The sequence below is a fragment of the Blautia difficilis genome (assembly GCF_014297245.1).
GTDB lineage: Bacteria > Bacillota > Clostridia > Lachnospirales > Lachnospiraceae > Blautia_A > Blautia_A difficilis.
The window spans coordinates 57,672-106,487 of the sequence record NZ_JACOQG010000011.1; the positions used below are offsets into that span (position 1 = coordinate 57,672).

50 protein-coding genes, 1 tRNA gene and 1 pseudogene (1 of these 52 cut by a window edge) are annotated in these 48,816 nt (G+C 44.3%); 4 read left to right on the forward strand and 48 right to left on the reverse strand.

Annotated elements, in window-relative coordinates:
- The 5 genes from coaE to H8Z82_RS08665 all read right to left on the reverse strand — a co-directional run.
- Window positions 1-383: the 5' portion of a dephospho-CoA kinase gene (gene coaE / locus H8Z82_RS08645; RefSeq protein ID WP_019161325.1), read on the reverse strand. It extends 217 nt beyond the left edge of the window; the window shows 383 of its 600 coding nt (coding positions 1-383); it begins with the start codon at window positions 381-383; the stop codon falls past the left edge of the window.
- Window positions 384-3,038 (reverse strand): DNA polymerase I, encoded by a 2,655-nt coding sequence (gene polA / locus H8Z82_RS08650; protein WP_019161324.1) that lies wholly within the window; start codon window positions 3,036-3,038, stop codon window positions 384-386.
- A gap of 39 nt (window positions 3,039-3,077) precedes the next feature.
- Window positions 3,078-3,479 carry an anti-sigma factor family protein gene (locus H8Z82_RS08655; RefSeq protein WP_019161323.1) on the reverse strand — a complete coding sequence of 134 codons (402 nt, stop codon included), beginning with the start codon at window positions 3,477-3,479 and terminating at the stop codon, window positions 3,078-3,080.
- Window positions 3,480-3,627: 148 nt separating this feature from the next.
- On the reverse strand, window positions 3,628-5,544 hold the full coding sequence (ftsH, locus tag H8Z82_RS08660) for an ATP-dependent zinc metalloprotease FtsH (RefSeq protein WP_019161321.1): 1,917 nt from the start codon (window positions 5,542-5,544) through the stop codon (window positions 3,628-3,630).
- 129 nt (window positions 5,545-5,673) lie between these two features.
- Window positions 5,674-6,681: a glycoside hydrolase family 5 protein gene (locus H8Z82_RS08665; RefSeq protein ID WP_186994899.1), complete on the reverse strand. Its 1,008-nt coding sequence runs from the start codon at window positions 6,679-6,681 to the stop codon at window positions 5,674-5,676.
- Between the two features lie 135 nt (window positions 6,682-6,816).
- Here H8Z82_RS08665 and H8Z82_RS08670 point away from each other — a divergent pair.
- Window positions 6,817-6,900, forward strand: a tRNA-Leu gene (locus H8Z82_RS08670).
- A gap of 941 nt (window positions 6,901-7,841) precedes the next feature.
- Here the strand turns inward: H8Z82_RS08670 and H8Z82_RS08675 are convergent.
- The 5 genes from H8Z82_RS08675 to H8Z82_RS08690 all read right to left on the reverse strand — a co-directional run bounded on the left by H8Z82_RS08675 (window position 7,842) and on the right by H8Z82_RS08690 (window position 12,767).
- On the reverse strand, window positions 7,842-9,401 hold the full coding sequence (locus tag H8Z82_RS08675; RefSeq protein ID WP_186994900.1) for a glycerophosphodiester phosphodiesterase family protein: 1,560 nt from the start codon (window positions 9,399-9,401) through the stop codon (window positions 7,842-7,844).
- Window positions 9,402-9,427: 26 nt separating this feature from the next.
- The gene (locus tag H8Z82_RS17125) at window positions 9,428-9,571 is read right to left on the reverse strand and encodes a hypothetical protein (RefSeq protein ID WP_019161318.1); all 144 of its coding nucleotides are present in this window, start codon (window positions 9,569-9,571) and stop codon (window positions 9,428-9,430) included.
- Between the two features lie 12 nt (window positions 9,572-9,583).
- Window positions 9,584-10,864 carry a diaminopimelate decarboxylase gene (locus H8Z82_RS08680; RefSeq protein WP_186994901.1) on the reverse strand — a complete coding sequence of 427 codons (1,281 nt, stop codon included), beginning with the start codon at window positions 10,862-10,864 and terminating at the stop codon, window positions 9,584-9,586.
- Between the two features lie 24 nt (window positions 10,865-10,888).
- The gene (locus H8Z82_RS08685) at window positions 10,889-11,761 is read right to left on the reverse strand and encodes a hypothetical protein (RefSeq protein ID WP_186994902.1); all 873 of its coding nucleotides are present in this window, start codon (window positions 11,759-11,761) and stop codon (window positions 10,889-10,891) included.
- Window positions 11,762-11,825: 64 nt separating this feature from the next.
- A complete protein-coding gene (locus H8Z82_RS08690; protein ID WP_019161315.1) occupies window positions 11,826-12,767 on the reverse strand; it encodes a magnesium transporter CorA family protein in 942 nt (313 codons plus the stop codon).
- A 249-nt stretch (window positions 12,768-13,016) separates the two neighbouring features.
- On the opposite strand from H8Z82_RS08690, the gene aroC reads away from it, so the two are divergent.
- Window positions 13,017-14,111 (forward strand): chorismate synthase, encoded by a 1,095-nt coding sequence (aroC, locus tag H8Z82_RS08695; protein WP_186994903.1) that lies wholly within the window; start codon window positions 13,017-13,019, stop codon window positions 14,109-14,111.
- Between the two features lie 111 nt (window positions 14,112-14,222).
- On the opposite strand, the gene H8Z82_RS08700 is transcribed toward aroC, so the two are convergent.
- From H8Z82_RS08700 to H8Z82_RS08755, 12 genes and pseudogenes are all read right to left on the reverse strand, one after another.
- Window positions 14,223-15,290 carry a lactonase family protein gene (locus H8Z82_RS08700; protein ID WP_173742961.1) on the reverse strand — a complete coding sequence of 356 codons (1,068 nt, stop codon included), beginning with the start codon at window positions 15,288-15,290 and terminating at the stop codon, window positions 14,223-14,225.
- A gap of 262 nt (window positions 15,291-15,552) precedes the next feature.
- Window positions 15,553-16,830, reverse strand: a complete 1,278-nt coding sequence (gene hemL / locus H8Z82_RS08705; RefSeq protein ID WP_186994904.1) for a glutamate-1-semialdehyde 2,1-aminomutase — start codon at window positions 16,828-16,830, stop codon at window positions 15,553-15,555.
- Window positions 16,830-17,813, reverse strand: a complete 984-nt coding sequence (gene hemB / locus H8Z82_RS08710) for a porphobilinogen synthase (protein ID WP_186994905.1) — start codon at window positions 17,811-17,813, stop codon at window positions 16,830-16,832. The genes hemL and hemB overlap by 1 nt, the downstream gene beginning before the upstream one ends.
- A gap of 60 nt (window positions 17,814-17,873) precedes the next feature.
- On the reverse strand, window positions 17,874-19,379 hold the full coding sequence (gene cobA, locus H8Z82_RS08715; RefSeq protein WP_186994906.1) for a uroporphyrinogen-III C-methyltransferase: 1,506 nt from the start codon (window positions 19,377-19,379) through the stop codon (window positions 17,874-17,876).
- Window positions 19,380-19,426: 47 nt separating this feature from the next.
- On the reverse strand, window positions 19,427-20,353 hold the full coding sequence (gene hemC / locus H8Z82_RS08720) for a hydroxymethylbilane synthase (RefSeq protein WP_330607885.1): 927 nt from the start codon (window positions 20,351-20,353) through the stop codon (window positions 19,427-19,429).
- Window positions 20,325-20,822, reverse strand: a complete 498-nt coding sequence (locus H8Z82_RS08725; protein ID WP_186994907.1) for a precorrin-2 dehydrogenase/sirohydrochlorin ferrochelatase family protein — start codon at window positions 20,820-20,822, stop codon at window positions 20,325-20,327. Before H8Z82_RS08725 ends, hemC begins: the two co-directional genes overlap by 29 nt.
- Window positions 20,812-22,041, reverse strand: coding sequence for a glutamyl-tRNA reductase (gene hemA, locus H8Z82_RS08730; protein ID WP_186994908.1), 1,230 nt, complete (start codon window positions 22,039-22,041; stop codon window positions 20,812-20,814). The genes H8Z82_RS08725 and hemA overlap by 11 nt, the downstream gene beginning before the upstream one ends.
- 231 nt (window positions 22,042-22,272) lie before the next feature.
- The gene (locus tag H8Z82_RS08735) at window positions 22,273-22,638 is read right to left on the reverse strand and encodes a hypothetical protein (protein WP_186994909.1); all 366 of its coding nucleotides are present in this window, start codon (window positions 22,636-22,638) and stop codon (window positions 22,273-22,275) included.
- Between the two features lie 77 nt (window positions 22,639-22,715).
- Window positions 22,716-22,910, reverse strand: a complete 195-nt coding sequence (locus tag H8Z82_RS08740) for a transposon-encoded TnpW family protein (protein WP_186994910.1) — start codon at window positions 22,908-22,910, stop codon at window positions 22,716-22,718.
- A 43-nt stretch (window positions 22,911-22,953) separates the two neighbouring features.
- Window positions 22,954-23,784, reverse strand: a complete 831-nt coding sequence (locus H8Z82_RS08745) for an ATP-binding protein (RefSeq protein WP_186994911.1) — start codon at window positions 23,782-23,784, stop codon at window positions 22,954-22,956.
- Window positions 23,765-23,977: pseudogene (locus tag H8Z82_RS08750) on the reverse strand (phage replisome organizer N-terminal domain-containing protein); the annotation flags it as partial. The pseudogene H8Z82_RS08750 and the gene H8Z82_RS08745, both read right to left, overlap by 20 nt.
- A gap of 113 nt (window positions 23,978-24,090) precedes the next feature.
- The gene (locus H8Z82_RS08755; protein ID WP_186994912.1) at window positions 24,091-24,489 is read right to left on the reverse strand and encodes a cysteine-rich VLP domain-containing protein; all 399 of its coding nucleotides are present in this window, start codon (window positions 24,487-24,489) and stop codon (window positions 24,091-24,093) included.
- A gap of 126 nt (window positions 24,490-24,615) precedes the next feature.
- Between H8Z82_RS08755 and H8Z82_RS08760 the strand changes: the two genes are divergently transcribed.
- Both H8Z82_RS08760 and H8Z82_RS08765 read left to right on the forward strand, forming a co-directional pair.
- Window positions 24,616-24,894, forward strand: a complete 279-nt coding sequence (locus tag H8Z82_RS08760) for a type II toxin-antitoxin system RelB/DinJ family antitoxin (RefSeq protein WP_005924829.1) — start codon at window positions 24,616-24,618, stop codon at window positions 24,892-24,894.
- Window positions 24,891-25,181, forward strand: coding sequence for a type II toxin-antitoxin system YafQ family toxin (locus H8Z82_RS08765; protein WP_002596328.1), 291 nt, complete (start codon window positions 24,891-24,893; stop codon window positions 25,179-25,181). The genes H8Z82_RS08760 and H8Z82_RS08765 overlap by 4 nt, the downstream gene beginning before the upstream one ends.
- Window positions 25,182-25,258: 77 nt before the next feature.
- Here the strand turns inward: H8Z82_RS08765 and mobQ are convergent, their stop codons facing one another.
- The 26 genes from mobQ to H8Z82_RS08895 all read right to left on the reverse strand — a co-directional run bounded on the left by mobQ (window position 25,259) and on the right by H8Z82_RS08895 (window position 48,454).
- Window positions 25,259-26,704: a MobQ family relaxase gene (mobQ, locus tag H8Z82_RS08770; RefSeq protein WP_186994913.1), complete on the reverse strand. Its 1,446-nt coding sequence runs from the start codon at window positions 26,702-26,704 to the stop codon at window positions 25,259-25,261.
- A gap of 186 nt (window positions 26,705-26,890) precedes the next feature.
- Complete coding sequence (locus H8Z82_RS08775) at window positions 26,891-27,181, reverse strand: DUF3847 domain-containing protein (RefSeq protein ID WP_019161299.1); 291 nt, start codon at window positions 27,179-27,181, stop codon at window positions 26,891-26,893.
- Window positions 27,182-27,209: 28 nt separating this feature from the next.
- On the reverse strand, window positions 27,210-27,671 hold the full coding sequence (locus tag H8Z82_RS08780; RefSeq protein WP_009296689.1) for an RNA polymerase sigma factor: 462 nt from the start codon (window positions 27,669-27,671) through the stop codon (window positions 27,210-27,212).
- Between the two features lie 10 nt (window positions 27,672-27,681).
- A complete protein-coding gene (locus tag H8Z82_RS08785; protein WP_019161297.1) occupies window positions 27,682-28,134 on the reverse strand; it encodes a hypothetical protein in 453 nt (150 codons plus the stop codon).
- A gap of 103 nt (window positions 28,135-28,237) precedes the next feature.
- Window positions 28,238-28,651, reverse strand: a complete 414-nt coding sequence (locus H8Z82_RS08790) for an RNA polymerase sigma factor (RefSeq protein WP_019161296.1) — start codon at window positions 28,649-28,651, stop codon at window positions 28,238-28,240.
- 464 nt (window positions 28,652-29,115) lie between these two features.
- Window positions 29,116-29,793 carry an ABC transporter ATP-binding protein gene (locus H8Z82_RS08795; protein ID WP_019161295.1) on the reverse strand — a complete coding sequence of 226 codons (678 nt, stop codon included), beginning with the start codon at window positions 29,791-29,793 and terminating at the stop codon, window positions 29,116-29,118.
- Between the two features lie 11 nt (window positions 29,794-29,804).
- A complete protein-coding gene (locus tag H8Z82_RS08800; RefSeq protein WP_019161294.1) occupies window positions 29,805-31,304 on the reverse strand; it encodes a hypothetical protein in 1,500 nt (499 codons plus the stop codon).
- Window positions 31,305-31,313: 9 nt separating this feature from the next.
- Window positions 31,314-32,069 (reverse strand): hypothetical protein, encoded by a 756-nt coding sequence (locus H8Z82_RS08805; protein ID WP_019161293.1) that lies wholly within the window; start codon window positions 32,067-32,069, stop codon window positions 31,314-31,316.
- Between the two features lie 134 nt (window positions 32,070-32,203).
- Window positions 32,204-33,526: a sensor histidine kinase gene (locus H8Z82_RS08810; protein WP_147641566.1), complete on the reverse strand. Its 1,323-nt coding sequence runs from the start codon at window positions 33,524-33,526 to the stop codon at window positions 32,204-32,206.
- Between the two features lie 2 nt (window positions 33,527-33,528).
- Window positions 33,529-34,257 carry a LytR/AlgR family response regulator transcription factor gene (locus H8Z82_RS08815; protein ID WP_330607886.1) on the reverse strand — a complete coding sequence of 243 codons (729 nt, stop codon included), beginning with the start codon at window positions 34,255-34,257 and terminating at the stop codon, window positions 33,529-33,531.
- A complete protein-coding gene (locus H8Z82_RS08820; RefSeq protein ID WP_019161290.1) occupies window positions 34,244-34,432 on the reverse strand; it encodes a transposase in 189 nt (62 codons plus the stop codon). Before H8Z82_RS08820 ends, H8Z82_RS08815 begins: the two co-directional genes overlap by 14 nt.
- A gap of 120 nt (window positions 34,433-34,552) precedes the next feature.
- Complete coding sequence (locus H8Z82_RS08825) at window positions 34,553-34,906, reverse strand: TnpV protein (RefSeq protein WP_019161289.1); 354 nt, start codon at window positions 34,904-34,906, stop codon at window positions 34,553-34,555.
- 26 nt (window positions 34,907-34,932) lie between these two features.
- A complete protein-coding gene (locus tag H8Z82_RS08830) occupies window positions 34,933-36,813 on the reverse strand; it encodes a recombinase family protein (RefSeq protein WP_186994914.1) in 1,881 nt (626 codons plus the stop codon).
- A gap of 305 nt (window positions 36,814-37,118) precedes the next feature.
- Window positions 37,119-37,325 carry a CHAP domain-containing protein gene (locus tag H8Z82_RS08835; RefSeq protein WP_243176430.1) on the reverse strand — a complete coding sequence of 69 codons (207 nt, stop codon included), beginning with the start codon at window positions 37,323-37,325 and terminating at the stop codon, window positions 37,119-37,121.
- A gap of 75 nt (window positions 37,326-37,400) precedes the next feature.
- Window positions 37,401-37,715, reverse strand: a complete 315-nt coding sequence (locus tag H8Z82_RS08840; RefSeq protein WP_019161285.1) for a type II toxin-antitoxin system RelE/ParE family toxin — start codon at window positions 37,713-37,715, stop codon at window positions 37,401-37,403.
- A gap of 1 nt (window position 37,716) precedes the next feature.
- A complete protein-coding gene (locus H8Z82_RS08845) occupies window positions 37,717-38,019 on the reverse strand; it encodes a type II toxin-antitoxin system RelB/DinJ family antitoxin (RefSeq protein ID WP_019161284.1) in 303 nt (100 codons plus the stop codon).
- A gap of 145 nt (window positions 38,020-38,164) precedes the next feature.
- A complete protein-coding gene (locus H8Z82_RS08850) occupies window positions 38,165-40,663 on the reverse strand; it encodes an ABC transporter permease (RefSeq protein WP_186994916.1) in 2,499 nt (832 codons plus the stop codon).
- Window positions 40,656-41,357 carry an ABC transporter ATP-binding protein gene (locus H8Z82_RS08855; RefSeq protein ID WP_186994917.1) on the reverse strand — a complete coding sequence of 234 codons (702 nt, stop codon included), beginning with the start codon at window positions 41,355-41,357 and terminating at the stop codon, window positions 40,656-40,658. The genes H8Z82_RS08850 and H8Z82_RS08855 overlap by 8 nt, the downstream gene beginning before the upstream one ends.
- 139 nt (window positions 41,358-41,496) lie before the next feature.
- Window positions 41,497-42,426, reverse strand: a complete 930-nt coding sequence (locus tag H8Z82_RS08860) for a sensor histidine kinase (protein WP_186994918.1) — start codon at window positions 42,424-42,426, stop codon at window positions 41,497-41,499.
- Window positions 42,414-43,082, reverse strand: coding sequence for a response regulator transcription factor (locus H8Z82_RS08865; protein WP_186994919.1), 669 nt, complete (start codon window positions 43,080-43,082; stop codon window positions 42,414-42,416). The genes H8Z82_RS08860 and H8Z82_RS08865 overlap by 13 nt, the downstream gene beginning before the upstream one ends.
- A 314-nt stretch (window positions 43,083-43,396) precedes the next feature.
- Entirely contained in the window at window positions 43,397-44,101 is a 705-nt protein-coding gene (locus H8Z82_RS08870) for a response regulator (protein WP_186994920.1), read from the reverse strand.
- Window positions 44,094-45,659, reverse strand: coding sequence for an ATP-binding protein (locus H8Z82_RS08875; RefSeq protein WP_186994921.1), 1,566 nt, complete (start codon window positions 45,657-45,659; stop codon window positions 44,094-44,096). Before H8Z82_RS08875 ends, H8Z82_RS08870 begins: the two co-directional genes overlap by 8 nt.
- 73 nt (window positions 45,660-45,732) lie before the next feature.
- Window positions 45,733-46,380 carry a potassium channel family protein gene (locus H8Z82_RS08880; protein ID WP_186994922.1) on the reverse strand — a complete coding sequence of 216 codons (648 nt, stop codon included), beginning with the start codon at window positions 46,378-46,380 and terminating at the stop codon, window positions 45,733-45,735.
- A gap of 19 nt (window positions 46,381-46,399) precedes the next feature.
- The gene (locus H8Z82_RS08885) at window positions 46,400-47,737 is read right to left on the reverse strand and encodes a TrkH family potassium uptake protein (RefSeq protein WP_186994923.1); all 1,338 of its coding nucleotides are present in this window, start codon (window positions 47,735-47,737) and stop codon (window positions 46,400-46,402) included.
- 213 nt (window positions 47,738-47,950) lie between these two features.
- Window positions 47,951-48,163 (reverse strand): hypothetical protein, encoded by a 213-nt coding sequence (locus H8Z82_RS08890; RefSeq protein WP_117677573.1) that lies wholly within the window; start codon window positions 48,161-48,163, stop codon window positions 47,951-47,953.
- 66 nt (window positions 48,164-48,229) lie between these two features.
- Window positions 48,230-48,454: a DUF3791 domain-containing protein gene (locus H8Z82_RS08895; RefSeq protein WP_019161275.1), complete on the reverse strand. Its 225-nt coding sequence runs from the start codon at window positions 48,452-48,454 to the stop codon at window positions 48,230-48,232.
- Window positions 48,455-48,816 lie beyond the last annotated feature (362 nt).

The following is a 48,816-nucleotide window of genomic DNA, read 5'->3' on the forward strand; positions in this document are numbered from 1 at the left end:
TCACAGAATTCCTCATAATGATCCTCCAGAAGAAGGGCTGCCTCTACCACACAGATTCTCTGTCCCTCTTCCTTTTTCAGGTCGAGCTGTCTGCGGATGTATTCCTTCACAGCAGGATGAATAATGTGATTTAATTTTTCCAGCATATCCGGATGTGAAAATACTACATCCGAAACCAGCCTGCGGTCAATAGTTTTATCATTTTTTATAATTTGTTTTCCAAATAATGCAATTACCGGTTTATAGCAGGATTGTCCCGGTTCCATCACCAGATGACCTATTTCATCTGCTTTCATCACATATGCCTGATATTCCTGTTCCAGAAAATCCAGTACTGTACTCTTGCCGGCTCCCACTCCGCCGGTGATCCCTATTGTAATCATTTATTTTGCCTCATACCAGTTATTGCCCTGGTGCATATCCACTTCCAGTTCTACTGACAGGTTCGCAGCTCCTTTCATTTCTTCCTCCAGGATTGCAGAAACCTGTTCAATTTCCTCTTTATAAGTCTCTATAAGAAGCTCATCATGAACCTGCAATACCAGACGGGAACGCAATCCCTCTTCCTTCAGTCGCTTATAGACACGGTTCATGGCAATTTTAATAATGTCTGCTGCTGTTCCCTGAATAGGAGAATTCATGGCAACTCTTTCCCCAAAAGAACGCTGCATAAAATTGCTGGACTTCAATTCCGGAATTGGTCTTCGTCTTCCAAACATGGTCGTCACATAGCCCTTTTCCTTGCCCTGTTCCACCAGTTCATCCAGAAATCCCTTGATTTTAGGATAAGTTTCAAAATATCTTTCAATATAATCAGCCGCTTCTTTTCTTGTAATACTTAAATCCTGGCTGAGACCAAAGGAACTGATTCCATACACAATTCCAAAGTTAACTGCCTTGGCGTTTCTTCTCTGCAAAGGAGTTACCTGATCAAAAGGCACATGAAATACCTGTGACGCTGTCAGCCTGTGAATATCCTGTGCCTCACGGTAAGCCTGGATCAGTTTCTCATCCCCTGACATATGTGCCAGTACACGCAGCTCAATCTGGGAATAATCTGCATCCAGAAATACATACTCATCCTCCGGTACAAAAACCTTTCGGATCAGGCGTCCCAATTCCATGCGTACAGGAATATTCTGAAGATTAGGCTCTGTACTGCTGATACGTCCTGTAGCAGTAATAGTCTGATTGAAAGTCGAATGGATCCTTCCATCCTTTTCGATCACCTTTTCCAGCCCATCTGCATAGGTAGATTTCAGTTTTGTTAACTGTCTGTACTCCAGAATATCTTTCACAATCGGGTACTCCGGTGCCAGCTTCTCCAGAATATCAGCAGCTGTAGAATATCCTGTTTTTGTTTTCTTGCCACCCTTTAACCCCAGCTTTTCAAAAAGGATGATTCCCATCTGTTTGGGAGAATTAATGTTAAATTCCTCTCCCGCCTGTTTCCAGATCAGCTGTTCCAGCTCTGCAATCCGGATATTCAGCCTTTCTCCATAGCTTTTCAGTTCCTCCCCTTTTACTTTGATCCCCCATTTTTCCATGGAATTCAGTGTAAAAATCAAAGGAAGCTCAATTTCCGTGTAAACTCTCCACATGTCCGTCTCTTTCAACGCTTCGCAAAGAGGTTCTCTGCTCACAAGCGCTGTATATGCCATATAGCAAGCCATATTTACCAGACCGTCCTCGCTCTGCTGCCATGCCTTTTCCAGAGTCATTTTTCCCAGCAGTTCCTCTCTGGACGGAAGAAGCCGGCCATTTAAATATTCTTTTGCAATATCATCATAGGTATATGATGATTTCAGCGGATTCAGAAGATAAGCAGCTACTCCTGTGTCAAAAATCTCACCAAAATCCTCACCATCTACATATTTCAGCATGGATTTCACATCCATGGAGCAGATTGTCAAAGCTCCATGGGAGGATTTCTGCAAAAGCTGCTGAAGCTTTCCACAGAGATAATTCTCTGTAAGCAGTCCCTCCACAGGTATAAAATAAACTTCCTCCTGATCCAGTGCCAGTCCCACACCAAATACCTGTCCCTGCTCTGCAACCAGTGAAACTCCCACATATTCCTGCTTTGCAGCTTTGTCAAAAAGGGTTTCACATCCGGACAGATCACTGCAGCTGAAAAATTCCTGCATCTGTTGCTGTGGCTGTGCATTTTCTGAGTCAAAACGACCCAGTAAATTTTTGAATTCCAATCGCTTACAAAGCAAAAATGCATCCTGTGTATAAAGATTTCCAAGCTTCGCCTGCTCATAGTCAAACTCCACCGGGCTGTCTGTATTGATTGCAGCCAATGCTTTACTAAGCTGTGCCAGATCATAATGCTCTCTGAGAGATTCCTTTGCGCGGTTGGGTTTGATCTCCTCCAGATGTTCATGGGCATTTTCAACAGAGCCATATTCCGCTATGATCTTTGTAGCAGTTTTCTCACCAACTCCCGGGATTCCGGGGATATTATCTGCGCTGTCTCCCATAAGAGCCTTCAGATCAACAATCTGAAGTGGTGTTACCTGATATTTCTCCAGCACCTGCTCTGCATGAAAATCCTCTATGGTAGTCTTCCCTCTTACAGTTCTTGGAAGGCGGATCATTACTTTCTCAGTGGCAAGCTGTAGTAAATCCCTGTCTCCTGAGAGAATGGTCACATCCATCCCTTTCTTCTCACTTCTACCGGCCAAAGTTCCCAGAATATCATCTGCTTCATAGCCCTCCATAGTAACAATTTTTACACCCATGGCAGTAAGCATTTCCTGGATCAAGGGCACCTGTTCTCTCAGTTCCTCAGGCATGGGTTTACGGGTTCCTTTGTATGCCTCATACATTTTATGACGGAAGGTAGGTGCATGAAGATCAAAGGCCACAGTCAGATACTGTGGCTTTTCCTCCTCCAGAATTCTGAAAAGAATATTCAGAAAGCCATAGACTGCCCCTGTATGCTTTCCTTCAGAATTAGTCAGATCCGGCAGACCGTAAAAAGCCCTGTTTAAAATACTATGTCCGTCGATCAGTAATATTTTTTCACTCATAAGTTCCTCCAATCATACAACAACCTCTTCATTTAGCGATCAGATAATACGAATCATCTGCATCACCACATATACCATAAACGCTGCCAGAGCCACGATCAGTATACACAAAAGGACTCCCACTGAAAAACGGCCTAATTTTTTCTTACGGATATATCGTCTGGATTTCCGGATATCCTGTTCCAGAAGGCTCTTGAAATCCATCACTGATCCGCTGTCATTGTCATCCAGCTGCTGCATGGCCTCATGAACAATGAAATATGTCTCCAATTCATCATAACAGGAAGAACATGTCTGGATATGATCCAAAAATTCCTCCAGCTCCTTCAAAGAAAGTTCATGATTAATATATCCGTTTACCATTCCCTCTGCAGTACGGCAGTTCATAACGTCCCTTCTTTCTGACTGTCCTGTTTTCTCTGTCAACCGGCTAAACTTCATTTCATTGTTCCTATTATAACTGAACCCGGACTGATTTACAAGGAAGAATCCTGATCGCCGGTAAAAGCAGCCCGGTGAAAGACAGGAAAAAGCAGCAGGCTCTCTTCTCCTGCTGCTTTCACTACATAACTTTTTGTCAATATGTCTTCTATTCTTCTGTATTCTCTTTTGTATTCTCTTCTGAATTTTCTTCTGTATTCTCTTGCTTTGCAGCCCCGGTATTCACAGAAGGAAGGGGATCATTCAGGATTTTCATAAACTCTTCCCCTGTAATAGTCTCATGTTCATACAGATATTTTGCAAGCTCATGAAGCTTTCCGATATTGTCCTGCAGAATCTTCAGTGCTTTCTGGTGCTCCATTTTCACCAAATCCACAACCTTCTTGTCCAAAAGCGTCTGTGTTTCAAAGGAACATGCAAGGCTGGAATCTCCTCCCAGATACTGGTTGGTAACATTTTCCATAGCAACCATATCAAAATCCTCACTCATACCATATCTGGTGATCATAGCCCTGGCAATCTTGGTAGCCTGCTCAATATCATTGGAAGCTCCTGTGGTAATGGAATGGAAAATAAGTTCCTCTGCTGCACGGCCGCCTGTAAAGGTTGCAATCTTATTCTCCAGCTCTTCCTTTGTCATAAGATAATGGTCACCGTCATCTACCTGCATGGTATATCCAAGAGCGCCTGAAGTACGCGGAATAATTGTAATCTTATGAACAGGTGCGGATTCTGTCTGTTTTGCAGCAACCAGTGCATGGCCGATTTCATGATAAGCTACAATAAGTTTTTCCTTGTTGGAAAGAACTCTGTTCTTCTTCTGATATCCGGCAATAACTACCTCAATACTCTCCTCAAAATCAGCCTGTGTAGCAAATTTTCTTCCGTCACGAACTGCACGGAGCGCAGCTTCATTTACAATATTGGCAAGTTCTGCGCCGGAAGCTCCTGCTGCAGCCTTGGCAATTTCATCAAAGCGGACAGAATCTGCAATTTTAATCTTCTTGGCATGAACTTTAAGGATATCCTCTCTTCCCTTCAGATCCGGAAGCTCTACCGGAATACGTCTGTCAAAACGGCCAGGTCTGAGAAGAGCCGGATCAAGAGAATCCGGTCTGTTAGTGGCAGCAAGGATCACAACACCCTTGGATCCATCAAAACCGTCCATTTCTGTCAACAGCTGGTTTAATGTCTGCTCACGCTCATCATTACCACCTGTAAATCCTGCACCATCTCGTTTCTTACCAATGGTATCTATCTCGTCAATAAATACAATGCAGGGTGCCTTCTCATTAGCCTGTTTAAACAGATCACGAACCTTGGCTGCTCCCATACCAACAAACATTTCCACAAATTCCGAACCGGAAATAGAGAAAAAAGGAACCTCTGCCTCGCCTGCTACAGCCTTTGCCAGAAGAGTTTTACCTGTTCCCGGAGGGCCTACAAGCAGGGCTCCCTTTGGCATGGACGCACCAATTTCTCTGTATTTCTGAGGATTATGAAGATAATCTACAATCTCCTTTAACAGATCCTTTGCTTCCTCCTCGCCGGCAACATCTGCAAATTTAATACCTGTAGATGATTTTACATATACTTTAGCATTACTCTTTCCAAAGGACATAGCACCTCCCGGTCCTCCGCCCATGGAACTCATCATCTTCTTGCTAAGCCAGCGTCCCAGAAGAATAAAGATAAGGATAGGCAGTACATATCCAGCCAGAATACTCACCCAGATAGATGTCTGCTGAGGTGCAACTGCTTCAAATTTTACGCCTGCATCATGAAGCCTGTCTACCAGCTCCGGGTCATTCACCTTTACTGTCCGGCAATATAACTCCTGTCCATCACTCTCAACTTCATAATAAATATAATTATCCTGAATCTCAACTGCTTTTACGTAATTTTTTTCTACGCCAGTGAGAAAGGTGTTATAATCTGTGGTCTGTACCTTTCTTCCCTCAATTGCAGGAAGAAGCAGTACATTCAGCAGAATTATAATAACCGCTGCAATAATATAATAGACATAAAGCGGTTTTCTGCCTGGCTTTTTATTATCAAGGTTCATTGGCAATTCCTCCATTTGTTATTTTGTAACAAGTACCATATCACTTATTCATGTAATTTTCAATAAAAGGCCGAAAATTTCATGAGAATTTCATAAACTTTTTAGAAATCAGATTCTTTCATTTCTCTGTCATTTTACAGACTTGTACCACAGGCCAGCCTGGGACAAATCCGATTTTTTGAAATTTCCCGTCCGGTTGCAGGAGCTTTTCAGCAGCGAGCAGCTTTCATTTTTATTACACAGGCTCCAGCAGACATAGCTGATCTTATTTTTCTTCAGAAACTGCATCCACTTATTTGCTTCGTTTTTGTCAATTCTGCCATTCCCGGAGCTTTCAGAAATTCCAAATTCACTGACAAAAACCGGCAGTCCCTTCTGAATAGCAGCCTGCACTTTCTGCCTATAGCTGTCACCATGAGTAGCTGTATAAAAATGAAAAGTGTACATAATATTGGAATATCCTTTGATAGGACTGTCTGCTGCCACATCTACATCCTGGGACCAGGTAGGTGTTCCCACCAGAATAATATTTTTCTTATCATATTTACGTATGGTTTTTATAACAGATGAGGCATAGCTTTTGATCATGTTCCAGGATGTACCCCCATTAGGTTCATTGCAGATTTCATAAAAAATATTGTTCTGGTTTTTATATTTCTTTGCCATATATTTAAAAAATGACATTGCCTGCTTTTTATTTTTCACAGGATTTCCGTCGCTTAAAATATGCCAGTCAATGATCACATACATTCCCAGTTCTGTGGCATATTTCACACCATTGTTGATCAGTTTTCTCAGTTCTGCCTGATTTCCTCCGGAACAATAACCATTATATTCTTCCGTATACATTGCCAGCCGGATACAGTTCACCCCCCAGCTATCCCTCAGTGTCTTAAAAGCCGCCTTATTCACATACTGGGGAAACCAGTTGATCCCATGGGTACTGACCCCTTTTAATACCACAGCCCTTCCCTGGGAGTTGACCAGTCTCGTGCCCTTTACACTAAGGCGTCCGTTTTTCTTCACCGGTGTGGAGGCTGCACTCACATTTGCCACAGGCAGCGTTCCCACCAGATAGATACAGCAAAGCATTGCACATAAAATCCGAAGCATCCTTATTGTTTTGTTTTTTTTCATTTTCCCCTCCCTGTTTCCGTTCATCACATTGTCAATGAACTATAAAAGTATCTTATAAAAAAATATCTTATAAAAATATGTAAAATTTTTCTTGCCAATCTGTCAGAATCATGCTATCATAGTAAAGGTTCAAACGCCGGCATGTCGGAATTGGCAGACGAGGCAGACTCAAAATCTGTTGGTGGCAACATCGTGTGGGTTCAAGTCCCACTGCCGGCACTTAAAAACGTTGATTTTAAAGGGTTTATCCATCCCTACGATTCAATGAGTAATCAAACAGGTAATCAAATATTTTTTACATCAATGTTTAACTGAATACACTTATTCCTTGCGACTGATTCTATTATACCATGAATTGCATTGTAGAATAAGTGTTCTTTTCTATTTTTTTGCAATTCATCTCCCACCTATAGAAGCATTCGGCATTCGACATTTGCCAAGTGAATTTTGTATTTTTTGTAAAACTTTCAAAATATAATTTTAATTTTTAGTTTAGTCTAATCTAATGCAAATATGCTATACAATTTCAGTTATTTCAAAAGATTTTCCGTCATTTTTTGAATCAAGTTTCTTCCTATATAACACATTTTTTTTTATCAAGTTGAAAACATCCCCGGTAATGTATAAACGTTTCACTATAGAGATTTAATTCGAACAAATTTGGAAGCGGACAACTGCTGCCATTCATTTAATGGTTGACTTTTAGGGCATCATGGCATATGATAATAACAGCTAATGAATGTAATAGCGTTTTCCATGGAACTAAATTTCTATCGGAAATAAGAAAAAGCTCAGAGGTCGGAACTCTGAGCTTTTTCTATTCCGTTTATGTAAGGTGGCTTATACCTTAGGCTGGCGCCGCTTATTCGTCCCCTTCCAACCATTTGCAGATAAAGTAGCTAACAATACCTGCCAGTACAGAGACAATGAATGTAATAATAGTTTCCACGGTGTTTCACTTCCCCTCTACCGGAAAGGTTCGCGGCTCTTATATATTATCACATCTTGTAAGGTCGTACAATCTGTTCTATTATGTAAAACTCGACAAATTACTGTTACAGTCTTAGCGGACTTTATTTTTTCAGTGAGTATATAAGTATACCACATACAGAGAACATCGGAAATAATAAGCCCTTTCTAGAGTGTGTTCAAAAAATGCTCTAAAGCATCTCCTCCATATTTATTTCACATGTGATATAATCCACACCCCAGGTTTCAAATAAATCTGCAATTTTCCGGTCTTTGCAAAGCCATACTGCAACCCCTACTCCCATCTGATGTGCTTTGGGAATATCTTCTTTTTTCACAAAGTTATACATGGTACTTACATCCCAGTTATACTGTGAGCATCGGCGAATGATGCTGTCTGTGATCGGCTCCTTGATCACCCATTGCATTTTATACGGAATTCCCAGTTGTCTCAATGTGATCAGATAACTGTCCCTCAGGGAAATGATCAACGGCTGCTTTTTAGATATAGATAAAAGCTGTTTAAATTGTTTCATCCCATTGGCACTGGGAATCTGCTTGATCTCAATCACAGGTGTCATATTATAGGTATTACAGCAGTCAATATACTGCTTCAGCGTTGGAACCACATTGTTGGGAAACATAGCCGCATTTCTGCCATAAATGATCGGATACTGGCAAAGTTCTGCATATGTCATATCCAGAATATTTTTATCCACACCGCACATTCGTTTCAAGGATGTATCATGGAAAACCACAAGTACACCATCCTTTGTCTCATACACATCCGTTTCCACATAACGGGCTCCATTTTTTCCTGCAATTTCAAAAGCAGGAAGAGTATTCTCAGGAGCACTGGTGGGATCTCCTCTGTGATAGATATATCCGGTATCCGTTCCCTGAGTAATGTCTGTTTCCTTATCTGCCTCCGCTACATATACCTCCACATTCTTCTGAATTGTCCCGTCAGCACCAGCAGCAGTCACTGTAATATTGGCCCTTCCCGCAGATTTACCGATAATCTGCCCCTTATTATCCACAGATGCTACTGTACTGTCGTCGGAAGAATATTTGATTGCAGATAAAACTCCATTTGTAGGAACTGCCTTTACCTCCAGCTGGCTTTTCTCCCCTGTTTCCAGAGAAAGCTGTTTTTTAATGCTGATATCCCTGGCAGCCTTTCCAATTACTACTACGATTTTGGAAACGTATTTGCTGGCACCATAGGAACAACAGGTAATCGTTACTTTTCCTTCTTTAAATGGGACCACTTTTCCATCAGCTGTCACATTTGCAACGTCATAATCAGAAGACGTATATGTAATTCCTTTTCCAAGCTTTTCCGGTTTCAGTGTCAGATCTGAATCTCTGGTGATTTTCACCTGTCCCCGGTAATTCTTAAAGGGTACTGTCTGTATTTTATTATATACATACACCATACAGCTTACAGTTTTTTTGTTCTTTTTAGCAGTGACCCTGGCATATCCAGTCTTTTTCCCCTTTACAATACCGCTCACAACAGACACACATTCCGGTTTATTGCTGCTCCATTTAAATCCGGATGGTTTCAGCTTTACATTATCACAGTAAATATCCATTGCTTTGGACTTTCCTGCTTTGATCTCTATCGTCCCATAAGGCACATAATATTCTTCTGCTGCCTGTACCTGACAACATGGTTTTCCCACCAATCCCACCAAAAATAATCCAAACAGGATTAAAATTCCGGATAATTTCCGTTTCAACTTCATATTTCTCGCTCCAGATTCCATATTAATCATGCAGTTTTCACTGTCTTCTCCATAAAAGCGTAAGAAAACCGGTCTGCAGTTCCTTCCAGGCAGACCGGTATATCCTTATTTTCATAAACTCTCATATAACTGTCTAATTTCCCGATTCCCGGACTTCCAAACAGCTCCAAATCCTTTCAGACTTATTTCATATCTTCCAGCAATTTTTCATAAATCGGAAAACAGTCAAATGTTGCAAAATAATCCTTTGGTGTCTCAGCACGGCGGATCATTTCAAAGCTTCCATCCTCATGAAGAAGAATCTCAGCAGATTTCAGCTTACCATTATAATTGTATCCCATTGCAAAGCCATGAGCACCTGTATCATGGATCACCAGCAAATCTCCCATATCAACCTTGGGCAGATAACGGTCGATGGCAAATTTATCATTATTTTCGCAAAGAGAACCTGTGATATCATACATATGATCACACGGCTGATCTTCTTTGCCCATTACTGTAATGTGATGATAAGCACCATACATTGCCGGCCGCATCAGGTTTACAGCGCAGGCATCCACTCCGATATACTCCTTGTGAGTATGTTTCTCATGAATTGCCTTCGTTACCAGACAGCCATAAGGTCCCATCATAAAACGTCCCATCTCTGTATAGATTGCCACATCTCCCATTCCTGCCGGAACCAGAACTTCCTCATAAACCTTGCGGACACCCTCGCCGATCTCACGGATATCATTTGGTGTCTGATCCGGTCTGTAAGGGATTCCCACACCACCGGAAAGATTGATAAACTTCACATGAGCGCCTGTTTCCTTCTGCAGATCAACTGCCAGCTTAAACAATTCTCTGGCAAGCATAGGATAATACTCGTTAGTCACTGTATTACTTGCAAGGAAAGAATGAATACCAAATTCCTCTGCTCCCTTAGCTTTCAGAATCTTAAATGCCTCAAAAATCTGCTCTGTGGTCATACCATATTTGGCATCTCCCGGATTGTCCATAATATCATTGCTGATCTTGAATAATCCGCCCGGATTATAACGACAGCTGATCACTTTGGGAATATATCCCACTGCTTTCTCCACACTCTCAATGTGAGTAATATCATCCAGATTAATAATTCCGCCAATCTCATTGGCATATTTGAATTCTTCATCCGGAGTATCATTAGAAGAAAACATTACATCTCCCTCTTTACAGCCAATGGCCTTGGACATCATAAGCTCAGTCATAGACGAGCAGTCACAGCCACAGCCATACTCCTGGAGAATCCGGATCAGAAAAGGATTAGGTGTAGCCTTTACTGCAAAATATTCTTTGAAGCCTTTATTCCATGCAAATGCTTCTTTCACTGCTTTGGCATTCTCGCGGATTCCCTTCTCATCATAGAGATGAAAAGGTGTTGGAAACTGTGATGTAATCTCTTGAAGTTTTTCCAGAGTAACGAATGGTACTTTTTTCATAATAATTTTCTCTCCTCTTATGCCCTATTTCTTGTGTATATGTGTATATAAATGATCCTGACAGTATTCATAATTTCCGTTACACTTGGAACAGAAACGGAATTCCAGATTAGGATCATCCTTTTCCGTACGTCCACAGACAGCGCATTTATGCTTGGTAACCCCATTGCTGTTTCCAGGGAAAGGCACTGTTTTACTTCCGCCGTTCACTGCACGCTTGAACTCATTCTTTCTGTGGATTTCCTTGGGATTGTAACGATTGAAATCCCTGCTTCCCAGGAAAAAGATCACAAAATTCAGCAATGATGCAATGATCGGAAGTGCCATAAACCACGCTCCATTCATAAAATATCTGGCAACATCATAGATTACAATCGCAGCATAGACAATTGACATCCACTTCATCTTAATCGGTATTACAAACATAAGTAACACTGTCATGTCAGGATATGTCAATGAATATGCCAGAAAAATAGATAAGCTGATATAATATGTGGAAAAAATAATTCCTCCCAGCCCATCTAATACGCCTCCCATTACAAAATGAAGGATAAATGCAGCGATCACAGTAAAAATCATTCCTGATAATATATATAAGGTAAATTTAAATTTTCCCCAGGTATGCTCCAGAGAAGCACTGATCGGATAATAAAAAAATAAAATCGCGATCACAAACCAAAGAGGTGATGATGTACTTGGCGGATATACGATCCAGGTGATCAACCTCCATACCTGTCCCTGAAGTATCTTCGTAACATTCAGGCTCAGCATTGACAGTGCACCGGGATTAATATACATCAGTGCATATCCCAGCACATAGCTGATGATAATATACATCGTCAGATTCTCAATTCCATACCTTCCATATTTTCGTTCCAGTTTGTCAATAAATCTCATAACTCTCCTTTACTATCCGGGAAATCTGCCACAGTCAGCATCTCTCCACAACCAGTTTCTCTCATCAGAAAAATTTCTTCTTGGACAGAAATATCGCTGCAATGATACTTGCTACTACTGAAAGAATGATCACTATGAGAAATCCCCAGGGTGTCCTGGAAAAGGGCATTCCCACAGCACTGAGGTTCATACCGTAGGCACTGAATACAATAGTCGGAATACTCATGACAATGGTAATTACAGCCAGAACCTTCATGACAATATTCAGGTTATTTGAAATAACCGAAGCAAAGGTTCCCATCATGCTGCTTAAGATTCCGCTATAAATATTGGCCATCTCAATTGCCTGCTTGTTCTCAATAATAACATCCTCCAGAAGTTCTGTATCTTCTGGATATTTCTTAATACTTTCAACCTTCAGCAATTTCTCCAGTACCATTTCATTTGATCTCAGAGAGGTTGTAAAGTATACCAGTGATTTTTCCAGTTCCAGAAGCTCCATCAGCTCCTGATTCCTGGTGGACAGATGAAGCTTTTCCTCAATCTGCTCGCTTTTTTTATCTATAATACGCAGATATCTCAGATACATGCTGGCATTACGGTACAGAATCTGTAAAATAAACCTTGTCTTCATATATGTGAAGAAATTCCGTACCCTGCCCTCCATAAATCTGGTCAGAACCTGTGTATCCTCCAGACAAACAGTAAAAATCATCTTCTGCGTGACGATGATACCAAGAGGAATGGTCACATACCAGTCCTTCTCATTCCGCTCCTCAATGGTCGGCACATCTGCAAGGATCAATGTATAATTATCCTCTACCTCGATACGGGAGCGTTCCTCTTCATCCAACGGAGCGCGCAAATCGTCTACCTCTATCCCAAACTGTTCAGAAATCTCAAATATCTCTGTTGCTGTAGGATTTGTCAATGCAATCCAACATCCCTCCTGAGGTTCCTGGATCTCATGGATGGAGCCATCGATTGTCTTAAAAATCCTTACCACGATTCACACTTCCCTTCTTTTTCTATTACTGCTGTAAGAGTTTACACAGCAGTCTATCTTTCCCCTCATCAGACAGCTTACCCAAAGCTGCCAAAAACACACCATACATTATAATTTGAACATTAATTTTTGTCAATTCCAATGGTTCCGGTTTACAAAACTTTTACACTTCGCTATAATAAAGTCATATATATTCCACATTCATATATATATCACACAAAAATGGCAGTACGAAAGGATACAAAATATATGAGCCAGTCATCATTTGGAAATAAATTTAAAGTAACCACCTGGGGGGAATCCCACGGAAAAGCCCTTGGAGCTGTAGTAGACGGATGTCCTGCCGGCCTCTCTCTCTGTGAAGACGATATCCAGATTTTCCTTGACCGAAGAAAACCTGGTCAGAGCCGTTATACCACTGCCCGCAAAGAGGGAGACCTGGTCGAGATCCTTTCCGGCGTTTTTGAAGGTAAAACTACCGGTACCCCAATTTCTCTGATGGTAAGAAACACTGACCAGCGCTCCAGAGACTACGGAAATATTGCATACTCCTACCGTCCGGGACATGCAGACTATACTTTTGACCAGAAATACGGTTTCCGGGATTACCGCGGAGGCGGACGTTCTTCAGGGAGGGAAACTATCGGAAGAGTTGCAGCAGGTGCCATTGCCTCTAAAATATTAGGTGAGCTTGGCATTTCCATCTGCACCTATACCAAATCTATCGGACCTGTCAAAATTTCTTCTTTTGACAAAGAAGAAATCAACCAGAATGCATTTTACATGCCGGATGCCCAGGCAGCAGCAAAAGCCGGTGAGTATCTGGAAGAATGTATGAAAAACCAGGACAGTGCCGGCGGTGTGATCGAATGCCGCATTACCGGAACACCGGCCGGACTTGGCGAACCTGTTTTTGACAAACTCAGTGCTCTTCTCTCCCACGCCCTGATGTCCATCGGCGCAGTCAAGGCTGTTGAAATCGGTGATGGCATTGCAGTGACTTCCTTAAACGGTTCCACTGACAATGATGGATTCACAATCAAAGATGGTGAAATTGTCAAAACCTCTAACCACGCAGGGGGAATCATGGGCGGAATCAGCGACGGCAGTGAGATTATACTCCGCGCCCATATTAAGCCAACTCCATCCATCAGTCAGCCCCAGCAGACTGTGACCAAAGATAAGGAAACTCTTTCTCTTGAAATCCACGGCCGCCATGATCCGGTCATTGTTCCAAGAGCTGTAGTTGTAGTAGAATCCATGGCAGCAATTACACTAGCAGATGCACTCTTTGTCAATATGAGCTCCCAGATGGACAGGGTTCGGGATTTTTATCGGAAATAATTTCAAATAATCCACACAAAAATACCTTCACCTGAATTCTGAGCTGATCTCAGTTTCAAATGAAGGTATTTTATTATCTGTCTATGTTGCTGATTCTATGTAACGAATCTGTTATTCTTCCGGCACCGGCCAGATTCTGATACAGTTTGGTTCTGTAATCTTAATCGGCTTGCCGTTCATCACAATAATATTCTTCTCATAATCCACTGTAAAAGTAGTCAGTGTATTACTTACATGATTAGCCAGCACCAGATGCTTATCATCCGGTAAAAGCACCAGATCTTTCGGATATTCACCACTGATCGGAAGTGTAAACTTCCTTGTCAGCATACCAGTCTCCTCATCACGCTCAAACATGGAAACTGTATCCTCACCTGCTGTTGTACAGAAAAGATGCTTGCCATCATTTGCAAGAGAAAGACCGGACGCTGCATTATGTGTATCATGAACATCCTTCTTCGCACTTGTCTCAATCGTCTGGATCAGTTCAAACGTCGGAACCTTACCGCTTCCATCATATTTGTAAGCCCTGATCTCATTACTGAGTTCAAAGAGAATATAAGCAAACTTACCATCATCGCTAAAACGAATGATACGCGGGCCGCTCTCTCTCGGACATCTCAGGATGTCTACCAGTTCCAGCTTATTGCGCAATTTGTTGACACGGTAAATCTTCACCTGATCGATTCCGTTATCTACTGCACAGAGATATTTATTATCCGGAGTCGGACGAACACAGTTCACATGGGGACGGAAGTTACGCTCTGCAACACTTCCGAGTCCTGTATGGAATACGCCATCCATCAGGCTTCCAAGTCTGCCGTCCTTATGAGTATGTACAACAGTCACCTTACCGTCATGATATCCGGCAACATAAAGATACTTACCGTCAACATCTGTAGAAAGGAAACAGCCTCTCATTCCATCAATATTTACACTGTTGATACGTGACAGATCACCATTTTTATCACGTTCAAATACTGCAACACCCTCATCCTCGATAGAATAAAGATATTTACCATTCTTTGAAACAGCCATGTGGGAGGCATTACTTACTTCAACACTGCTGCGTTCTGTAAGAGTGCCATTCTCAACATCAACATCATAAACATGGATTCCCTGTCTGGAAGCGCCATGCGTATAAGTTCCCACATAAGCTACATATTTCTTTTCACTCATAATGCTTTTTTCCTCCTGCTGTCCTGAAGTTTATTTATCATCGCTCACTCTGTTCCCGTCTGCTGCCAGTGAGCAATGATGTTTTCGTCCCGATATTGCCGGACGATGTCATACGATAGGAAAATTATAGCACATTTTCCCAGTCAGAACAAGATTACGGGAACGTGATTATGTATTTTTTCCAGTTCATGGGGTACTGTTCACTTCGTTCTCAGGAACACCCTTCGCTACACAGTTCTACACCGGATAAGCGCTCTGCTGTTTATTTAGTAAAATAATTTCTGACAGCCTCCAGTGTCTGGTCTATGATCTCATCTGTATGGGCAACAGATAAAAACATTGCCTCAAACTGTGACGGAGCCATATGGATTCCCTGTGCAAGCATTCCCTTGAAATATTCAGAGAAGGCTTTTGTATCTGAGGATTTGGCTGAGGTATAATCCACAACCTCCTGCTCTGTAAAGAACAGGCTTCCCAGGGAAGATACGTGATTGATATGGTAAGGCAGATTTTTCTCTGCCAGGATTTTCTCCATGCCGCCATAGAGACGTTTTCCTTTTTCTTCCAGATCTTTATAGATTTCCTGGTGCTCATAGAGGTATTTTAACTGTGTCAGTCCTGCTGCCATTGCAATAGGATTTCCGCTTAAGGTACCGGCCTGATAAACCTTTCCAACAGGAGAAACCAATTCCATGATTTCTCTGCGTCCGCCATATGCACCCACCGGCATACCTGCGCCGATGATCTTACCATAGGTAACCAGATCAGGGGTCACGCCAAAATATTCTGCAGCACCGCCAAAAGCCAGACGGAAACCTGTAATAACTTCATCGAAGATCAGAAGGGCGCCGTACTCATCGCAGAGCTTTCTCAGACCTTCCAGGAATCCCTTTTTTGGAGGAACCACACCCATGTTGGCGCCTACAGCTTCCACGATAACAGCAGCAGTCTGCCCGTCAGCCTGCTCCATCAGTGCACGTACACTGTCCAGATCATTATAAACGGCAGTCATAGTATCCTCTGTGCATCCCTTAGGCACACCGGCACTGTCCGGAACACCGCTTGTCATCACACCGGAGCCTGCGCTTACCAGCATGGCATCACTGTGTCCATGATAGCATCCTGCAAATTTAATAATCTTATTCTTTCCTGTAAATCCTCTGGCAACACGGACTGCACTCATAACAGCCTCTGTACCGGAATTTACCATACGCACCATATCCACATGTGGAATATGGTCACAGATGAATTCAGCCATCTCCACTTCGATTGCAGTTGCACATCCGAAGCTGAGGCCCTTTTCACATGCCTTCAGTACACTTTCTTTTACTTCCGGAAAATTATGTCCCAGGATCATAGGTCCCCAGGAATCGATATAATCCACATATTCTTTTCCATCAACATCATAAATATAGCAGCCATCTGCGCGGTCAATAAATCTTGGTGCCATACCGATTGCACCGTAGGCACGAACCGGGCTGTTTACTCCTCCCGGAATCACCTTCACCGCTCTGTCAAATAATTCTTCTGAAGTTCCCATTAGCCGATTCTCCCTTCATCCATACACTTGGCAAGTTCTTTTGCATAATAAGTCAGATAAATCTGTGCACCTGCACGATAAGCACTTACAGCCATCTCGCACATGATACGTTCCTCATCGATCCAGTCCATCTTTGCAGCGGCTTTTACCATTGCATATTCACCACTTACACTGTACGCTGCAACCGGCACATTCACTGCCTTGGATACTTCTGAAACCATATCCAGATAAGACATTGCAGGTTTTACCATAATGATATCTGCGCCTTCTTCTACGTCAGTCAGAGCCTCTTTCATTCCCTCTCTTCTGTTGTGGAAATCCATCTGATAGCTCTTTCTGTCACCAAAGGATGGGGCTGATCCTGCTGCATCACGGAATGGTCCGTAGAAAGCAGACGCATATTTTACTGCATATGACATGATCGGTGCTTCATAATGTCCGTTTGCATCAAGAGCTTCGCGGATTGCACGAACACGTCCGTCCATCATGTCAGACGGTGCTACCATGTCTGCACCGGCCTCTATATGAGAAACGGCAGTCTTGGCAAGTAATTCCAATGTTGCATCATTGTCTACATCATGACCGCAGAGTACTCCGCAGTGACCATGGGAAGTATACTCGCACATACATACATCAGTGATATAGTACATATCCGGGAACTGTTTTTTTGCTTCTCTTAAAGCTTTCTGTACGATTCCGTTCGGATCATATGCACCGCTTCCCACTTCATCTTTGTGATCTGGAATCCCAAACAGCATAACACTGTTTACACCTGCCTTCTGCAGGCGTTCCAGTTCAAAAGGAAGACGGTCTACGCTGTAGCGGAACTGTCTTTCCATAGAAGGGATCTCTTCTTCAATCCCTGTTCCCTCTTTTACAAATAAGGGATAGATAAGGGAAGACTTGTCCATTCTTGTCTCTCTTACCATTTTTCTTAAATTTTCACTGCCTCTTAATCTTCTTGGTCTCTGAATTAAGTCCATGTCTTTTTACTCCTTTTATCAACAATTCTCATAACTGTTCCGTTTTTTGCAGAATAGTTATCAGTTTTCCTGTTTCATCTCTTCCACAAGCTCTATGAGACTTTCGATGGTAGCCTTCTTTGCCATGCGGGTCTGCATACCATAAGCATCTGCTGCAGCTTTGGTCTGTTTTCCGATACAGGCAGCTTTTACCTTCGTATAGTCCAGTCCCTTTGTGCCTTCCACAAAGCCCCTTACAGTGGATGCACTGGTAAATACTACACAGTCCACACTTCCTGTCTCCAGCTCTTTCTTCTCATCGATCAGCCTGCTCTTTTCATAACAGGTTGTGTAAGTAGCAATGTCATCTACCTTCGCACCTGTCTGCTCCAGCAGTTCTGTCAGCTTTTTATTTCCGGCTTCAGCTCTTGGGATCAGGATTTTTTCATTTCCCTGAAGTTCTTTTGCAAGCTCTGCTCCAAGAGTATCTCCGTCATACACACCTGGCACAAAATCAGCCAGCAGGTGATGCTCTTTCAGCTTTTTCTTCGTTCCTTCACCGATCACTGCGATCTTCGCCTGTCCCAGGCTGCGCACATCCATCTCTTTTCTGTCCATCTCGTCAAAAAAGATCTCCACACCTGCAGGACTTGTAAAAATGATCCACTGATAAATATCCAGTTTTTCAAATGCCTCATACAGTCTGCTGTTATCCTCCACAGGTACTGTACAGATAGACGGCAGCTCCAGAACCTCGGCACCTTTCTGACGGAGAAGATCTGCTGTCTTTGAAATATGCTGTCTTGGTCTTGTGACCAGAACCTTCCAGCCTGCCAGAGGAAGCTTCTCATACCAGGAAAATTTATCAGCCAGGGAGCAAACCTTACCCACAACAATAATGGCAGGTGTCTCTATCCCCTGTCTGTCCACCTCTTCCTTGAGGGTACCTACAGTAGCAACCACCCGCTTCTGTCCTGCTGTTGTTCCTTTCTGAAGAACTGCTGCCGGCATATCCGGATCCATACCGCCTGCAAGAAGACCTTTACAGATATCCTCCAGTGCTGCAATTCCCATGAGAAATACCAATGTTCCCTTTGTCCGGGTCAGTGCATTAAAATCTATATCATACTCCTGTCCTGCACGTTTATGTCCTGTAATAATATGTAAGGACGAACAGAAATCCCTGTGTGTCACAGGAATCCCATTGTAAGCAGGAACAGAGATGGGAGATGTCACTCCGGGTATGATCTCATAAGGGATCCCATTCTCAGAAAGGAGCTCCAATTCCTCCCCGCCTCTTCCAAAGAGAAAGGGATCTCCACCTTTAAGTCTTACTACTTTATTTCCTTTTTTGGCTTCTTCCAGAAGAACTTTATTAATGTCCTCCTGCACCATTGTATGGTGATTTGCTCTTTTGCCTACATTAATCAGTCTGGCATGCTCCGGGATCTTTGCCAGAACCCCTTCGCCTACCAGACTGTCATATACTACCACATCTGCCTGCTGCAGAACCGCTGCGCCCTTTAATGTAAAAAGCCCGATATCACCCGGTCCCGCACCAACCAGCCAAACCTTGCCAGCTGCCATGTTTCTTCTCCTTTTTGCATCACAAGAATTTTCTTTTTATAAATTTTTTATCTTCCCTCACAGTCAGATTTCAATTGCTTTGCAAGAACTGTTCCAAGCTTCTCTCCATCCTCTGCTGCACCTCTGATCTGACCTGTAAGCCACTTTCCTGTAGCTTCACTGTAATATAAACCGCGGATAAAGATCTCATCTCCGTCCACCTCTGCAAATGCAGCTACAGGCGAAGAACATCCTCCATCCAGATATTTTACATATGCGCGCTCTGCAGTTCCTGCAATCCAGGCATCCCTGTCACAGTATCCGTCCAGATACCCATAATCCTCACCTTTGCGTCCCTGCACAGCCAGAATCCCCTGACCTGCTGAAGGAATCATCTCATCCGGTGTAAAATATCTGCTGATCCTGTTTTCCAGCCCCAGTCGTTTCAGACCTGCCGCTGCCAGGATCAGTCCGGAATACTCTCCTTCATCCAGCTTGCGAAGCCTTGTCTGCAGATTTCCACGGATACTCTTTACCTCCATCTCAGGATACAGCTTCTTTAACTGAAGAGTTCTCCTTAAGCTGGAACATCCCAGAGGTTTATCCGGATCCAGCTCCGCCACTCCCTCAGGAAGCACCAGTACATCTCTTGGATCCTCACGCTTTGAAAAGGCCAGAAGGGGAAGCTCTTTTGGAACCTCCATAGGCATATCCTTAAGACTATGTACAGACAGATTGCTTTTACCATCCAGCAATGCCCTGTCCAGTTCTTTTACAAACAGTCCTTTTCCGCCCACCTTATCCAGGGTACGGTCCAGAATAATATCTCCTGTTGTTTTCATAGTCAGGATATTTACTGTTATTTCAGAGCCGGCATTTTCTTCACGGTTTTTCTGCTCTATGTAGCTTTTTACCATCTCACTCTGGAGAACTGCCAGCTTACTCTCTCTACTTCCAATGATCACCTCAGTCATCATTTCCCTCCTCATTCTCATCTTCCTGCGCAACCCTCTCCAGGGCATTCTGGATTTCTTCTCTTATCCTGCGCGCTTTTTTATGGTCCAGACCGCTGGCTGTGATTCCCACCACCAGTCCCTCTTCCATATAAATTCCCGGGAAATAAAAATCGCACTGCTCCCTGTCACTGGCTACATTAACATAAACGCCTTCCTGCCTGCAGATCCTATGGATCTCATCATTTAACTTTCTGTCATTGGTAGCTGCGATCACCATATATGCCATCGCAAAGTCTGTACGCTTCACCGGACGTGTGATCAGCTCTACATAACCGGCTTTGCTAAGCTCCATCATCTCCATGGTGACCTTCGGAGCAATGACTCTGATATTTCTGGTGAATGATAAAAGGGTTTTCACTCGACGGGTTGCAATGTTTCCGCCGCCTACAACCACGATATTCTTATCTGATAAATCTATAAACATTGGAAAATACGGCTTATTCTTCATATATTTTCTCCAGTCCTGCCACACACTCAAGGAAAATCTCCTGATTCAGACTGTCACGCAGACCAAAGATCAGTTTATTTACTACTTTTCCTGCTGCCGTATCCACTGCATGGACCAGATTCTGCCTGTCATCCTCTTCCATAGGTGTTTTCTTTAATATCTTTGCAATCCTTAAATTCAGGTCATTGACTGCCTCATCTTTAATATCCTGAATTCTCGGGATCAGGTCTCTTCCATCCAGCCATTGGAAAAATTCATCCATCTGCTCTCTTACGATCGCACCTGCTGCCTCCAGATTTTCCTGAAGTTCTGCAGGAACTTCCTCTATACGAAAGCTGTCCATATCATAAAGTGTGATTCCCTGGATCTTTCCAACAGCTGGCTCTATATCTCTGGGAACTGCCAGATCGATCAGAATCAGATCATCCTTTGTCCGGATTCCCTGGAATAATTCTTCTTTTAATGTAAAATTGGGGCTCGCAGTTGCGCTTACTACAAGGTCACACTTTGGCATATACTCCATTCTGTCACCGTAATTAATACGCTTGCAGCCCAGCGGAATATTCACAACTCCGCTTCTGTACTGACGGATGGTCACTGTCACATCTGCCCCTGCCTCCTGCAAAGCCTGAGCAGCCACCTTACCCATCTCACCGTTACCGATGACCATACAGGTCTTATCCCTGAGAGAATACCCCTTCTCTGCCAGAAATCCAATGGCCTGATGGATCACTGACGGATTTCCATGGGAAAAAGGAACCTCTGTCTTAATCCTCTTTCCTGCTGTGGCAGCCATTCTGAACAGAACCTCCAAAACACCATCTGCCGCAAAATTCTCTCTTGCCAGATTCAGGGCATCCTTCACCTGTGTAAGGATCTGATCCTCCCCTATGATCTGTGATTTCAGACCACTGGTAAGATAAAAAAGATGCTCAACTGCCTCCTGATCCTTACGCTCTACAAAATATTGTCTGTAAGAATCCTCAGTAATTCCCTTTATCCTGCAGAGGCAGTCATAAAGACAGACATCCACCTCATCATCCACACTTGCCCAGACCTCCAGGCGGTTACAGGTGGACAGGATCACACATCCATATATTCCATTTTGATTTTTTATTTTTTCCATTGCTTCACCGGCATTTTTCTTTGTAAATGCAAATTTCGCACGAATATCCACCGGTGCCATATTATGGTCAATTCCAATCATGGAAATACTCATAACTCTAACTCTCCTTCGTATTTCGCCATTCATCAGAAATATCATAATCATTTCCTGTTAAGATGTCAATTGCAAACGCAGAAAAAGCCTGTTCTTTAAAGGATAACGTAACGAGATACAAAAAATGTGAACCAGAGACAAATTGTCAAGGACTTTTTCATCAAATTCACAAAAACCCCACAAAAAAGGTGCCAGAAGCACCGTATGGCTCCTGACACCTCGTTTGATAGATTACATTTTTCCGTTCAGCAGGTCTTTGCAGAGATACGCATAGTCTGGCAGTTGGTTGATATATGGCTCCCAGCGCCGCTTGATTTCGGCCAATTCCAGCGGATTGGCTGCTTCCAGTGCGTGATCGTTGCCCGTCATATATAGAACATCCGTAGCTACATCGTCCAAACACCTGTAACAGAGATCGGCGGCAGATTCGATTCTGATACCGGTATCCACATAGACTGGATTTACGCCAATCGCCAGCCAGACATAGCCTACCTTGTCCGACCAGAGCAGTTCAAAATCAGGGCTTTGCCGCAGATGTTCCGCAAAGACCTCCTTTACTCGCTCAATTTCATGTTTCTCTTTTTCTGTGTAAAGCATTTTCGTGTCCTCCTTGCCAAAAATTTTGGTGCGTACCATCATCAGTTTAGCACAAGACGGCTTCGTTTATCAGTCTGTCACATCTGCTGAATTTCATTTTTGAGTATACGCTTGATTTTATCGCTCATGGTTTCTGTGCTGGTATTGCTGAAATGGACATGAACCTTGTAGGTCGTCTTGCCGATTTTCTTTACCATCGCCGCCGTGTTTTCCGGCGCTCTGGACGCAGTAGCGGCGTCTGCCACCTGCATAGTACGGGGTTCTTTGTTCATGGCGATCCTTTCTCCGAACGGGTCTGTGCCGCCCGGTAAAAAATCAATCGTGCTTACTGTTTACAATGTCTTTTGCTGCCTGTCGGCTAGCACTGGCATTTTCTTCCCGGAAATTCTTCCCGTCAAAGAGGATCGGCGCACACCGTTCCAAAATACGGTCATAGATACGGGCGTGGGCCAGATCAGGCGGGTTTTTCAGCTCGGACAGTTTCAAGTTTGTTGTGATAATCATGGGCCTGCGGCTGCGGTAGCGGCTGTCGATGACAAAAAACATCTGCTCCATAGCATATTCGGTACTGCGCTCTACACCCAGATCGTCATTGATAAGCAGGTCGTACTCGTCAAAGCTGGCGATAAAGTCGGCCTTGTCCTCGGAAAACATCCCGGTCAGGCGGTTCAGAATGGTGGGGAAGTTCGTCATCAGCACCGGCACATCCCGGTCAAGCAGGGCGTTGGCGATACAACCGGCGAAAAAGGACTTGCCGGTTCCCACATCCCCAAACAGCAGCAGGCCAGTATTGTTCTTGTAAGCCTCCTTCCAGTTCTCCACATAGGCGCAGGCCTTGTCCATCAGGGGATTTTGGCCGTTGTCGTTGGCAAAGGTGTAGTCGTACAGATAGCGGTCTTGCAGGCCCTGGGCCTTCTGGCGCTTGATACGCTCCATGCGGCGCTGCCGTTCCTCGGCGGCCTTGCGCTGTTCCTCGGCCTCCCGCTGGCACTGGCAGATACAGCGGGGCATGAAGTAGCCCGGTTTTCCAAAGCATGGCACAACGGTCTGCCTCTGGCCGCCGCACTTCTTACAGTGAATGAGGCCGTCTGCCGGGTCTATGTACTCGTCCCCGGCCAGTTCCACACTGGCGGGTGATGGTGGCAATCATCTGCGCCGTGTAGGGGATATTCTCGTCAAGCTGGAGCCGCCCGCCGTGTTTCAGGGATTTCAGATATAGCTTGAGCAGGATATTGGAGTACAGAACACCGTCCTGCATACTTTCCAGCAGTACGATGGAGTCATCGTCAAAATAGTTCTCTTTGAGTTTCAGGTAGTAATATTTTCGGTTGTCTGACATAGGGTTCCTCCTTGGGGGTTCTCTGGGGATTCTATACGCATTTTAAGGCCGTTTTAGGGGTCGGAGGATAAATCTATCAGCCTGTCTTTGACACCCTCGAAAAAATCCTTGATTTACAAGGGTTTTTCAGCCCCTAAAGCGTGACATTTCTCCCGTTGTTTCCGCTTGCGCTTTGCGGCGTTGATCCGCTTCATGCGTGCGGCACATTCCGGGCAGTATTTGGCCCGGTTGGAACCGGGGGTAAACAGCGCCCCACATACAGCGCATTTCTTCGCATTCAGCCGGTGGAACAGCGCCGTTTCCAGTTCCTTATCCTGCGGCAATACCGCCGCCCGAAACCACCTGTACAACAGGGAGTAGGAAATAGACTGGACACAGACACATTCCTCCCCATCGTCCAGGGCGATACAGTTTCCGTCGATGTAGTTACAGCACTCATGCACCAGCCTCCGCACTCTGCGGTACTGGCAGTAATCCATGACGGGGATAGGTTCAGACTTATTGTTCTTCATAAATGATTTCTTTCATAAAGCCGGTAACCTCCTTAAATGAATTTATTGTTAAATATTCGTGCAAAGTATTGTTTTCTTCGTGCAAATGGCATATACTATAATTGCCAGCAGAAAGGGGTTGATCGTATGGCTGGAAATACCACAAACATCAGTATCCGCATGGACGCAGATTTGAAAGCGCAAGCGGACGCACTGTTTACTGAACTTGGCATGAACCTGACTACGGCGTTTAACATCTTTGTGCGCCAGTCGCTTCGTGAAGGCGGCATTCCCTTTGAAGTAAGGCTGGAACAGCCGAACAAAGAAACGGTTGCTGCCATGCTGGAAGCGGAAAGGATTGCAAAAGACCCGTCTGTAAAGGGCTACAATGACCTTGACGAGTTGTTTGCTGACCTGAAAAGATGAAAGAAACCAAATATACCGTCAAGTACACGACCAGTTTCAAAAAGGACTACAAACGAGCCATAAAGCGTGGCTTGAAGATTGAGCTGCTGGAGCAGGTCGTAGCATTGCTGGCAATGGGCGAACCGCTGCCGGATAAGAACCGTGACCATGACCTATCCGGCGATTGGGCAGGTCATCGGGAATGTCATATTCTCCCGGACTGGCTGCTCGTCTACCGCATAGAAGATGATGTACTGGTGCTGACGCTAGCCCGCACCGGCACACACAGCGACTTGTTCGGCAAATAAACAGTCTGCCGCCGTATGGGGAAACCTGTACGGCGGTTTTTCTGTGTGCAAAAGTATGTCGTGAAACGCGGTAGCCCTTACCGCTCCGGCTCCCGGTCGTGAGACTTGTCCCGTTCCTGTCTGGACAGCTGCTCGGCGGTTTTGCGGAGCCGTTCCACTGCTTTCAAATCTTCCCGCATGGATTTCATGGCAAGCGTGTCCGTCTGCTTTCCGGCGGTCAGCTGGTCGATTTCCCGCTGCCATGCCTTCGGGGTGATTGCTTTACCGCTATCTTTCAATTCTTTCAGATAGCGGGCCGCTGCGTCATACAGGATCAGTTCCCGGCTGTGGCGCTGCTCAAACTGTTCCCGCTTTTCCGGCTTTACTTTGGCAAGCTGCTTGTGGATGGACTTGTACTGGTTGTACTGTTCCCACATCTCCCCGCGTTCGGTAAGAATGGCGATCCGGCGCTCGGCCTTGACGATCTTTCCGCGCAGGTCATAGTAACGGCTGTTCATATCAGCGATTTTTTCATGAAGCTGCTGCATAGACTGGATGCCGTTTGCCTGCAAAAAGCTGAATAGTGCAGCGCTTTCTTGCAAAGCCCGGATTTTGCCGGTGCGGGTGTGGGGAGCGTTCAACTGCTGCTGAGCCTCCCACAAAGCTGTCAAGCTGCTTTGCTGTGTTTGTGGTTTTTCCGTTTCGGCTTTCGACCAGCGATAAAGACGGGTAATGCGGGCTTTGATTTCTTTCAGCAGCTTGTTGTCGGCAGCGATCTGCCGGTTTACTTCGCCCTTGTCGGTGCGGATGCCGCGCTTTTCCATTTGGCTGGCGGCTGGCCCCAGATGGACAGAGGGGATCTTATCAACGCCCTGCCGCTTGTAGCTGCGATGGTCAATGCGCTCCGGTCTGCCGGCAGATTCCAACGCCCGATTGGTGTAGGCCGCCCACGCTGCCCGCCAAATCTCCACATTTTCTTTATCGTTCCAGTCGGTCGTATCCTCTCTGTGATTTTTCCAACCGCCTTTCCCATCCGGGATACGCTGTCCGTTCTCGTCCAGGTCGTATGCTTTGCGGCACTTTGCGCCCCATGCGCCATTTTCTTTCAGGGGCCGGACGGTCAGCATGATATGAACATGAGGGTTGCCGGTTCCCTTGTCGTGGATGGCAAAATCGGCGCACATCCCCTTGTCCACAAAATTCTCCTTCACATAGGCCCGGACAAGGGCAAGCTGCTGTTCCCTGGATAGTTCGCGGGGCAACGCCGCCTCAATTTCGCGGGCAAGCTGGCTGTCCCTGGCTTTCTCGATCTGCTCCACACTGTTCCAGAGGGTGGAGCGGTCTGCAAACTCTGGCGGGGCGTGGGCGGGCAGCATGATTTCCGCATGGACAATGCCGCCCTTCCGGGTGTAATCATGGGTCAGGCCGTCCCATTCATTCGTCAGCTTGGTTCCGCTGCGGTAGGCGGCTGCGGCAACAGCGGAACGGCCCTCGCTGCGCTTGATAATACTGACGGGGATATGACAGAAATCTATGGGGAACACCTCCTTTCAGTGAGGGGATAACAGGCTCTGTGGAGCCGGACAAACGCAAAGCGGGTGTCTGGCTGCGCAGAGCGCACAAGGGGTTTGGGGAGTGTAGCGCCCCATCGCGCTCGGAGAGCGCAACAGCCCCGGCAGGGCGCACGACACCGGCAACGGTGTATAAGTGCGCCCTTGTAAACAAGGGACTTATGGCGTGTCCCCGGATTTTGGCAGGTTTGCAGTCAATTCCGCAGCTCCCGGAAGATGGGACAGGGCAATCAGAAATGCTTTGACCTCTGCACCGGAAAGGTTGGAAGCCAGCGGAAAAATACCCTCCAAAATGGCTCCGCGCTCAATCAAGCGGCGGGTGCGGGCCTTGCGTTCCTCGTTCCGCTGCTTGTTCTCCAAAATCTTCTTTCGGTTTTCAAGCCGCCGAATCTCCTTCAGGACTTTCTCCCGTTCTTCTTTTTGGGGGTGGGCTGTAATTTTTTCGTTCATGTCAGGCACCTCTTTTCTTTGGAAATACTCATAGATTGACCGTCCATTTCTGACGCGCAAAGTACCGGCGCAGCCTCCGCAGTGCGGCATGGATGGATTTTCCCGCCTGTGATGGCGTGATACCCTCCATTGCGGCAATATCTTTCACTTTCATACCCAGCATATAGCGGGCGTGGACACGGCGAGCCTGCATAGGCGGCAGGGAAGAAATGGCTTCGTACAATCGCCGTATCAGTTCTTCGTATTCGGCTAATTCTTCTTTTTCTATCAGGTAGTCCTCCGGCGATGGCTGCGCCCAGCCGATGGCGGCATTTTCGATTCCATCGTTACAATCGAGGGAATAAAACGCCTTATACCGGAACATCTTGCGATCTCTGGCGGCCTCGGCTCTCTTGTCCAGAAGAAACGCTTCGACGATCTCATCGGACACCTCCACAAAAATGTCCTCTTTGCAAAATGGATAATATTGTTTGAGATTGATGGTCTGCATAGGCACGCCCTCACTCTGTTTGGAAAAGGCCATCATAGCAACGGCGCATATTCCGCAGCCCCCGACGGATGGAAACGCTGACCTTGCTGCTGTGGACGCCCTCTCTCCGGGAGATTTCCGGCTGCTTGATACCGGCAATGTAGTAGGCGTGAACACGGCGGGCCTGTGTCGGAGTGGCATGAGCCAGAGCCACCGGCAGAGCTGCTATCAGGTGCAGGCGGGTGGTCATTTCTTCTCGTTCCAGCAAAATATCTTCCGGCGATCTGCTGTGTTCCAGCGCGTAATTTTCCAGCCAGCTGTATGCGTCCAGAGAGTAGTAGGCGCAGTGGTAGACTTTCCGACGCTCATAGTTCTCCATCTCCCGCTGGGCCTGATACATCGCTGCCCATACCTCGTCCGTGACAACCACAAACTCGTCATGCCGGTAGTGGGGATACATCCACCGCAGATTGATTGTTTTCATAGGCTTACCTCCTGAAAATCGGAGAGGCGGGCAGCTTGTCCGCTGTCCGCCCCTCGCTGAGATAAGGGAAATGATCCCTTTCACTTGGTAGCCAGAAAACAGGTCATTCGTTAAGCCTGTTCTCAAAGAAATTTATAAATTTTTTTCTGACCGCCTCCACACTTTGATAAACAGCCACTTTGGAGCAGCCGCACAGCACACCGATCTCTGCAAGGCTCAGCCCGTCAAGCGCATAGAGCAGGAACCGGCGGCGCTGGGCCTCGGTACAGGTATCCAGAACAGCCATCAGCTCATGCAGCGTTTCCATGCGGCAAAGGTATTCCTCCGGCGTTTCACTGTAAACGTCCACGCCCTCGGTAAAAGCTATGTACTCGTCAAACTCCCGCCCGTCCCAATGCCGCCGCTGTTCATGGAACAGGTTCTCCGTTTTGTGGTCGGCCCGGTCAAGAAATTCATAGACTTCCAGCGTGACCTCCACGGCCACAGCTTGTCCGTTGTAATTGATGGTGACTTCCATCGGCCTTTCCTCCGTTCAGATTTTTGCGGGAAAATCTGAACGGGGCGGCGGGGAACGACACCGGGGGCAGGGTTCGGGCCATGTTGGCCCGATGTTCCGGCCCCGTAGGTATGAAAAAACGCCCGGACAGCATGAAGCGATTCGAGCGCAAAAAATACGGTATTCAGTTACATTGTGACAATTTTCGCACTGGCTGCCAGACGGGGCCTGTCCGGTGGCCGGGCTTTTTTGACGATAGTGCAAATATCGTCTGAATTTGTCGGCGGTCAGTGTGCTTCATGGCGACTCCCTCCTAAATCCGCCGTGTCAGCGTATAGGCGTCACTCCTTTGTCGAGGGCATAAGAAACGGCGGCTCTGAAATTCAAAGCCGCCGTTTCTTATAGGCGTGTTGATAGGACTGCTGGACGACGACTTTTTTCTTTGCCGCCGTCCGGCAGCTACCTTTCTTATTGCTTTTAACGGGTTATTCCATCTCTCTATAGCGAGAAGCAATTTCCTCCGTAATCGGAATTAGTCTGCAATCTTCAATCGAGTACACCTGATCGCATAGTTGTTCAATGTCTTTGAAATGGTGTGAAGTCAGAAAAATGGTCTTGCCTTCCGCTTTCAGCATACGGATGATGGCCTTTACATCCTCATAGGTTTTGTAGTCCAGTGCGTTAAAAGGCTCATCCAAAATCAGAATATCCTGCCCCTCCATAATCGCCTGTGCAATCCCCAGTTTCTGCTTCATACCAAGAGAATAGTTGTCTACTTTCGTTTTATTATCAGGGTCAAGCCCCACTTTGCTCATGGCCTGTCGGATTTCTTTTTCTCTAATTTTCCCTTGAATGTCCGCAAGAAATTTCAGATTTTGAAAACCACTGTAAATGCCAATAAAACCGGGGGAATTGATAAATACTCCCAAACTTTCGGGGAAGTCGCGGCCATTTTTACCAAGCTGTTTTCCGCGCACATAAATACTGCCCCGATCAGGCTTCTCGAAACCGCATAAAATCTTGAACAGCACCGACTTTCCGCTGCCGTTAGCGCCAACCAAACCAACAGCTGTTCCCTGTTCTATGGACAGTGAAACGTCTTGAAGAATTGCCTTGCCACCAAAACTTTTTGATACATTTTTCACTTCAATATATGAACTCATATTCTGTCCTCCTAATTCAATATTTTCTTGTAGCCACACATAAGGATTCCTGCAATCATCAGCGTTAAAATGGCAGCCTCTATTCCAAAGGCGGACACAGCGGAAATTCCAATTCCCGGTTCCACAACAGAAATTCTTGTCAGGCTGGAAAGGCCAAAAGGCGAATAAGCTACCCAATTCCCCGGAAGGACACAGAGCAGATTTCCCGCCACTAACACAAGGAAACCGATTGTAACCTGTCTTGTGGCAATGTAGATGCCGAGCATAATCAGATATTGCGCCAATATATCAAGGCACTTCATCAAAACCGCATAGAGCAGGAACCTGAAAGAAACGATTGTTAATCCAGTGCTGAATAGGGATGCCCCTATAAGGCCAGCCATAAGCCAAAAGATTGCATATACCATGAGAAACTTTATGCTGACCAATAAAATGCTCTTCATCAAATGCCTGCGGCCCTTCGAGCGCACAGAAACAAATATAGATTGCCCGTTCACTGTTTGCTCCACAAAAGCGGCAAGCAGATAAAGGGGCACACCGCCGGTAATCAGCAGTTCAAGAAAAGGTAAAACTTGAAAATATCCGGTTCCATGTCCTGCAAACAGGGCATAAATCCATTCCAATCCTGATAGGGCGGTGCCATTGCCTAAGCCTTTGTAAATCGAAACTCCCAACACAACACCTAAAAGAATCAGCAGATTACGAGGGATCATGAGCGCATGGAAATAGTAGCCAGCTATACCACGGTGGGATAACTGTATATGCGACAACTGTCCCCGCCACGCAAACCGAATAGATATAGCAATTATCAAAACAATGAGCAGCAAAGTAAAGGCAGTTATCTCTAAACGATGGGGCACGCCCAAATTGTGGTGTAAAATCAGCAAATGATTAAAACTCGTCAGCGGAATATTTTGAATTGCCGGAAGCTTGATCCACACAGCCGAGAGGACATAAAGAACGATTACAATTCGGATCGTCCACTTTCTCCCAGTGAAATGTCCAATCCACATACAGATTCCAAATATCAGCCAACTTCCAATAAGCTGATAGAGGGTAAAACAGACAAACGCCTGCAAGGGACTGGCAAAAAGCTGTTCCAGAGTGGAAAATAACTCGGCTTCCGTTGCACCCGCAGCAAGGTTCCATTCGTTGCCTAAAGGTAATCCTATACCAGACAGAAGAATTGCCCCAGTTTGAACTGCCGTCAGAATGACTGCAATCAAACCGACCCCAATCCATTTTTTCAGAAAATAAGAATGGTAACTTTGAAACCGTAAGATTATTGGCTCTCCATCGTCATCAATAAAGGAAAAGCAGCTTAACAGTACAATCGGCAGCACAAAATAGGTCAGATAGTAATGGTCTGATACCGCCGACAAGATGTGCCGCTCGTATGCAGTACCTCCGTTTAACCTCCCGCTGATGGAAAAAAGTATACATCCGGCAAATAGGGCAAGCGACTTTCCATATCCCCACAAACGGAGATTTTTTCTGATAAGCGCAATCATAACGGACTCCTAAATGGTTACGACAGCATTTTTCTTAGAAAGAAGAAACGCTGTCAGGCCGATCACAATGCCTAAAACGATTGGTCCAAAGAGGAAAGAGGAAATCGATACGACCTTTGGATCGACTGTTGTGGGATCAAAAGCTACCACCAGCCGCAATCTCTCCAAACGGAGAATCGCCAGGACAAAATTTTCTAAAATGGAATACATAAACGGCCCGGTAAGGATTACAAAAATATTCTTGCTGTATAAAGCGAGGACAAATCCGAAAGTCATTACAAAAAGGCTGACGATGCCCCTCCACAGGGACAGGGCAACTGCATATAACAGCGGGGCCTTTATAAATGCGTTTTCAAATATATGGCTAAACGGATTTTCAACGAAAGGAACCACTGGCGGTTTCACATAGATGGCAAACACCGCCGATAGTATATAGGGAATCACAATAATACAAAGAGTTCCCAGCGCATACGCAATCCATTTGGCAGTCAGGTACTTCTTAATTTTCACTCGCGGCATGACATAGAGCAGGAAGTTATTTTTGCGCTCATAATACAAATTCCAGCATAGCGGCACCACAACAAATAGCGGATAAAGCAGAGAGAACAGTTCTGTTCCAACTTCCCATGCCTCTAAATCGTAGTGCAGTACATAGTTTTGGTAAATTGTGCAGGACAACACACTCATGGCGATTGCCAGAAGAACCGTTGTCAATAGCACCGGCAGAAAAACTTTTTTCCACTCATTTCTCACAAGGTCTATCATATTTCATTCATCCCTTTCTTTGTTTTTTCCATTATATCGAAGGCTTTCAAGTGCTTCAATAGGTTGGAAACAAGAGAGGGTTTTAAGGGAACAAGATAAATTTCGTTCCCTTAAAACCCTCGTTCATACCCTTTTTATGGCATGAGTACGCCAAAGATAACATAATTTTCATTCAAAATAGATTCGTTGCGAGTCAGGATTTTTCCATGATACCGTTCCGTCATGCGTAGGATGTTATACAGACCAAAGCCGTGGCCGTCACGATTCGTCTTTGTTGTTACGCCTTTTCCAAACAAGGCCATAAATTCAGTATTTGACAGTGGCGGAGCCGGATTGGAAACTGTCAACTCCAGAAAGCCCTCCTGTTTCTTGCTGGATAAAAAAATTGTACTTCCTTTCGGTGAAGCCTCGATTGCATTATCCAATAAAATTCCAATGATCTCGATCCATTCTGTTTCCGGGGTGACCGTTTTTTTGAAAAGACCGTGTAAAGATAATTCTATGTGACAATTTGCCGCTTCTGCCTGCTTTATTTTTCCAAACAGCATCCCGGCAATCATTTTGCTGTCGCATGAGAGCAGTTCCCGATCATTAAGACTGATTCCAATACTTCCTGTAAGATCTGCTACTTCTTTCCGGGCTTCTTCTAAAGTATCAGCAGAGGCAACGGCAGCTTCAATCGCCATCATCCGATTATTAAATTCATGCTGCCTTGCCCTAACCTGTGAGATCAATTCTTCTACAATAGGCACATACTGCTCAATCATGTGGATTCGCTTTTGCTCCTGCGTCCGACGCTGATGCAGGAACAGCAATATACTGTCCAGCAGCAACACCGCAAGGATCAGAATTATAATCACCCACAGATGGGAAAGAATTCTATCCACATCAAAAGAGAGGATAGAAAGCACTGCCATGAGAAGGACAGCGATATTGGCAGATACGATCAGAACTGTGAAATCGCTTCTTTGGACGAGCTGATGGATCAAGCCGAAAAGCGGCGTGAACTCCAGTACGACTATAAGGCACAACGCCGCTATACGGCTGCCCAACAGGAGTAAAATATCCATAGCTCCGCAGACAGCAAAAAGAACCGCGCACAGGCATTTGACGAACAGGAAAATAGAGGAGGCCGCCATTGTGCCGCAGAAAACCGTTCCGCTGGATTTGGAGCCGAAGAAAATACTGCTCAACAACAATACTGCAAAAATCAAAAACAGCAATCCAACAATATTGTCTGCTGGTAGTATTTCAAAGCCTTCACTGCGGAGAGATGCCGTCATATTTGCTCCGACAGAAAAATCCACTCTCGGTACAACACAAAGAACAAGAAGAATGGGAAAAATGAAAAAATCTTTTGCCTTTATTTCTGCTCTTTGACGGAAAACGACTTCGCAGCAGAGCGCCAATATTCCTGCGTCCAATCCTAACTGTATCAGATTCATTAAAAAGTCCATGCTTACCCCCATAATTCGGCCTGATATTTATTTCCGATGGGGATTGTATCTGTAAATCCTTTCAGAAAAATCTTCCGCCCGGATTTGTCAATTTTCTCAATATGGGATTTGTTCACGACATAACTCTTATGGCACTGAACAAATGCCGGATCATCAAGCAACGCCAATAAACCAGACAAAGTGTACCCGGAAATCGTATCTTCTTTGATGCCGGACAGACGGCTACTGGTATGGATCACAAGTTTTTTTCCAAAGGCTTCGATATAGGCAATATCCTGTGTAACATATTCTAAGATAAATTGCTTTTGCTCAATCTGAATGGTTTTTGCTTGTTGGCTCATCTGTTTAGACAATCCCAACGCGTCACGAAATGCCGTTACAAATTCTTCTTCGCCAAATGGCTTTACAAGAAAACTGTAACACTTCACATCTCGATAAGCTGAAAGTTCTTCTCCTGCCAATGCCGTTTCAAAAATGATCGGCGTATATTTATATTCCGGCAATTCGCGGAGCTGCTTTGCTAAGCTGGTTCCTTTATAGTCCTCTAACTGAATATCAAGGATAAAAAGGGAAACATCGTTCGCTTTTGCGTATTGTAAGGCTTCTCCGGCCTCGGAAACAGAATGTACCTCAAGATCGGCAGATATATTGTCAATATAACGCACAATTTTCTTTACAGCATTTGTATTATCTTCTACTAATAGCACCTTGCCCATTTTACAATTTCTCACCGCCTTTGTTTTGCTTTCGACGCTTATCCGCCGGTTTATCTGCCGCTTTAGGGAGCAGCCAAACACCAGCCATCTTCACAGCGCCGGGAATACGGCCCTCGACGCAGTAATAATTGATTTGACGGGACGAAACGCCCCATTTTTCACTTGCCTCTCTGAGTGTCATGTAGTCCATGTTCACACCTCCGACAACTTCTTTCATTATATTTCATTAGCTCGAAAAATACAAGGCAGAAGATATGACGGAAGTGTAAAACAAACAGAGACTGCAAGTAGCAGCCTCCGCTTGCAAAAACTACTGATAAATCAGCTCTGTAAGAATAATTTCCTCCACCTGCGCTTTCAGTGTATTCATCAGCCCCACCCAGCGCATGGGGTCACTGGCTTTCAGTTCCTCGGTGACACCCGCCGCCTCCATCATGCGGGGCAGCATGGCGTCCATGCGCTCCCGCGCCGCCCGGTCAATCTCCAACAGGTGCGGGTACAGCTCTTCGCTCAAAATCAAGCTGCTGTAAAGGCCGGGCCGGTGTTCCTTCAGGTAGCGTTGCCGCATACGGCCATACTTGCCAATGGGGGCCTCCGGCTGCTCGGAAAGTTTCAGGTCGGGGATGTAGTAATCTCCACAGCGGGTGTAAGTCAATTTGTTCATATTCGTCCTCCTTTGCACTGTGATGGTTAAACTGCGGCGCTGGCCGATACGGTGGCCTTGCGCGGCTCCTGCCTGGGTAACTGGCTGATGGTGGTAAAAATGCCCTTCTCCATGTCCTCGGCCCGGATAGCTGCCTTTGCTGCCTCCATTTTTGCCTTGCGCTTGGCGTTGTAGCGTTCTTCCCATTCCTTCTGCTTGCCGTTTGCCTTGCGGCGCAAGTAGTTCTGGTGAAGCCTGTCCTTGCGCTCCTCCTTCTTCCGCAGTTCTTCCTGTTCCTCCGGGGTCAGGGGAACCGTCTGCAAGGCGGGCGGGATATACCGGCCCACAAAATTGAAGTAGATTTCAACCTCCTGTGTGGTGTCCTGGCTGCCTTTGCGGGCGCGTTCATGGACAAGGATTTTCTCTACAAACTCGTTGAGCATGGTATTTGTCAGCGTGTCGAAATTCTCATACTTGTCAATCAGGGCTATAAACTTCTCCGCAGATTTCCGGCTCTGCTCATAGCCGGTAACGGCCTTTTCCAGTTCCATGATTTCCGCATTGAGAGCGTCTTGCTCTTTGGCATACTGTGCGTCTAGGGCCTCATACCGGGCGTCCAGCAGCTTACCCAGGGCGTTGTCCTCATAGATTTTGCAAATCAGCTTTTCCAGTTCCCCGGCCCGCTTTTGGGCGGCGGCCAGCCGTTTCCGTTTCTTGGATATGTCGGCGGTCTGCTGGGCGGCCTGCGTTTCCTGGACGGTGCGGATAAACTCGGCCCGGTCATTCTTGGAATACTCTGCGATGGCCCGGAGCATATCGGCAATCAGGGTCAGAACGGCTTCGGCCTTGATACGGTGCTGTGTAGGGCAAAGAGAGCCGATAGGGTATTTCCCATACTGGCCGCAAGTGTACTGCGGGACGCGCTTGCCGTTGTATGTGCGGTGAACATACATCTTGCCGCCGCAATCGGCGCAGTACATCAGGCCGGTCAGAGGATGGGCCTCCCCAAAGCCGTCCGGGTAGCGTCTGGCGTTTCCACGGATACGCTGCACATTGTCAAAGGTTTCCTGGTCGATAATGGCCTCATGGGTGTTCTCAAAAATCGTCCACTCGCTTTCGTCAACATAGTGGCTTTTCTTGTCCTTAAAGTGCTTGCGGGTCTTGAAATTGACCGTATGGCCTAAATACTCCCGCTTTTTCAGGATGCTCACAATGGTGGATGATCCCCAGCCGTAGGGGTCTTTTACCGGCTTCGTCCTGTTTACTCCTTCGTCAAAGCGTGCCAGATGGACAGCGGGGATTTCGACCTTTGCCTCGGACAACAGCTTGGAGATTTGATAGGGGCCGTAGCCCTCCATCGTCAGGGAAAAGATACGGCGTACCACTTCGGCGGCTTCTTCGTCCACAAGCCAGTGTTCCCGCTTTTCGTCCCACAAGTAGCCATAAATGACGGTGCCGGTCAGGTGCTTGCCGCTCATGCCTTTGGACTTGAACACAGAGCGGATTTTCCGGCTGGTGTCGCGGGCGTAGAACTCGTTCATAATGTTGCGGAAGGGAGTAAAATCATCGTCGCCTTTCAGACTGTCCACACCGTCATTGATGGCGATTAGCCGGACACCGCGCTGCCGCAAAATCTCCATGACCTGACCGACTTTCAGATAGTCGCGCCCCAGGCGACTCATGTCCTTTATGACGATGGCCTCCACCCGTCCGGCCTCAACTTCCTCCATCATTGCCAGAAAACCGGGGCGGTCAAAACGGGTTCCCGATACGCCGTCATCGGTGAAGTGGGTGGGGTTCGGCAGCCCGTTCCGGCGGGCATAGTCCTCCAACATCTTTTTCTGGTTCGATATGGAGTTGCTCTCGCCCTGTAACTCATCATCGCGGCTCAAACGCTCATACAGAGGAGTGATTTTCTCGTTTCTCATGGCTGTACCTCCTGAAACAAAAATACTCTAAGTGATTGCTTCACTAACCATGACAAAATCATGATTAAGAAGTCACTTAGAGCATATATCACCCCTTGCGGGATATTACTTCTTGAATTTATATTTCCCTTTTCCGTGACCGGACACAGGTTCAATAATATCTGCCTGCAACAGATTGGAAAGAAATTTTGAAGCACCCTATTCTGTTGTTTCGTGAATACCGCAAGATGATGAATAATCTCGCCCATTGAAAGTCCTTTATAATTCAAACTCTACAATTCCATCTATCATTCATTTTCCTGTTTCTAATAAACTACCCTTCCATATCCCATAATGGAATCGGAACTGATCGCATAGCTTCTTTCCTTTACAGCATCCCCGGAGTTTCCTTCTATAGTATAGACAGTTGTTCCGTCACAGCGTTCCACGATTCCCACATGGTCGCACGTTCCATCATGCTCCCAGTCAAAAAAGATGATCGCACCGGGACTTGGCATACTCCTCTCTTTCATGCAAAAAAGGCAGGATACCTTCCTTTTTACGGGAACAGATCCTGCCTGATGTTTTATATTGTTTAATTTTCTCATTTAACCTTTTAATCGGCTTTCAATATCTGATGCACTATACAGTACATCTGTTACAATCACCTTATCTCCCTGGATTACAAAAAAGACGGAATAATTATCTACCAACAATCTTCTCATCTCTTTGCTTCGTTCCGGCTCTGATTCCATAATACGGATTCTCTCAGCCAGTGTTTCCAATGTCAAAATGGCATCTGCAATCCGGTTGTATTGATCCATTGCATTTTCCGGTGCCTGAAGAACATAAGCGATGTGATTATATAACTGCTCCATATCAGCCAATGCTTCATTTGTAATCTCAACCGTATAGTGTTTCATATCAATGATTCTCCCTGAATTTTGCAAACGCTTCCGCTGCATTTTGTACTCTTCCTGCAGCTATATCATTGTAACCTTTTTCCAATTTTTGATGGAGTTCTTCTGTTGTCATAGCATCCGCATGAATCGATACTGGTGCTTTTGGTAAAGAAACAGAAAATGGAATTCCACCTGTAAGAGAGATCTGGTTTAAATACATATCAATTGCTGTCGACATGGGAACACCTAACTGGGACAATACTTTTTCTGCCCGTTCTTTAACCGTTGGATTTACTCTTAAGTTCAATGTTGCTGTTTTTTCCATGTTCACACCTCCTTGTTTCTTATATTGTAACGCTTTTGTCGTTACAATTCAAGCACTGTTTTTCTGTTTTGTATCCGATTTTACATTTACATGATACTCTTTTTTGAAAAAATTAAAATAATTAATAGAAACACATCCTGTCAAATCACTCAACTCCTTTAATCCTCTCAACAACAGTTCCATTCTTTTCCAAAATAATCCAGGTAAGGACCGGAACCATAGTACAAACCAGAAAACTGATTCCCACTGCAAATAAAAGTGGAAGTAATGGCACTGAAAAAGCAATCCCCCGATAATTCATTGATTCATAAATAAGATACGTTATTCCCATTCCTACTGTTAGCGTAACAAGCCATGCGCTGCCTGCATAGAGAACTCCTTCCCTGACCAGCATTCCAAGAAGCTGCTTCGGGGTCATCCCGATACTCTCCATAACCGAAAGCTCCGTCATCCGGCTCTGCACATTTACCACAAAAGTGTTCATATAGTTCATGATTCCGATAAAAGCCAGAATCAACACAATCCCGATTCCCACTTGCGGCATATTGCCCTGTGCTTTTTCAATCTCATCTGCATCTTCGATTTTGGATTCCCAGGAAAAGTCTTTTGCATTGTCATTTTCTTCTAATAACGCAAGGATTTCCTGTTCTGTATCTCTATCATATTCTTTGTGATATTTTATGCTGGTCTTTAGTGTAATTGGATGATTGGCAAATGTTTTCACCACCTGATCACTGGCTATCATCGTCGGTGGGTATCCAAGGAGTGCTGTATAATAATTCTCGTCCGTAACTCCTTCTATGGTAAAAGTTTTTGTCGTTTGTTGATCTTCATACAAAGCACATGTCACATTTTTTCCTATTATGTCAGCATCTGAAAAATCCAAACCATTTCGATAAACAATACATGCTTTTCCCGATAGGAAATCCTCTTTATTTATCGGATGCGTAAGACTGTTATTTAAATAATCAAATTCCTGTTCATCAATTCCAATCAGAGAGGATCCAAAATTCTCAGGATGATTCTGATACTCGATCTTTTCCTTACTATATGGAATGCTCATCCACTTTGCATAAAATTCTTTCATCCACATCTCAGCAAAATCCGGTTCCCATGGAACTGTAATCTCGGCAAATATCATAGAATGTGCTTCAGAGACTCCGGCATTTTCTTTGATTGACTTCACGAAAGAATCATCCAGAATGTCTCTTCTGTCTTCTGATTTTTCTTTGCATGCCGTATCATTTTTAACAACCATATCCGTATCCATATAATTTGACACTATGGTTCTTGCTACCTGACTGTCCAGCATGGTCACAATACAAAGGTACACAGACAGACTGGCTGCCAAAGACAACAGTACCACCGCAGTTCTTTTCTTATCCTTTGTAAACTGCTCCAGGGAAAGTCTTGCTATTACTTTCCCCTTTCCTGCTTTTCTTTCTTTTACGGTTTTGTGGGTCGGACGATAACCAAGCGCTTCTATTGGAGAGATATCTGCTGCCATTTTTGTCGGTTTTTGGCTGGCCAGAAAGATGGTAACCCCAACCAGTAAGATGGTTGCCAGCAGAACTGCCGGATGAAAGCGAACCATACCTGCTCCAACATAGCCACTTTTGATTCCAAGTGATTTTACAACAACAGGAATCAGGAAAAAGGATACCAGCCCACCTGACAGACATCCAAGTACTGTCCCTGCTGATCCGATCAGAAGCATCTGTTCCTTCATCATCCTTTTTATCTGCTTTTCCGTCATTCCGACCGTCTGAAGCAGACCGTAATAACGAACTTTTCCAGCTACGGAAAGATACATAATATTATAAATAAGCAGATATGCACACAAACAGGTAACTGCAATCAAGCCAATAAGACCTGCCAATATCTGAACCGATGCGCCAAAATCTCCCATGAAGAAAAGATTCTGCTGCTTTCCAAGATTCATACTTTCGATAAAAGCATTCTGCTCTGTTTTTGTCATTATTTTCTGCTTAAAATCCATAAAGTAACGACCGGAAGCTGCCTGCGAAAGCTTCCATCCCGATTGATCATAGAATTCTTTCGAGACATAAAACTGTTTCTTGGGTCCATATCCGTCCCAGAGCCCACAGATTCGAAAAGTCCCTGTAAAGATTCCCTCATGTGTTCCATAAGACATAGTAAGAGTATCGCCAACATCAAGATTTTCGTAACCACATTCTTTTAAAGCGGATTTTGTTACCATTATCTCATTCAAAGCTGTCGGATATCTTCCTTCCAGCTTTTCTCTGACCGGCTCCATCATCTGTGTCCAATATCCATCATCTGCCCAGATCAGTCCCACATTCGGTGTGGAATCCTGATCTGTTTTTTCTACCCATCCACAGACTCCCGCTGTACCTGTCAGAACGATATCCAGGTTATTCTCACACATTTGCCTCTGTTCATCCGTCACTCCATACATAATTGCATCAAACTCAGCTCCTGAAATACGGATGTTCTGAATTTTCTGAAGCCTGAAATAAGAATCTCCAACTGTGAATATTGTGAATACCAAAAAGGAAGAAAGAAGAACCGCAAGGAACAAAGTAATGGTCTTTCTCCTGTTTACTTTTAGAGCATTCCTTGCCATCCTTTTGATCACTTTCTGATTCGAATTCTTAAGCATAGGAATCACTTCCCTTCCTGGTATCTCCTACAATCTTTCCGTCCTCAATATGTACGATACGATCTGCAAGCTGTGCAATGTCTCTGTCATGAGTGATCAGGATCAAGGTCTGGCTGAACTGTCTTGCTGCCATTTTTAAAAGTCCGAGTACATCATGGCTGGTAACCGAATCCAGATTTCCCGTCGGTTCATCAGCCAGAATAATGGCGGGCTTCGCCGCAAGCGCCCTGGCAATCGCAGCCCTCTGCTGCTGTCCACCGGATAATGTTCCAGGAAAAGCTTCCCTCTTCTCTGACAGCCCTAAAAGTTCCAGTATCCCATCCACATACTCCACATCAACCTTTCTCCCATCCAGTTCCACCGGAAGAATGACATTCTCATATACATTAAGATCCGGAACAAGATTATAATTCTGAAAAATAAACCCGATCTTTCTTCTGCGGAATATGGCAAGCTGTTCTTTTTTCAGCCCCAGAAGGCACTTACCCTCTACCAACACTTCCCCTTCTGTTGGCACATCCAGTCCACCCAGCATATGCAAAAGTGTACTTTTCCCGGATCCGCTTTTTCCGATAATAGCAACGAATTCCTGATCTTTCACACGAAAATCTACGCCATCTAATGCCTTTACCGTATTTGCACCCATTTGATAATATTTCTTTAAGTTCTTTGTCTCTACAATGTATTCTCTCATTGGCTTGCCTCCCTTTTGACATTTCATGATATCAGGGTCAAAAGACCTTTTTACCCTTTTTATAGAATATCTCACAAAAATCACAAAACTGTCTCAATTTTTAATTATCACAGAATTGTGACAAGCCCTGCCAATTATGTTACGGTTCATTCACTGGAAAATACAGACGAAAACACGCCCCTTTTCCTATTTCAGACTGTACTTCTATATATCCCTTCTGAAGCTCCATGATTGTTCTTACAAGATATAATCCGATCCCAACCCCTGGTTTATCATGAACCTCCGGCTCACGGTAAAATCTTGTAAAGATCTCTGCCTGCCTTTCCGGTGCAATCCCTTTTCCAGTATCAGAAATACTGATCTTAAAAAATAATTCCTGTCTTTCTGTCTGAATATGGATCTTTCCACCAGGTTCAGTATACTTGAGTGCATTATCCAGAATATTATAAATTGCTTCCTCCGTCCATTTGCTGTCATGACGGATCATCATATTTTCTTCACAGTTCACATATAGATCAATCCCCTTCAATGCCGCCTCCGGAACCACATCGACAACTGCATGGCGGATTGTTTCGTATAGATTTTGGTCTTCCTTATGTATTTGCAGAATTCCCGTTTCAAGCCTTGACATTTTTACCATGCTCTGCATTAAAAAATCAATTTTTTCCATCTGTCCTTTGATTTTTCCCAAAAACTCCTGGCCGTTTTGCGAAAACTCCTCGTCCTCAAGGAGTTCCAGGTATAGTTTTATATTGGCAATGGGCGTCCTTGTCTGATGGGATATATCAGAAATCAATCCCTTTACTCTTTCTTTCTCACGAAAACCGTCTTCTTCTTTTTTCCGAAATACGTGACCGGCTTTTGCTAATTGTGTTCCTGTTCTTCCCCAGAGACTGTCCTCCAATTCTTCTTCCATGTTCCATTCTTTTCCTGTTACAATAGCATCCAGAACATCTTCCACCTTTTCAGCAAACAACTTCGCTTCTTTTTTTATCCGATAGTTTTTCCATAACAATACCAGTACTGCTGCAAATAAAATTATCATTATGATATACATCAGCCAATCCATTGATATCCCATCCCATATACATTTGAAATATACCTGTGATCCTTATCTTCAATCTTTCCTCGCAGACGATTCACGTTTACTGCCAGTGTGTGCTTGTCCACAAACTGTCCTCCACTGTCCCACAGCCGCTCCAATAACAGATCATAAGTCAGAAGCTGTCCCCGGTTCATAAGAAATTGACGAAGCAGACGGCACTCTGTCGGTGTGACGGGGCATTCCTGACCTTTTACCGCCACTCGTGCATGATCCAAATCTATGTATAAATACTCATCTGCAAAAATCAGACGATTGACCGAAGCAGTTCTTTTTAAAATGGCCTCTATTTTTCTAAGTAAAATCTTCATTGAAAATGGTTTTGTAACGTAATCCTCTGCCCCGGATTCATATCCTGCCAGAGCATCCTCCTCCATATCCCTGGCTGTCAGGTAAATGACCGGAACTTCTCTTTGCTTTTTTACCCACTGGCAAAAAGAGAATCCTTCGCCATCTGGAAGATTCACATCCAGAAGGACCATATCTATCTGATTCCCCAAAAAAATCTGCTTCCCTTTTTCCATAAAAGTCACACCATAAACTCCATATCCTGACTTTTTCAAAGAATAACAGATTGCCTGATTCAGATCATAATCGTCTTCTACAACTAATATATTCTGCATAGTCTATTTCCTCCAATACAAATATTCACCAAGTAATCTATGCAAAGTACTGATGCTTAATACTTTTTCATATTCTACCACAGACTTTTCCCAGATATGAAAAAAAAGAAAAGAATCTCAATTTTGTGATTATTCAGAGTATAAAAAAAAGAAGATTTTCTATTCTTCAAAAAACCCTCTTTCTGCGGCATACAGGACGGACACTATATTGTGAGAAATAAATAAATAAATAAATGTAAAAAGAGGATATTGCTGAATCATCAAATCAGATGGTTGGGCGATATCCTCTGTGACATAACTCCGTATCCAACTTTTTACTTCTCTATCCTAAGCATACGATATCCAATGCCAATATGTGTCTGGATGTATTGTACTCCATTTTTCTCCGGCTCCAGTTTTTTCCGCAATGTTGCCATAAAAACTCTGAGAGAAGCAACATCATTATCCGAACATCGTCCCCAAATCTGCTGGGTAATATAGGTATGTGTCAATACCTTTCCCACATTGCGGGACAAAAGACAGAGCAGCTTATATTCTATAGGTGTCAGATGCAATTCCTCTCCCTTCAGATATGTGCAGCCTGCCGTATAGTCTATCTTTAATCCACCATTCTCAAAAACAGAGCTTTCTATCTGCTCTCCGGTCTGCATAACCGCAAGTCTCCTCTGGGTGACACGGATACGCGCAAGTAATTCCTCAACAGAGAACGGTTTCGTAATATAATCATCTGCTCCTGCATCCAGTGCCTCTATTTTATCTATGTCCTCACTTCTGGCGCTGATCACAATAATCGGCATGTTCGACCAGGTACGGATTTTTTTAATCACTTCCACCCCTTCCATATCAGGAAGCCCCAGATCCAGAAGAACAATATCCGGATTGTGGGACGAAGCTTCCAGAATAGCTGAAGATCCGTTTTCTGCAGCCAGATATTTATAGTCATGTGTTTTTAATGTAGTAATAATCAGATTGCGTATGGGTCTGTCATCCTCAACCACCAGAATTAATGTTTTATTCATTTAATGTCACCTCGCTTAAGGGTAAAGTAAAAGTAAAATTGCATCCATGAGGATTATGATCTGTCAGAACCAGGGTTCCTTCATGCGCTTCTATAATAGAGTGGCAAAGAGCCAGTCCAAGTCCCAGACTTCGTTGACTATCCGCAACTGTTGTTTTCCCTGTATAAAACATCTCAAAAATATGTGACTTCATTTCTTCCGGAATTCCCGGGCCATTATCTTCCACACTTATCTGCGCTTTCCCATTTGTTTTAGCTCCCCGAATACAGATCACAGAACCCGGCGGTGTATATTTTATTGCATTATCAATTAAATTTACCAGAACCTGCATAATAAGACGTACATCCATACGTGCAAGAACAAGTTCTTCGCAGTCTGTCACAATTTTATAATCATCATGTTTCCGGCTGATATGCCGCAGGGATTCTGCAATCACCTCATCCAGAAGCTGGTCTGTAAATTTAAATTTCAGTCTTCCGTCATTCAGTCTGGTAATGGAAAGCAGATTCTCCACAACTCCGATCAGCCATTCAGAATCATCATAGATATCGCTATAAATCTGATGTTTTGTAGCTTCGTCCAGACGGTCACTATTGCCAAGCAGCATATCTGCATTACCGGAAATGGAGCAAAGCGGCGTACGAAGGTCATGAGAAATCGCCCGAAGAAGATCTGCCCGCAGCTGTTCATTTTTGGCCATAACTGCATTTTTTTCTTTTTCTAATGCATTTTTCGCATTTTCCATTGCAAGCGCACATTCATTTATTACAGACAACAGGATGCTGTATTCAAAAGAGTCCAGTGTTTCTTTTTGCAATGGTATCCCGATCACACCGTAAACATTATCCCCGCTCCGGATTGCCAGATATAAACATTTAGCCTGAGGAAAATGGTGTGTGGACGCACCGGCATGCTGCCTGTTTTCACAGACCCATCTGGCTATCTGCTGCTCTTCTGGTATCAGAAAATCTTCTGTGTCCTCTTTTTCCCCGGAGAAAAGCTTTCCCTCTGATAAAATTCCATTTTCTACTACATATGCTGTAATATTGCGGTTTAACAGACGGAGAAGCTGTGTACAGGTAACATCAAGAATCTCTGTTTCTCCTTTTGCCTTTTGCAGCAGACGGTCTGTATCAAACAGAATCTGTGTACGAAAGGCAAGCTGTGCAGACAGCTTTGCATGTGTTTTCAGCTTTGCTGCAAGCGCTCCCGTAAGTACGGATGAAATAAGCATTATGAAAAATGTCACCGGATAACCCACCGCATAGGTTTTGAAAGACATCCCTGGTTCTGTCAGAAAAAAACAAAATAAAAATACACTTAAGAAAGAGCCTGCCACGCTGCAAAGATAGCCATCTGTCACAATCGAAGTAAGCAAAACCCCCAGAATATATATGGTTACAATATTCGTATCCGTAAAATTCAGTTTCTGAAATAACAGACCAATTAAAGTGCATACCGCAAATATAAATACCGTCAGAAAATAATCCTTTGCAGACGGTTTTTCCATATACCATGTGAATGACCGTTTCTGATGATTCGCATTTTTTAAACTCATCCTGTCCCCCACCTTTTTTACTGTTTTGAAAATTATATCATGGGGCTGTGTTGTGGTCAAAAGTCTTTTTTAGCTATATGCGGAAGCACTTCTGAAGGGCTCTGTATTCTCCCAGCACCAGCAATTTACTATTCTCTTCCAAATATGTATCCGGAGAAATTGCAATATTAAATTCTCCTTCATTTTTTACCGCCAGAATATTAATATTGTAACGCTTTCTGATATCCAGTCCGCCTACAGTTTTTCCAATCCATTCCTCCGGCACTTCTACCTCAAAAATCGCATGGGAAGCATCCACCTCCATATAATCAAGGATATGATCATCTGTATAACGGATAGATGCCCATTTTGCAACCTGCTTTTCCGGATAAACCACCTTATCTGCACCATTGCGTAAAAGAAATTTTTCCTGAACATCACGTTCAGCTCTGGATATCACCAGTTTTGCTCCCAGTTCTTTCAGAAGGGAAGTTGTCTCAAGAGAATTCTGAAAGCTTCCTCCAATAGTCACGAAACAGATATCGTAGTTTCCAATCCCAAGAGATTGTAAAAATTCCTCATTAGTACTGTCCCCAATCTGGGCGTTAGTCACAAACGGAAGCACTTTGTCCACCCTTTCTTCCTTCCAGTCGACTGCCATAATTTCATGTCCAAGCTGATTCATCTGCATGGCAATATGTCTTCCAAATCTTCCAAGTCCAATAATTAATACATTCTTCATAATATTACTTTTCTCCTTCTCATCCAACTGTAATTTTCTCCAGAGGAAGCTTTGCATTTCCCTTGTTTCTTCCTGAGAATACTGCATAAATCAGGGTCAGGCCGCCTACACGTCCCAGATACATCAGTATGATCAGCACAACTTGTGAAAAAACATGAAGTCCCGGTGTGACTCCCAAGGTCAGACCTACCGTACCCACAGCTGAAGCTGCTTCATACAGACAATCCAAAAGTGGAAGATCTTCGTATACGCTGATTGCAACACCTCCGCAAAAGAATAAGGTAAAATAGAGCATAGCTATTGTGGCTGCATTTTTTATCACATGATATTCCAGTCTTCGTCCAAAAGCCCCTGCATTTTCCTGACTGCGAAAGGTTGCAATTGCATTCAGTATCAGTACCGTAAAAGTAGTTGTTTTCATTCCTCCTGCTGTAGAACCCGGCGAACCACCAATCAGCATTAATAGTATCATAACCGCTTTTGATGCCTCACTCATCGCTGAAATGTCTATGGTATTAAAGCCGGCAGTTCTTGTAGTTACCGATTGAAACATGGCAGCTAACAGGCGTTCTCCCACAGGCAGGTTTTTCAGATCACAGACAAAGAAAAAAACTGCCGGAAAAATAATCAGGCATACAGTAGTCATAAGAATAATCTTACTTTGCATGCGGTAACGTTTAAAATTTATTTTATTCCTATAAATATCATCCCAGGTGAGAAAACCAATTCCCCCTGTAATGATCAGCAGCATGATTACTACATTTATAAGGGCATTTCCAGAATACCCTGTCAAAGACGGAAAGGCATTATCTGCTGTTCCCAGAATGTCAAATCCTGCATTACAAAAAGCAGAAACAGAATGAAAGGCTGCCATCCAGATTCCCTTTAAGCCATAATCCATCAAAAAAACCGGCAGCAGTAACATAGCCCCTGCTGCTTCAATCAACAATGTTCCCTTTAAGATAAATCTCGTCAGTCTGACGATTCCTCCAACTTTAGGTGCTGAAATTGCATCCTGCATTGTACTTCTTTGCATGAGAGATATTTTTTTCCCTGAAAGAAGCGAAACCGCTGCCGCTACGGTTACTACTCCAAGTCCACCTATTTGTATAAGCGCAAGAATAACCGTCTGTCCGAACACAGACCAGTAACTTCCGCTGTCCTTTACTACAAGTCCTGTAACGCATACTGCCGAAGTGGCTGTAAAAAGTGCCTCATGAAATGGCGTCGGCACTTTGTCCAAAGAGGAAACCGGAAGCATCAGCAAAATACTTCCCAAAAGGATCACACCTGCAAATCCCAGAATAATTAGCTGAAAAGACGTCAGGTGTTTTCTCTTACACATTTTTTCCGGCATAAATGATCATAACTCCTTACTAATGATTCTATAGCAATATCTTCATAATGCGTTTTATTATATACAATTGCTTTCAAAGATAGTATAAAAGTCTATGATTCCGTATTAAGATTGTATAAAGACAGTCAGCACTTTTACAAATAGCGTATCAGCATATACTATAATCTTATAACTATTGATTTCTCAACAAAGACAGACGGATATACATTCATCTCAAATCTGATATCCGGATTTCTTTAACTCTTCCCTATACAATTCAGCTATATATGCCGGACCATTGCACCACAGCTTTGTTTTTTCATCATACAGTGCTTTTCCTGTCTTTGAACAAAGAAAATCTGTCAATGTCTCTTTCCTGTCCTTGCCCGTTTCTTCTGCAATCTCATCCGTCACCATAGTGATAAGAAGGTCTATTGTATAATTCATTCATTTTTTCTTTCGATGAGCTGCAATGCAATGTAACCAGGATAGAGAACAAAGTCATCTTTTAACTCAAGCACTAATCTCTATTCCCTTTCTTTGCAAAAATTCAGTAATATCTTCAAACACAGCTTCATCGCCTTCACAATGAAAAATCCCATAACATTTTTCTATATATCCAAGAACATCGGCTTCTTTAAACAAGTGGATAATCTGTTCAACAGGTAAATGCCACTCTTCTGAAGCAAGCCGGATTAATCTTGTTTGCATGAAAGTAATCTCTGTTTTCTCACTCATTATGAATCCGCCTCATTTTTCTTGGTCAATAAAACTGGAATTGACATAACTCACTTAGATTGCTTATGCCAAGCATATAAGTAGATAGCAAGGAACACTCCCGCAAAACAACTAATGATTACGCCTGCAATCAAAGCAGGATAATAACTTGTAATCAAGCCTTTATCTGCTGTTACGATGAAGATAATGCCAATAACGAATGCTATAACATAGATAATGGGCATAAACTTTTTCATAAAATCACGTATAATCCAATTATCTTAGATGGTAATTGGATTTTTCCTTTCTCCCAGTTAACACTGGGTATTTATTTCCATCTCTGATATATTTTGAAAAGGCACTGTGGATCTGTATCTATAACT

Coding starts and splice junctions, on each gene's coding strand:
- H8Z82_RS08665 (WP_186994899.1), bottom strand. CDS start 6,681: ATGAAAAAAAACAAAACAATAAGGATGCTTCGGATTTTATGTGCAATG.
- polA (WP_019161324.1), bottom strand. CDS start 3,038: ATGAGTGAAAAAATATTACTGATCGACGGACATAGTATTTTAAACAGG.
- H8Z82_RS08875 (WP_186994921.1), bottom strand. CDS start 45,659: ATGAGTTTAAAAAATGCGAATCATCAGAAACGGTCATTCACATGGTAT.
- H8Z82_RS08755 (WP_186994912.1), bottom strand. CDS start 24,489: ATGAAGAACAATAAGTCTGAACCTATCCCCGTCATGGATTACTGCCAG.
- H8Z82_RS08725 (WP_186994907.1), bottom strand. CDS start 20,822: ATGAAGAATAAGCCGTATTTTCCAATGTTTATAGATTTATCAGATAAG.
- H8Z82_RS08765 (WP_002596328.1), top strand. CDS start 24,891: ATGAAAGAAACCAAATATACCGTCAAGTACACGACCAGTTTCAAAAAG.
- aroC (WP_186994903.1), top strand. CDS start 13,017: ATGAGCCAGTCATCATTTGGAAATAAATTTAAAGTAACCACCTGGGGG.
- H8Z82_RS08890 (WP_117677573.1), bottom strand. CDS start 48,163: ATGAATTATACAATAGACCTTCTTATCACTATGGTGACGGATGAGATT.
- H8Z82_RS08740 (WP_186994910.1), bottom strand. CDS start 22,910: ATGAACAAAGAACCCCGTACTATGCAGGTGGCAGACGCCGCTACTGCG.
- H8Z82_RS08860 (WP_186994918.1), bottom strand. CDS start 42,426: ATGGATTGGCTGATGTATATCATAATGATAATTTTATTTGCAGCAGTA.
- H8Z82_RS08760 (WP_005924829.1), top strand. CDS start 24,616: ATGGCTGGAAATACCACAAACATCAGTATCCGCATGGACGCAGATTTG.
- cobA (WP_186994906.1), bottom strand. CDS start 19,379: ATGGCAGCTGGCAAGGTTTGGCTGGTTGGTGCGGGACCGGGTGATATC.
- H8Z82_RS08790 (WP_019161296.1), bottom strand. CDS start 28,651: ATGGAAGTCACCATCAATTACAACGGACAAGCTGTGGCCGTGGAGGTC.
- H8Z82_RS08835 (WP_243176430.1), bottom strand. CDS start 37,325: ATGAAAGAGAGGAGTATGCCAAGTCCCGGTGCGATCATCTTTTTTGAC.
- H8Z82_RS08800 (WP_019161294.1), bottom strand. CDS start 31,304: ATGATTGCGCTTATCAGAAAAAATCTCCGTTTGTGGGGATATGGAAAG.
- H8Z82_RS08785 (WP_019161297.1), bottom strand. CDS start 28,134: ATGAAAACAATCAATCTGCGGTGGATGTATCCCCACTACCGGCATGAC.
- H8Z82_RS08735 (WP_186994909.1), bottom strand. CDS start 22,638: ATGCTTTACACAGAAAAAGAGAAACATGAAATTGAGCGAGTAAAGGAG.
- hemL (WP_186994904.1), bottom strand. CDS start 16,830: ATGGGAACTTCAGAAGAATTATTTGACAGAGCGGTGAAGGTGATTCCG.
- H8Z82_RS08810 (WP_147641566.1), bottom strand. CDS start 33,526: ATGGACTTTTTAATGAATCTGATACAGTTAGGATTGGACGCAGGAATA.
- H8Z82_RS08700 (WP_173742961.1), bottom strand. CDS start 15,290: ATGAGTGAAAAGAAATATGTAGCTTATGTGGGAACTTATACGCATGGC.
- hemB (WP_186994905.1), bottom strand. CDS start 17,813: ATGGACTTAATTCAGAGACCAAGAAGATTAAGAGGCAGTGAAAATTTA.
- H8Z82_RS08820 (WP_019161290.1), bottom strand. CDS start 34,432: ATGGACTACATGACACTCAGAGAGGCAAGTGAAAAATGGGGCGTTTCG.
- hemA (WP_186994908.1), bottom strand. CDS start 22,041: ATGAGTATTTCCATGATTGGAATTGACCATAATATGGCACCGGTGGAT.
- H8Z82_RS08865 (WP_186994919.1), bottom strand. CDS start 43,082: ATGCAGAATATATTAGTTGTAGAAGACGATTATGATCTGAATCAGGCA.
- ftsH (WP_019161321.1), bottom strand. CDS start 5,544: ATGAACCTTGATAATAAAAAGCCAGGCAGAAAACCGCTTTATGTCTAT.
- H8Z82_RS08655 (WP_019161323.1), bottom strand. CDS start 3,479: ATGAAGTTTAGCCGGTTGACAGAGAAAACAGGACAGTCAGAAAGAAGG.
- H8Z82_RS08685 (WP_186994902.1), bottom strand. CDS start 11,761: ATGAGATTTATTGACAAACTGGAACGAAAATATGGAAGGTATGGAATT.
- H8Z82_RS08840 (WP_019161285.1), bottom strand. CDS start 37,715: ATGAAACACTATACGGTTGAGATTACAAATGAAGCATTGGCTGATATG.
- H8Z82_RS08775 (WP_019161299.1), bottom strand. CDS start 27,181: ATGAACGAAAAAATTACAGCCCACCCCCAAAAAGAAGAACGGGAGAAA.
- H8Z82_RS08895 (WP_019161275.1), bottom strand. CDS start 48,454: ATGAGTGAGAAAACAGAGATTACTTTCATGCAAACAAGATTAATCCGG.
- H8Z82_RS08855 (WP_186994917.1), bottom strand. CDS start 41,357: ATGAGAGAATACATTGTAGAGACAAAGAACTTAAAGAAATATTATCAA.
- H8Z82_RS08880 (WP_186994922.1), bottom strand. CDS start 46,380: ATGAAGAATGTATTAATTATTGGACTTGGAAGATTTGGAAGACATATT.
- H8Z82_RS08850 (WP_186994916.1), bottom strand. CDS start 40,663: ATGCTTAAGAATTCGAATCAGAAAGTGATCAAAAGGATGGCAAGGAAT.
- H8Z82_RS08795 (WP_019161295.1), bottom strand. CDS start 29,793: ATGAGTTCATATATTGAAGTGAAAAATGTATCAAAAAGTTTTGGTGGC.
- H8Z82_RS08830 (WP_186994914.1), bottom strand. CDS start 36,813: ATGAGAAACGAGAAAATCACTCCTCTGTATGAGCGTTTGAGCCGCGAT.
- H8Z82_RS08885 (WP_186994923.1), bottom strand. CDS start 47,737: ATGCCGGAAAAAATGTGTAAGAGAAAACACCTGACGTCTTTTCAGCTA.
- H8Z82_RS08845 (WP_019161284.1), bottom strand. CDS start 38,019: ATGGAAAAAACAGCAACATTGAACTTAAGAGTAAATCCAACGGTTAAA.
- H8Z82_RS08805 (WP_019161293.1), bottom strand. CDS start 32,069: ATGATAGACCTTGTGAGAAATGAGTGGAAAAAAGTTTTTCTGCCGGTG.
- H8Z82_RS08675 (WP_186994900.1), bottom strand. CDS start 9,401: ATGAAGTTGAAACGGAAATTATCCGGAATTTTAATCCTGTTTGGATTA.
- H8Z82_RS08780 (WP_009296689.1), bottom strand. CDS start 27,671: ATGCAGACCATCAATCTCAAACAATATTATCCATTTTGCAAAGAGGAC.
- H8Z82_RS08680 (WP_186994901.1), bottom strand. CDS start 10,864: ATGAAAAAAGTACCATTCGTTACTCTGGAAAAACTTCAAGAGATTACA.
- H8Z82_RS08825 (WP_019161289.1), bottom strand. CDS start 34,906: ATGAACAAATTGACTTACACCCGCTGTGGAGATTACTACATCCCCGAC.
- hemC (WP_330607885.1), bottom strand. CDS start 20,353: ATGAGAATGAGGAGGGAAATGATGACTGAGGTGATCATTGGAAGTAGA.
- H8Z82_RS08870 (WP_186994920.1), bottom strand. CDS start 44,101: ATGAATAAAACATTAATTCTGGTGGTTGAGGATGACAGACCCATACGC.